The 51,139-nt window shown below is 46.0% G+C and carries 50 protein-coding genes and 1 rRNA gene; 29 read left to right on the top strand and 22 right to left on the bottom strand.

The features are described from left to right. Positions 1-547: ACT domain-containing protein (locus B9T34_RS18365; RefSeq protein ID WP_322853525.1), on the bottom strand; the 547-nt coding region annotated here is incomplete at its 3' end. Between the two features lie 77 nt (positions 548-624). Between B9T34_RS18365 and B9T34_RS18370 the strand changes: the two genes are divergently transcribed. Further along, on the top strand, positions 625-1,881 hold the full coding sequence (locus tag B9T34_RS18370; RefSeq protein WP_086214573.1) for a hypothetical protein: 1,257 nt from the start codon (positions 625-627) through the stop codon (positions 1,879-1,881). Between the two features lie 64 nt (positions 1,882-1,945). Here B9T34_RS18370 and B9T34_RS18375 read toward each other — a convergent pair whose 3' ends face one another. The 3 genes from B9T34_RS18375 to mhpT form a co-directional block, all read right to left on the bottom strand. Then, a complete protein-coding gene (locus tag B9T34_RS18375) occupies positions 1,946-2,914 on the bottom strand; it encodes a bile acid:sodium symporter family protein (RefSeq protein ID WP_086214618.1) in 969 nt (322 codons plus the stop codon). Between the two features lie 95 nt (positions 2,915-3,009). After that, positions 3,010-3,648: a bifunctional nicotinamidase/pyrazinamidase gene (gene pncA, locus B9T34_RS18380; protein WP_086214574.1), complete on the bottom strand. Its 639-nt coding sequence runs from the start codon at positions 3,646-3,648 to the stop codon at positions 3,010-3,012. Between the two features lie 219 nt (positions 3,649-3,867). Then, on the bottom strand, positions 3,868-5,085 hold the full coding sequence (mhpT, locus tag B9T34_RS18385) for a 3-(3-hydroxy-phenyl)propionate transporter MhpT (protein ID WP_086214575.1): 1,218 nt from the start codon (positions 5,083-5,085) through the stop codon (positions 3,868-3,870). 731 nt (positions 5,086-5,816) lie between these two features. On the opposite strand from mhpT, the gene dapA reads away from it, so the two are divergent. Genes dapA through purC form a run of 3 tightly spaced genes read left to right on the top strand, consistent with a single transcriptional unit; the run spans position 5,817 to position 8,095 of the window. Continuing rightward, on the top strand, positions 5,817-6,713 hold the full coding sequence (gene dapA, locus B9T34_RS18390; protein WP_086214576.1) for a 4-hydroxy-tetrahydrodipicolinate synthase: 897 nt from the start codon (positions 5,817-5,819) through the stop codon (positions 6,711-6,713). 17 nt (positions 6,714-6,730) lie between these two features. Next, complete coding sequence (locus tag B9T34_RS18395; protein ID WP_086214577.1) at positions 6,731-7,339, top strand: lipoprotein-34 precursor (NlpB); 609 nt, start codon at positions 6,731-6,733, stop codon at positions 7,337-7,339. A gap of 36 nt (positions 7,340-7,375) precedes the next feature. Then, complete coding sequence (purC, locus tag B9T34_RS18400; RefSeq protein WP_086214578.1) at positions 7,376-8,095, top strand: phosphoribosylaminoimidazolesuccinocarboxamide synthase; 720 nt, start codon at positions 7,376-7,378, stop codon at positions 8,093-8,095. 285 nt (positions 8,096-8,380) lie between these two features. Here the strand turns inward: purC and B9T34_RS18405 are convergent, their stop codons facing one another. Then, positions 8,381-9,655 (bottom strand): replication-associated recombination protein A, encoded by a 1,275-nt coding sequence (locus tag B9T34_RS18405; protein ID WP_086214579.1) that lies wholly within the window; start codon positions 9,653-9,655, stop codon positions 8,381-8,383. Positions 9,656-9,919: 264 nt separating this feature from the next. Between B9T34_RS18405 and B9T34_RS18410 the strand changes: the two genes are divergently transcribed. Both B9T34_RS18410 and B9T34_RS18415 read left to right on the top strand, forming a co-directional pair. Continuing rightward, complete coding sequence (locus B9T34_RS18410) at positions 9,920-12,055, top strand: EAL domain-containing protein (RefSeq protein ID WP_086214580.1); 2,136 nt, start codon at positions 9,920-9,922, stop codon at positions 12,053-12,055. Between the two features lie 26 nt (positions 12,056-12,081). Next, positions 12,082-12,546 (top strand): DUF523 domain-containing protein, encoded by a 465-nt coding sequence (locus B9T34_RS18415; protein ID WP_086214581.1) that lies wholly within the window; start codon positions 12,082-12,084, stop codon positions 12,544-12,546. A 69-nt stretch (positions 12,547-12,615) separates the two neighbouring features. Here the strand turns inward: B9T34_RS18415 and B9T34_RS18420 are convergent, their stop codons facing one another. Further along, entirely contained in the window at positions 12,616-13,068 is a 453-nt protein-coding gene (locus tag B9T34_RS18420) for a YcgN family cysteine cluster protein (protein ID WP_086214582.1), read from the bottom strand. Between the two features lie 191 nt (positions 13,069-13,259). Between B9T34_RS18420 and B9T34_RS18425 the strand changes: the two genes are divergently transcribed. Next, entirely contained in the window at positions 13,260-13,418 is a 159-nt protein-coding gene (locus B9T34_RS18425) for a DUF1328 domain-containing protein (protein WP_086214619.1), read from the top strand. A gap of 97 nt (positions 13,419-13,515) precedes the next feature. Here the strand turns inward: B9T34_RS18425 and murJ are convergent, their stop codons facing one another. Beyond that, positions 13,516-15,066: a murein biosynthesis integral membrane protein MurJ gene (gene murJ, locus B9T34_RS18430; RefSeq protein WP_171265247.1), complete on the bottom strand. Its 1,551-nt coding sequence runs from the start codon at positions 15,064-15,066 to the stop codon at positions 13,516-13,518. 77 nt (positions 15,067-15,143) lie between these two features. Further along, positions 15,144-15,716 (bottom strand): 1,6-anhydro-N-acetylmuramyl-L-alanine amidase AmpD, encoded by a 573-nt coding sequence (gene ampD / locus B9T34_RS18435; RefSeq protein WP_086214584.1) that lies wholly within the window; start codon positions 15,714-15,716, stop codon positions 15,144-15,146. Positions 15,717-15,894: 178 nt separating this feature from the next. Here ampD and nadC point away from each other — a divergent pair, with 178 nt between their 5' ends. Beyond that, positions 15,895-16,740, top strand: coding sequence for a carboxylating nicotinate-nucleotide diphosphorylase (gene nadC / locus B9T34_RS18440; protein ID WP_086214585.1), 846 nt, complete (start codon positions 15,895-15,897; stop codon positions 16,738-16,740). Between the two features lie 66 nt (positions 16,741-16,806). Here the strand turns inward: nadC and B9T34_RS18445 are convergent, their stop codons facing one another. The 3 genes from B9T34_RS18445 to rph all read right to left on the bottom strand — a co-directional run bounded on the left by B9T34_RS18445 (position 16,807) and on the right by rph (position 20,030). Beyond that, positions 16,807-19,017, bottom strand: a complete 2,211-nt coding sequence (locus B9T34_RS18445) for a phosphocholine-specific phospholipase C (protein ID WP_086214586.1) — start codon at positions 19,015-19,017, stop codon at positions 16,807-16,809. A 21-nt stretch (positions 19,018-19,038) separates the two neighbouring features. Further along, positions 19,039-19,173, bottom strand: a complete 135-nt coding sequence (locus B9T34_RS19155) for a hypothetical protein (RefSeq protein WP_265733485.1) — start codon at positions 19,171-19,173, stop codon at positions 19,039-19,041. 140 nt (positions 19,174-19,313) lie between these two features. Continuing rightward, positions 19,314-20,030, bottom strand: coding sequence for a ribonuclease PH (gene rph, locus B9T34_RS18450; RefSeq protein WP_086214587.1), 717 nt, complete (start codon positions 20,028-20,030; stop codon positions 19,314-19,316). Between the two features lie 184 nt (positions 20,031-20,214). On the opposite strand from rph, the gene B9T34_RS18455 reads away from it, so the two are divergent. Beyond that, positions 20,215-20,895, top strand: coding sequence for a TetR family transcriptional regulator (locus B9T34_RS18455; protein WP_086214588.1), 681 nt, complete (start codon positions 20,215-20,217; stop codon positions 20,893-20,895). 50 nt (positions 20,896-20,945) lie between these two features. Here the strand turns inward: B9T34_RS18455 and B9T34_RS18460 are convergent, their stop codons facing one another. Next, positions 20,946-21,563, bottom strand: coding sequence for a thiol:disulfide interchange protein DsbA/DsbL (locus B9T34_RS18460; RefSeq protein ID WP_086214589.1), 618 nt, complete (start codon positions 21,561-21,563; stop codon positions 20,946-20,948). A gap of 180 nt (positions 21,564-21,743) precedes the next feature. On the opposite strand from B9T34_RS18460, the gene ubiG reads away from it, so the two are divergent. The 14 genes from ubiG to B9T34_RS18525 all read left to right on the top strand — a co-directional run bounded on the left by ubiG (position 21,744) and on the right by B9T34_RS18525 (position 33,779). Further along, on the top strand, positions 21,744-22,460 hold the full coding sequence (gene ubiG, locus B9T34_RS18465) for a bifunctional 2-polyprenyl-6-hydroxyphenol methylase/3-demethylubiquinol 3-O-methyltransferase UbiG (RefSeq protein WP_086214590.1): 717 nt from the start codon (positions 21,744-21,746) through the stop codon (positions 22,458-22,460). Next, positions 22,457-23,155 carry an HAD family hydrolase gene (locus B9T34_RS18470; protein ID WP_086214591.1) on the top strand — a complete coding sequence of 233 codons (699 nt, stop codon included), beginning with the start codon at positions 22,457-22,459 and terminating at the stop codon, positions 23,153-23,155. Before ubiG ends, B9T34_RS18470 begins: the two co-directional genes overlap by 4 nt. A gap of 70 nt (positions 23,156-23,225) precedes the next feature. After that, a complete protein-coding gene (locus B9T34_RS18475; protein WP_086214592.1) occupies positions 23,226-23,972 on the top strand; it encodes a YciK family oxidoreductase in 747 nt (248 codons plus the stop codon). 142 nt (positions 23,973-24,114) lie between these two features. Next, positions 24,115-24,534: a hypothetical protein gene (locus tag B9T34_RS18480; RefSeq protein ID WP_086214593.1), complete on the top strand. Its 420-nt coding sequence runs from the start codon at positions 24,115-24,117 to the stop codon at positions 24,532-24,534. Positions 24,535-24,724: 190 nt separating this feature from the next. After that, complete coding sequence (locus tag B9T34_RS18920; RefSeq protein ID WP_171265248.1) at positions 24,725-24,880, top strand: hypothetical protein; 156 nt, start codon at positions 24,725-24,727, stop codon at positions 24,878-24,880. Between the two features lie 274 nt (positions 24,881-25,154). Next, complete coding sequence (locus B9T34_RS18485; protein ID WP_086214594.1) at positions 25,155-25,556, top strand: RcnB family protein; 402 nt, start codon at positions 25,155-25,157, stop codon at positions 25,554-25,556. Positions 25,557-25,782: 226 nt separating this feature from the next. Further along, the gene (locus tag B9T34_RS18490; protein WP_086214595.1) at positions 25,783-26,169 is read left to right on the top strand and encodes an RcnB family protein; all 387 of its coding nucleotides are present in this window, start codon (positions 25,783-25,785) and stop codon (positions 26,167-26,169) included. A gap of 144 nt (positions 26,170-26,313) precedes the next feature. Beyond that, a complete protein-coding gene (gene argA / locus B9T34_RS18495; protein WP_086214596.1) occupies positions 26,314-27,660 on the top strand; it encodes an amino-acid N-acetyltransferase in 1,347 nt (448 codons plus the stop codon). A 332-nt stretch (positions 27,661-27,992) separates the two neighbouring features. After that, positions 27,993-28,946 carry a sulfonate ABC transporter substrate-binding protein gene (locus B9T34_RS18500; RefSeq protein ID WP_086214597.1) on the top strand — a complete coding sequence of 318 codons (954 nt, stop codon included), beginning with the start codon at positions 27,993-27,995 and terminating at the stop codon, positions 28,944-28,946. A gap of 32 nt (positions 28,947-28,978) precedes the next feature. After that, positions 28,979-29,974, top strand: coding sequence for an aliphatic sulfonate ABC transporter substrate-binding protein (locus B9T34_RS18505; protein WP_086214598.1), 996 nt, complete (start codon positions 28,979-28,981; stop codon positions 29,972-29,974). Between the two features lie 37 nt (positions 29,975-30,011). Beyond that, a complete protein-coding gene (gene ssuD, locus B9T34_RS18510) occupies positions 30,012-31,181 on the top strand; it encodes an FMNH2-dependent alkanesulfonate monooxygenase (protein WP_086214599.1) in 1,170 nt (389 codons plus the stop codon). Beyond that, positions 31,181-31,996: an aliphatic sulfonate ABC transporter permease SsuC gene (gene ssuC, locus B9T34_RS18515; protein WP_086214600.1), complete on the top strand. Its 816-nt coding sequence runs from the start codon at positions 31,181-31,183 to the stop codon at positions 31,994-31,996. Before ssuD ends, ssuC begins: the two co-directional genes overlap by 1 nt. Positions 31,997-32,010: 14 nt before the next feature. Further along, positions 32,011-32,811 (top strand): ABC transporter ATP-binding protein, encoded by an 801-nt coding sequence (locus B9T34_RS18520; RefSeq protein WP_086214601.1) that lies wholly within the window; start codon positions 32,011-32,013, stop codon positions 32,809-32,811. Between the two features lie 347 nt (positions 32,812-33,158). After that, positions 33,159-33,779, top strand: coding sequence for a TetR/AcrR family transcriptional regulator (locus B9T34_RS18525; protein WP_086214602.1), 621 nt, complete (start codon positions 33,159-33,161; stop codon positions 33,777-33,779). Between the two features lie 75 nt (positions 33,780-33,854). On the opposite strand, the gene B9T34_RS18530 is transcribed toward B9T34_RS18525, so the two are convergent. From B9T34_RS18530 to B9T34_RS18540, 3 genes are all read right to left on the bottom strand, one after another. Next, on the bottom strand, positions 33,855-34,421 hold the full coding sequence (locus tag B9T34_RS18530; protein WP_086214603.1) for a 5'-nucleosidase: 567 nt from the start codon (positions 34,419-34,421) through the stop codon (positions 33,855-33,857). 78 nt (positions 34,422-34,499) lie between these two features. Continuing rightward, on the bottom strand, positions 34,500-35,576 hold the full coding sequence (locus B9T34_RS18535) for a Rieske 2Fe-2S domain-containing protein (RefSeq protein WP_086214604.1): 1,077 nt from the start codon (positions 35,574-35,576) through the stop codon (positions 34,500-34,502). A 246-nt stretch (positions 35,577-35,822) separates the two neighbouring features. Next, positions 35,823-36,959: a TDT family transporter gene (locus B9T34_RS18540; RefSeq protein ID WP_086214605.1), complete on the bottom strand. Its 1,137-nt coding sequence runs from the start codon at positions 36,957-36,959 to the stop codon at positions 35,823-35,825. A 197-nt stretch (positions 36,960-37,156) separates the two neighbouring features. On the opposite strand from B9T34_RS18540, the gene ribF reads away from it, so the two are divergent. The 5 genes from ribF to B9T34_RS18565 all read left to right on the top strand — a co-directional run bounded on the left by ribF (position 37,157) and on the right by B9T34_RS18565 (position 42,780). Beyond that, a complete protein-coding gene (gene ribF / locus B9T34_RS18545; RefSeq protein WP_086214606.1) occupies positions 37,157-38,158 on the top strand; it encodes a riboflavin biosynthesis protein RibF in 1,002 nt (333 codons plus the stop codon). A 64-nt stretch (positions 38,159-38,222) separates the two neighbouring features. Continuing rightward, entirely contained in the window at positions 38,223-41,069 is a 2,847-nt protein-coding gene (gene ileS / locus B9T34_RS18550) for an isoleucine--tRNA ligase (RefSeq protein ID WP_086214607.1), read from the top strand. Further along, a complete protein-coding gene (lspA, locus tag B9T34_RS18555) occupies positions 41,062-41,598 on the top strand; it encodes a signal peptidase II (protein ID WP_086214608.1) in 537 nt (178 codons plus the stop codon). Before ileS ends, lspA begins: the two co-directional genes overlap by 8 nt. After that, complete coding sequence (locus B9T34_RS18560; protein WP_086214609.1) at positions 41,595-42,077, top strand: FKBP-type peptidyl-prolyl cis-trans isomerase; 483 nt, start codon at positions 41,595-41,597, stop codon at positions 42,075-42,077. The genes lspA and B9T34_RS18560 overlap by 4 nt, the downstream gene beginning before the upstream one ends. 163 nt (positions 42,078-42,240) lie before the next feature. Continuing rightward, positions 42,241-42,780, top strand: coding sequence for an NADPH-dependent FMN reductase (locus B9T34_RS18565; protein ID WP_086214610.1), 540 nt, complete (start codon positions 42,241-42,243; stop codon positions 42,778-42,780). A 209-nt stretch (positions 42,781-42,989) separates the two neighbouring features. On the opposite strand, the gene B9T34_RS18570 is transcribed toward B9T34_RS18565, so the two are convergent. Both B9T34_RS18570 and B9T34_RS18575 read right to left on the bottom strand, forming a co-directional pair. Then, the gene (locus B9T34_RS18570; RefSeq protein ID WP_228147484.1) at positions 42,990-43,400 is read right to left on the bottom strand and encodes a hypothetical protein; all 411 of its coding nucleotides are present in this window, start codon (positions 43,398-43,400) and stop codon (positions 42,990-42,992) included. A gap of 144 nt (positions 43,401-43,544) precedes the next feature. Then, positions 43,545-44,834 (bottom strand): glutamate carboxypeptidase, encoded by a 1,290-nt coding sequence (locus B9T34_RS18575; protein WP_086214611.1) that lies wholly within the window; start codon positions 44,832-44,834, stop codon positions 43,545-43,547. 870 nt (positions 44,835-45,704) lie between these two features. Between B9T34_RS18575 and B9T34_RS18585 the strand changes: the two genes are divergently transcribed. Next, positions 45,705-46,745: a TauD/TfdA family dioxygenase gene (locus B9T34_RS18585; protein WP_086214613.1), complete on the top strand. Its 1,041-nt coding sequence runs from the start codon at positions 45,705-45,707 to the stop codon at positions 46,743-46,745. Positions 46,746-47,075: 330 nt separating this feature from the next. Here the strand turns inward: B9T34_RS18585 and B9T34_RS18590 are convergent, their stop codons facing one another. The 5 genes from B9T34_RS18590 to rrf all read right to left on the bottom strand — a co-directional run bounded on the left by B9T34_RS18590 (position 47,076) and on the right by rrf (position 51,048). Then, the gene (locus tag B9T34_RS18590) at positions 47,076-47,387 is read right to left on the bottom strand and encodes an ankyrin repeat domain-containing protein (protein WP_086214614.1); all 312 of its coding nucleotides are present in this window, start codon (positions 47,385-47,387) and stop codon (positions 47,076-47,078) included. A 60-nt stretch (positions 47,388-47,447) separates the two neighbouring features. Continuing rightward, positions 47,448-48,275, bottom strand: a complete 828-nt coding sequence (locus B9T34_RS18595) for a toll/interleukin-1 receptor domain-containing protein (protein ID WP_086214615.1) — start codon at positions 48,273-48,275, stop codon at positions 47,448-47,450. A 96-nt stretch (positions 48,276-48,371) separates the two neighbouring features. Next, positions 48,372-49,721 (bottom strand): aromatic acid/H+ symport family MFS transporter, encoded by a 1,350-nt coding sequence (locus tag B9T34_RS18600; protein ID WP_086214616.1) that lies wholly within the window; start codon positions 49,719-49,721, stop codon positions 48,372-48,374. Positions 49,722-50,099: 378 nt separating this feature from the next. Next, positions 50,100-50,810 carry a tetratricopeptide repeat protein gene (locus B9T34_RS18605; RefSeq protein WP_086214617.1) on the bottom strand — a complete coding sequence of 237 codons (711 nt, stop codon included), beginning with the start codon at positions 50,808-50,810 and terminating at the stop codon, positions 50,100-50,102. 123 nt (positions 50,811-50,933) lie between these two features. Then, positions 50,934-51,048: ribosomal RNA gene (gene rrf, locus B9T34_RS18610) — 5S ribosomal RNA — on the bottom strand. Positions 51,049-51,139 lie beyond the last annotated feature (91 nt).

The raw sequence follows: 51,139 nt of genomic DNA on the forward strand, positions 1-51,139 counted from the left end.
CCTGCACCGCCACATCTACGCTGAGTTCTGCAGACAGACGCAGGCAGGCTGCGCGCATGGCCGCAGCATCCAGCATCTGGCCTTTTAGGCCAAATTGCACACATGCGCGTTTTGGCCCATTTAACTGGCCATTCAGCTCTGGACGGTCCGATAAACGGGTCACTGTTTCAATATTGAAGCCTTGTCCAGACACAATTTTTGTAACGGCCTGTAAGTGCGAAGCGGTCAATTCTGGCGCTAATGCAGTCACGATATAGCGTGTACGCCCTCCCTCACTCACCCATTGGTCATATTCTGCTGCAGAGATCGGTTTAAAGCGCACAGTTAAGCCGATATCATGTGCTAGAATCAGAATTTCCTTCATGGCCAAAGCTGTTGCGGTTTGGTCATCAGACGACACAACAATACCTAAAGTCAGCTGGTTGTGGATGACGGCTTGTCCAACATCCAGAATTTGTAGGGAATGGGCGGAAAGAACCTGCATTAATCGAGTGAATTGATTCGGCTGGTCAGGTCCTAAAAATGAAATAAGAATGATTTCTCGCATGAATTGACTCTGGTCTGAGCTGCAACTATTGTGAGAATCATAATCGAAAATGAACAGAATTGCCTTGGAAGTTTACGTTGAATGCGCCTAGACAAGGGCTATTTGCTAGCCTACTGATAATAAGTTTTGCCTTTCATACCTTTTTACTGGTATTGGCAACGACTCACCAGCTGAATGAAAACCGCGCCAGCCAAGGCCAGCTCATGACCAGTCAGCTGGTTACAGACAGCATTTCTGAAATGCAGCCTGCAAATACGGTTTCATTGGCCCTATTGGCTGACCGCTATGCAACCAATCCCAGCGTAGCGTCCATCCGCATCTTAAATGCGGAGAATCAAGTGCTGGCAACAGGCGGTTTGACCAAAACCCGCGAAGGCGAAGTGTTTGTCCGTGAAGCCCTGCAAAATGAAAAGAAAGTCGGCGCAGTCGAAATTACCCTGATCAAGCCGAGCATTGGTGAAATCCTGCGCACACAGTGGCTGGCGATTTTGGCTTCATTATTTGTGCACGGCCTGCTTTGGCTGGCTTACCGCGCAATTGCCCGCCCGAGCCGTACTGAATATCTGGCGCGTATTAATAATGAATCTCGCTTAAAGCATGAAATTCAAACCCTGACCCAAACATTGGAACAGGAAAAGCACAACGCCGCTGTGGCGATTGCTCAAGCGCAGCAAAATACGCAAACCAAAGCCAAGGCAAAAGAAATCATCAAGCCGGTGATTGTCGACAGCAATGATTTAGCGCTGAATATTCAATTTTATGATCCAAAACAGCTGATCGACTCCGTCAACACCACCGTGTCAGTGCCGTATTTTAATTTGTGCCAAATTTTCTTGAACAAAACGGTTGAATTATGTGTGCAGCATTACAAACTGAACAGTTCCGACATTTGCACCGTACAGAAATTCAATGAAAAAGGCGCCAGCATCAGCATTTCAGCAGATACGCCGAATGCCCTGCAGTGCCTGACCATGATTGGCGCAGTATTCCAGCTTTTATCTGATGTGCTGTATAAACGCTACCGCGAAGAAAAGCGCTTTGTACTGCAGACCCGCAGTGCGGTGTCCAGCGCTGTTGAAGCCATGCAGCTCTCATCGGTGCAAGCCGCAGAGCGTTTGGTGCAGCAGCTATCTGCCAAAGAAAGCGCTGTGCATGTGCCAAATGAATTGCTGAAAGACATTTCCGCGCATTTTCAATTGGTCAGCTTGCCCAATCCAACCAATGTGCTGACCCGCCATGCCTTTATGGTCAATGGTATGGACAGCGATGCCGCAGAATTGGCGCAAAGCTTCCGTACCGAGATTTTAAAATCGAAACAGCCTAAAGCATCTTAAAAGCTGCACTGCATAAAAAAAGCCTGACAATATTCAGGCTTTTTTTTATGCATATTTATTGCGGTCAGCTGGGTTCATGGCTTGTCTTTGGAATAGCGTCAGGCGGTGTTTTTGCTGCCCAATAGCTTGCCAATGCCGGACCTGAAATATTGTGCCATAAACTGAAAATGGCGCTGGGCACAGCCGTTACCGGGGACGCAGCGAAATGCGCGGCGGCCAAGGCCACACCTAAGCCAGAATTCTGCATGCCCACTTCAATGGCCACCGCTTTACAGTCTGCATAAGGCAATTGAAAACATTTGCTGGCCCAAAAACCCAGCAAATAACCCAAGCCATTATGCAATATGACTACGCCTAAAATCAGCAGCCCAGACTCTAAAATCTGCGCCTTGCTGCCTGCAATAATCGCGGCCACAATCAGCACAATACTCAGTACAGAAATCAGCGGCATCACCTGAACATAAGATTCGACTTGGCGCTTAAACAGGCTGCGCGCAATAACGCCCAGCAAAATAGGAAACAGCACCACCTGCAAAATAGACACCAGCATCGATAGTGCATTAATCTCAATCCATTGGCTAGCCAGCAGGTAAAAAATGGCCGGTGTTAAAATGGGCGCCAAGATCGTCGATACCGAAGTGCAGGCCACAGACAACGCTGTATTGCCTTTGGCCATATAGGTGATGACATTGGACGCTGTGCCGCCAGGGCAGCAGCCAACCAGAATCACACCTATAGCAATTTCTGCCGGCAAAGCAAAAGCTTTGCACAATACATAGGCCAGCCCAGGCATGACAATAAACTGTGCCGCCACCCCGATCAGCACGGCTTTCGGGCTTTGCAGCACGCCTTTAAAATCTGCGGCGGTCATGGTCATGCCCATTCCAAACATAATGATGCCCAGCACCCACGGAATATACGCTTTCAGCCAGATAAACAGTTCCGGCATCCACAGCGCAATCCCAGAAAACAGCACCACCCATAAAGCAAAGGTTTTCTGTATCCACTGGTTAAAGCGAAAAAAAGCCGCCATACGCACTTCCTCTTGCATGCAAATAAAATAGGCATCCCAAAAGATGCCTATATTCATCTGACCCTTGCATCTGTCATATTCTATTGATGGCGAAACTATACAGTTTCATGCACTTTGACAATATCTTTCATGTAGATGCGCTTCACACCTTGCGCCAGCATCTCTTGCCACGCGTGCTGCAAAGAGCCCTGCAGATCAATGCCCTTACAGGCATCTGCGATGACAAAAGCACGGAACCCCAGCTTGCAGGCATCAATGGCTGTCCACGCGACGCAGAAGTCGGTTGCAATGCCCGCGATAAAAACCGTATCAATGCCGCGCTCTTTTAAATAGCCTGCCAGCCCTGTCGAAGTCTGATGATCCGCTTCCATAAAGGCGGAATAGCTGTCGATGTCTGCATGAAAACCTTTGCGGATGATCAGCTGCGCATGCGGCACATTCAAATCATGGTGCAGAGCCGCATCATGCGTACCTTGCACGCAATGCGAAGGCCAAAGCACCTGTGCGCCATAGGGCAGCTGAATGGTGTCAAAAGGCTGATGCCCTGCATGATTTTCTGCAAAAGAAATATGATTTTCCGGATGCCAGTCCTGCGTCAGCACCACATGGTCAAAATACTGCGCCAGCTGGTTAATATTTGGAATAATTTGATCAGCATTCGCCACAGCCAAATTGCCGCCGAGAGTAAATCCATGCTGCACATCGACAATAATCAGAGCGCTATTGTTTTGCATAAAGCCTAGTCCATTTTATTATTCATTCGCTAACTGCGTTTCAGCATAGCCTAAAAAGCCACAGTATTCAGAATTTGCCATAAAAAAGGAATGACCGCATTGGGCTTTAACGCTTCTTACAATGCAATTCCCTATGCAGGAAAGTCAGTTCTGACAAATATTTGAAAACCGCATGCAGAAAAAAAGCCCGCGAAGCGGGCTTTTTCATTTTCGTATTTCTTACGATGTTTTATTCAAACCGCGTACCAACACCAGCATGAAAATCGCTGAGATAATGATACATGGAATAGCGGCAGAGATTACACCTGCTGCGCCATAACCAGCAGTTAACAATGCACCAGCAATTGCAGGCCCAAGCATCGCGCCAATACGGCCAACTGCAGAACCTACACCAATACCTGTGCCACGCACTGCAGTTGGATACACGATACCGCCGAATGCATACAGTACACCTTGACAGCCAATTACGAATGCACCCACCAATGCTGCAGCCATGTACATTTGTGTTAATGAACCCGCAGCGTTTAGCGCCAATAGGCCAGCCAAGATACCGCCGTACATCAAGACAATCACATAGGCTTTTTTCCAGCGGTCAGTCAGCATACCTAAAATAATCGTACCGACAGTTGCACTCACCATGAAGTAGAACTGAGCTGTTGCGCCTTCTTTGCGAGTGAAGCCAAGTTCTGTGAACAACGATGGCAACCAGCTTAACATGATGTAAACCACCATCAATGTAAAGAAATAGCTAATCCAGATGCACACCGTGCGCAGCAAGTTTTCAGAATTGAATAGATCTTTGAAAGAGCCTTGCGGTACAGCTTCTGCAGAAGAAGCATTGGCTGCTTGATCTTTTGCTTTCAAATACTCTTTAGATTCAGGCAATAAGAACATCATTACTGGAATGACAATGATTGGCAGCAAACCGCCTAAATAGAAAATGTTTTTCCAGTTTGAACCGAAGTCTGTACTTGCAACTAAAGATAGAATTGCAGCGCCTACTGGCATACCGCAGTACATTAAACCTACCGCACGGCCGCGGTTTGCTGGAGATACGGCTTCAGAAGCCAGCGTGATCAGAATTGGCATTGCAGCGCCAAGGCCTGCACCTGCTAAGAAACGCACCGCAAGCAGTGAGTTGAAGCTATTTACCCATACTGTGCATAAAGTGAATACTGCGAAAATTGCAACAGACCAAATTAGGACTGTTTTACGGCCAATACGGTCAGCAATACGGCCACCTACCAGTGCGCCAGGCAATAAGCCCAAAATCCCTGCACTAAAAAACACCCCCAATTGTGAGCTGTCTAGGCCGAAATGTTCACGAATGCCTGCCGCAGCAATACCTGCGGCCTGAATATCTAAGCCTTCGATTACGGCAATTAGAAAACAGATGGCTACCGTTACGATAGCATGTTTATTATCTGATCTTTCCATTGGGGAATCCTTGTTTCAATCAGCGTTTAAATGACAAAGCCATCATCTATGAGCACGCACAGCATGATAAGTATCAATAAGTTGAACCTTTTAGTCGGGTATCTGCAGCAGATACAGGCTGCATGCATTTTTCAGGCACTGTAAATAAAGTCTTAAAAACAATAACTCGCAGCGCTTTTTATATTCAATACAAGGGAGGTCCGCTTTCAGATCAATGCAGAAATGCTTCAATACATACAAATAGGTCAACTTCTTTTATATTTTAAATAGATTATTAAGGTAGTTTTTATAGATGATTTTAATGCCTCAGCCATCAAAAAAAGATAGCTTTGAAGTCTATCTTCATCTATTTTTCCTCTTAAAATCTGACTAAAAAACACGGATTTCAGCTATTTTCATGCCTTTGGCGCATTTTAGCTGCCAAATTACAGCAAAATTTTCATCTTTATCCAGCCGGCATTCAATCTCATTTTTTCACCGCCGGCAGCATCCGCCTTTTGTGTAACATTCATCAAATAACTGCTTGATTGTTTTAAATAGGCTTTGTATAAAGTTTTTAGTGGCTTTGACTAAAGCATATTGTTCTTATGCTTATGATCAGTCATAATTTGCATAAGCATTATTCAACTGCGCTTCAAGCGCATTGATTTTGCTATAAATCAAAATACGAACCCATCCAAATCTATGTTTCCCTAACGCACTTCGGATGGACAAATAGGATTTTTTTCAAAATGACTCAGCAAGCACAGACCATTCAAGGCTCAATTGTCGCAATCGTCACCCCCATGTTAGAAAATGGAAGCGTAGATTGGAAGGGTCTAGAGAAGCTCGTTGAGTGGCACATTGCCCAAGGCACAAACAGCATCGTTGCAGTCGGCACCACGGGTGAAGCTTCAACTTTAAGCATGGCTGAACACACGCAAGTGATCAAAGAAATCATCCGTGTGGCGAACAAACGCATTCCAATTATTGCAGGCACAGGCGCAAACTCTACGCATGAAGCGATTGAGCTGACCAAAGAAGCCAAAGAGCTTGGCGCAGACGCAGCCCTATTAGTTACACCTTACTATAACAAACCGACTCAAGAAGGCCTATTCCAGCACTACAAAGCGATTGCTGAAGCAGCAGACATGCCGATGATCCTGTATAACGTACCTGGCCGTACAGGTGTGGATATGGACAACGACACTGTGATCCGCCTTGCTGATATTCCTCAAATTGTCGGCATTAAAGATGCAACTGGCGACGTACCCCGCGGCAAAGCGCTGATTGAAGGCCTGCAAGGCAAAGACATGATTGTCTATTCAGGCGATGATGCGACGGCTTACCAGTTGATGGGCTTTGGCGCAAAAGGCAACATTTCAGTGACTGCGAATGTCGCGCCTAAAGAGATGAGTGAAGTTTGCGCCGCTGCGCTTGCAGGAAATGCAGCGCTCGCTGAAGAGCTGAATGGCAAAGTTGCAAATTTACACAATATTCTGTTTTGTGAATCTAACCCAATTCCTGTGAAATGGGCACTCCATGACATGGGCTTAATCAGCGCAGGCATCCGTTTGCCGTTAACGCCACTAGCAGAACAATACCGCGCTCCGCTTCATGAAGCATTAACAGATGCGGGCGTTATTTAATAAAGAGCAAAAATATTATGCAATTACGTTTAGGATTAACCCTTGCGCTTTCAGTATTCAGTTTAGCCGGATGCAGTTCACTTGCTTTTAACAATGGCACCTTGGACTATAAAAAAACCACCGAGCTTGATCCGCTGCAATATCCTGAAGGTTCAATGGTTCGCCCTGCAACGCCGCTGTATCCTGCTCCAACGGTTGACCAGCTGGCCATTGAACATGCGCCGAAGCTGGAAAACCAAAAAGGCAACCGTTTTGCCTTGCCTCGCCCTGATGAAAACCAAGAGCAAAGCTCCGCAGATTCAAGCCAGGCTGATGGTACACCAATTGGCCGTCCACAGCTGCTTACTGACGGAAATCAAAATCCTTTGCTCAAAGTTGACGGAAATTCTGCTACAATTTGGCAATACACACTTGCTACCCTCAGCAGTCTTAACCATACCGTTACTGGTCAAAGTAAAAACGGTTACGAAGCAACCGTTAAAATCGATCAGACAACCTACATCTTAAGACTTTCATCTGTAGGGGCCAGCAATACCATCGCTGTGTTCAATGCCGATAACACTTTTGCAGACAAACAAAAAGCTGCAGACCTGTTAGCTCAGATTTACCAAAATTGGCCAGCCTAGTCGTACTAGGCATTTTTTTTTGAAAAAGGTTCCCTCATGTTAAAACAAACCTTGCTCTATACCGGTAAAGCGAAATCTGTTTATGAAACAGACAGTGCAGACCACCTCATCCTAGTCTTCCGTGATGATGCTTCTGCATTCAATGGCGAAAAAATCGAACAGCTGGATCGTAAAGGTAAGGTGAACAACCGTTTTAACGCCTTTATCATGGAAAAATTGGCTGCTGCTGGCATTGAAACTCACTTTGAAAAACTTCTTTCTCCAACTGAAGTTTTAGTGAAAAAATTAAAAATGATTCCTGTTGAATGCGTAGTGCGCAACTATGCTGCAGGTTCATTATGCCGCCGCTTGGGTGTTGAAGAAGGTAAAGAGCTGGTTCCGCCAACTTTTGAATTGTTCTTCAAAGACGATGCGCTTGGCGATCCAATGGTCAACGAATCTCAAGCGATTTCTTTAGGCTGGGCAAATGCTGAACAGCTGGCTCAAATGAAAGAATTGACTTACAAAGTAAATGAAGTGCTGAAGGAACTGTTTGCTGCAGGCAACATGCTTTTAGTAGACTTCAAACTTGAATTTGGTGTATTCCACGACCGTATCGTTCTTGGTGATGAATTCTCTCCAGACGGCTGCCGTCTTTGGGACAAAGATACCAAGAAAAAATTAGACAAAGACCGTTTCCGCCAAGGTTTAGGCGGTGTGGTTGAAGCTTATGAAGAAGTTGCTACGCGTATTGGCATCGACCTTTCAGACATCTAATGCATGTCTAAGCTTTAAAGCAATAAAAAAACCGGGCGATTTAGCCCGGTTTTTTATTGGCAGGAAATCACTCAGCTTTGCTGGACAGCAATTAGCCTAAATCTAAAAAATAGATCATCTGCATAAGTACAATCGTTTTTACATTGGTTTATTTTTCTACTAATATTGCTTTCATACCAGGCAACATGAGCTGCAGCGCAGCTGATGCATTGCCGACCAATTACCCTCTAGGATGCATCTCCCTTCGGACATCCTATTTTGCCCAGCCTCCAGCTGGGCTTTTTTTTATTGCTGCTGCTGTTCCTGCATCCAGCGGCGCTGCTGCAGGCGCTCACCTTCCACTTCACGCTTATTGCGGGCAGACTCATACAGTTTTGTGCCTTTCAGCTCTGGCGGCAGATAATCCTGCATCACAAAATGCTCTGGGTAATTATGCGGATACAGATAATCTACGCCATAGCCCTGCTCCTGCATCAGTTTTGTCGGCGCATTGCGTAAATGCAGCGGCACAGGTAAATTTGCGGTTTTTTCCGCAAGGCTCATGGCCTTATTGATGGCTAAATATGTGCTGTTGCTTTTTGCACTGGTGGCTAAATACACTGCGCATTGCCCCAGAATAATCCGCGCTTCAGGCATGCCGAGCGCCTGCACAGAACGGAAACACTCTCCCGCCAGCAGTAAAGCATTCGGATTGGAGTTTCCTATATCTTCTGAAGATAAGATCAGCATGCGGCGGGCAATAAAGACGGGATCTTCCCCGCCTTTCAGCATGCGCGCCAGCCAATACAGCGCAGCATCCGGATCACTGCCGCGGATCGATTTGATCATGGCGGAAACTAAATCATAGTGCTGTTCGCCAGATTTGTCATAACGGGCGATGTTCTGCTGTGCAACTTTCACCACCACCGCATTTGTGATGATATTTTCCTGATCCGGCTCAAAAGTGCTGGCAACTAAATCCAGGAGGTTCAGCGCCTTGCGGGCATCTCCCGCGGCAAACTGCACCAGCGCTTCACATTCTTCAATTTGAATATGGCGCTCTTTTAAAAAGCGGTCGCTGCGCAGCGCTTCTTTCAGCAGTGTTTCAATAGATTCAGCATCCAGCGCATTCAGCGTATAGACCTGACAGCGTGACAGCAGCGCGCTATTCACTTCAAAAGATGGATTCTCTGTGGTTGCGCCAATTAAGGTAATTTTGCCCTTTTCCACCGCATTCAGCAGCGCGTCCTGCTGTGATTTATTAAAGCGGTGAATCTCATCAATAAAAACTACAGGTGTCAGCAAATCACCGCTATCCGCAATAATTTCCCGCAGCTCTTTTACCCCAGTATTCAGCGCCGATAAGCTGACAAAAGGCCGATCAACCGCCTGCGCCAGCAGCAGCGCAATGGTGGTTTTGCCTACGCCTGGCGGCCCCCAAAAAATAATAGAGGGCAAATGCCCCTGATCGATCATTTGACGCAAGGGCGCCTGATCTCCAAGCAGGTGGTCCTGACCAATAATTTCGGAAAGGTCGCGGGGTCTAATACGTTCCGGTAGCGGAATATTGCTGTCTGACATCTTCTGATTTCACGGCTGCTAAAAACACGTCAAATCTATTCTAACACTAGCTTTTTAAATCAATGCGCATTATTCGCACTGCGGCATTTTAAGCATGGAAAATTCTCCGCAATTACTTATCGATAAACGCTATGCAAAGCGCTGGAAATATGTTTAATTTAGGTTTAGAGCATGAAAATAAAATCAGTAAAAAATCATTTTTTTACATTAAAAAATGTGATTGATGTCATAATTTGCCGTGTAATCACACTATGGTGGGCGTAAATGAAATCGTCATTGAAAAATAAAGCGCAGAGGCCTAAGCAAATTGAGTCTGACTTGTCAGCTCAGTTTCAGTCTTCTGCTATTTTTCCAATGCCGGCGCCAAGTATTCAATTTCATTCGCTGATCGATCATTTAACTGCTCCGCTATGGATCAAAACACCGCAGGGTTCCTCCTATTGCAACAGCGCCATGCGTCAATTCATCGGACTGGAATACAGTCCATCCAATGAAGAGCAATGGATGCAGTTTGTTCATCCAGAAGATTTAGAACACCTCACTGTCCTCTGGCGCATGGCGATGCTCAGCATGCAAAGCTTCCGTAAAAACTGCCGCATAAAACACCATAATTTGGGCTACCGCATGTGCACACTGCAGGTCAGCTTTCCTCCAGCAGACCAGTCCATCTGCCAATGGCTGATTAGCATTACGGATATTCATGATGAGCATGAAAAGCAGCAGCAGCTTAATCTGCATATTGCACAGCAAAATAAAATGCTGGATGCCAGTGTAGACTGCATCAAAATTTTAACGCCAGACGGCATGGTTGCACATATGAACCGTTCAGGCTGTCTGGCGCTCGGTGTGCCTATTGATGAAAAAAAATTCGGCATGCCGTGGCTGAGCCTATTGCCTGAAGAAGTGCGTATTGCGGGCAAAGAGGCGCTGCGTTTGGCGGCTGCAGGGCAAAATGCGCGTTTTTCTGGCAAAAGCCAGACGGCCAATCAGGAGCTGCAGCATTGGGACAATATTCTTACTCCGATTCTGGATGAGCACGGTATTACACAGCATATTCTGTGTGTTTCCAGAGACATCAGCCAGCAGATTATTGCAGAAGGCAAACTGCAGCAAGTCATAGAAGAAGATGAGCTGACAGGCCTGCTGAACCGCCGCGCTTTTAATAAGCTTTTCAAAATGACCCTGCAGGATGCTGAAGATACACAGCAAATGACAGGCCTGCTGCTGATTGATTTAGATTATTTTAAGCATGTGAATGATACTCTAGGCCATACTGCCGGCGATCATTTGCTGCTGACTTTAGGACAGCGCTTTCAGCACTGTTTTGATGAGCAGATTACTGTTGCGCGCTTGGGCGGCGATGAGTTTGCCATTTTAATACCGCAGCTGCAAAGTGAACAGCAGCTGCTGGACATTGCACAGCAGGCATGGACACAGATGGAACGGCCCATCAGCTATACAGGCCAGTTTATTAATGGCGGCATGAGTATAGGCTGTTCCATTTATCCGCGTGACGCGCAAAATGCCTCTAATTTATTAAAATGCGCCGATATTGCACTGAATGATTTAAAGTCCAGCGGCCGCGGCGGCATCCGCATGTTTAATCAAAGCATGTTTGAAGCGCTGGAAATTACCACCAAACAGCTGACTTTGGCCCGAAGCATTTTAAAATCCAACAGCATCGAGCCCTATTATCAGCCTAAAGTGCTGCTGCAGACTGGACAAGTCATTGGCTTTGAAGCTCTGCTGCGCTGGCGTGACCGCGAAGGCTGCCTGCAGCTGCCATCCAATATTTTTGCAGCCTTTCAAGACTATGAACTGGCATCCGGCATCAGTGAAACCATGCAATCTAAAATTTTTCAGCATGTGCAGCAATGGATGCAGGATGGCAAAGAGATTCTGCCTATCTCCATTAATGCCGCGCCAGTAGAATTCCTGCGCGATGATTATGCAGAAAAACTGCTGCAGCGCATGGCGCGCTATGCGATTCCGCATCATTTGATCGAAGTTGAAATTACTGAGCAAAGCCTGTCTGAACGCGGCGCTAATTATGTGATCCGTGCGCTCAGCATGCTCAAAGACGCAGGGATTCAAATTTCATTAGATGATTTTGGCACGGGGCATTCTTCTTTAACCCGTCTGAAGGATTATCCTGTCGACTGCATTAAAATTGATAAAAACTTCGTAGACCGCATGACGGATGATCATTCCGCCTTAGCCATTGTCAAAGCCATCAGCCAGCTCGGCTGCAGCATTGCCTTGGATATTTTAGTCGAAGGCATTGAAACCTCAGAACAGCTGGAAATTCTAAAAGCCTGCAACTGCAGCAAAGGCCAAGGCTTCTATTTTTATATCCCTATGAACAGCACAGATGCTGAACAGCTTTTATCACCGCGTTAAGACACCGCTTCGCAATGACTTCCAAAATGAAACAACCTGCATATTTAATCAGCGCCTGCCTCGCGGGACAGCCTGTACGCTATGATGGCAAAGCCTTTCAGCATCAAGCCCTTCAGCTGCTGATTCAGCAGAACAAAGCCATCACAGCTTGTCCGGAAATGCTTGGCGGCCTAAGCTGCCCGCGTGAACCTGCAGAGATACGAGGCGGCTCTGCACAAGACGTTTTAGCAGGTCGCGCTCAAGTTATAACGGCTCAAGGTTTAGATGTAACGCAAGAGTTCCTTGATGGCGCATATAAAACTCTAGCTTTAGTCCAGAAAAATCACATTCAAATCGCAGTATTAAAGGAAAATAGCCCCTCCTGCGGATCAAATATGATTTACAGCGGATGCTTAAATGGAAACAAAATTGCAGGCATGGGCATCACGGCGGCTTTGCTACGCCAGCACGGCATTCAAGTCATGTCTGAACAGGAATTTTTGAACGCTTAAACGCATAAATGCCATTCACATTTAGCGGGGCTAGATGAATATTATTGCCCGCATCTATTTTATTAGCGCTTAACGCACCCAGCGCACGATATATTCATCAATCTCGTCTGCATCGACTTCTTTTTCACTGATACAGCGGCCTGCCACAGACTTTCTCGCTTTTAAAATGCTGTCTCGGCTGCCCGTCACTAAATGATGCCATGCAGGCAAGCTCTTGCCTTCCTGCAGCCTGCGGTAAGCGCACGTTGCTGGCAGCCAATGAATGCGCTGCAATTTTTCAGGGGTCAGCTGAATGCAGTCAGGAACATACTGCATGCGATCTGCATAGTTTGAACAATACCCTGTCTGGCAGTCCAGCAATTGGCAAGCCACTTTGGTATAGGCCACTTCCAGCGTATCTTCATCTTCCAGCTTAATCAGGCAGCATTTTCCGCAGCCATCGCACAGCGCTTCCCACTCTGCATGATTCAGGTCCGATAAAGCGTACGTCTTCCAGAATTGCGGGCGTAAATCATCCGTCATGGCATGAGATTCAGTCTAGGTATATATTGAATTATAACAGCTCTCTCACACTTTAATGCACTACTGCGCAGTACATAATTATGCTGTAATTGCTCACAATTCGAGTAAAACTCCCCAACAAAAGCATAACAATGTACAAAATTCAAGCAACCTATACTGAAGATCAGAATAAAAACACATGGAGAAGTACTATGTTCCGCTGGGCAATTATATTTGCAGTGATTGCGTTGATTGCGAGCTTGCTCGGATTTGGCGGCGTTGCTGGACTGTCTAAAGATTTTGCAGTGATCTTGCTGGTCATTGCCGTCATTCTTGCAATTGTCGGTTTCCTATCCCGCGGCAGGGTTTAATTTCAATCCCTAAACTTTTCCATTACACGGGAAAATTAAAAAAATAAGCGCCTAAAGAGGCGCTTATTTTTGGAATATCATTTTATTGATTCGATCTTTATGGGCGTAAATGGCGCGGTCTAAAGCCTGCAGCAATTAAAACAATTGCATAAGCTGCGACCCCAAGTATACATAAGCCAATCACTTCAGCTACGCGGATCCACTGCGATACTTCACCATTATACCAAGTTAACCCGTACCAAAGTGCAGCGATCATGGCAATATTGGCCAAAGTAAACTGCAGCGCCAGTTTTTTCCAATGCGCGCCAAAACGGAAAATATTGCGTTTATGCAGATAGAAATACAGCATACCCGCATTCACCAGCGCAGAACCTGAAGATGCTAAAGCCAGCGCCATATGTTCAGCTTCCCAGTTGATCAGTTTGAAAATACCGATAAACACTACGTTCAGAATGGCATTGGCAGCCACGGCCATCAAGCCGACACGTACCGGTGTTTTGGTGTCTTGCTGCGCATAAAAGCCCGGTGCAAACACTTTAATCAGCATAAAGGAAATCACGCCTGCGCTCATGCACTGCAGCGCCAAAGCCGTCATTTGTGTATCTTCCAGCGTAAATTCACCGCGCTGGAACAGCGCCTGAATAATGGGCGTTGACAGCATAAATAAGGCAATGCTGGCTGGAATGCCGACCAGCATAATTACACGGGCCGCCCAGTCAATCATGCCGCGGAATTTAGCCTGATCCTGCTCGGCATGGCGCGCCGACAGAGACGGCAAAATTACCGTGCCGATTGCGACCCCAATCAGGCCCAGCGGAAGTTCCGTCATGCGCTCTGCACTGTACAGCCAAGACACTGAACCATCCTGCATAAACGATGCCCAAATGGTGTTCAGCAGCAGGTTGATCTGCGTCACCGAAACACCAAACAGCGCTGGCAACATCAGTTTCATGATGCGGTCGACGCCTTCGTGCTTGAAATCAACCTTTGGCGGAATCAGCAGCTTTTTATTCCACAGTTCAGGAATTTGAATCGCCAGCTGCAAAACGCCCGCAATTAATACTGCCCAGCCCAGCGCCATAATCGGCTCAGCCATATACGGCGTCAGCCACACTGCGCCCGCAATCATGGCAAGATTGAGCAGCACTGGAGAAAACGCTGGCGAAGTAAATGAGCCGTAGCTGTTCAAAATACTGCTGGCAAAGGCCGTCAGTGACATAAACAGCAAATAAGGAATGGTCAGGCGGAACATATCCGCGGCCAGTGCAAATTTTTCCGGATCATCATGGAAACCCGGCGCATAGATATAAATAATCGCTGGGGCGGCGACCATGGCCACAAAAGTCAGCGCACTCATGAAGGTCGCTAGACAGCCGAAGACTCGGCTAATCAGAATCTGGACTTCAGCATGCGTCCGCGTGGTTTTATACTCCGTCAGAACGGGAATAAAAGCCTGCGAAAATGCGCCTTCGGCAAACAGCCGCCGAAAAAAGTTCGGAATACGGAAAGCCACAACAAAGGTATCGAAATCTTTGCCTGCGCCAAATACGTTCAGCAGCACAATATCCCGCACTAAGCCCAATACTCGGGACAGCATGGTCATTGCACTGACAATGACGGTCGATCGCCATAACGCCATCGTATTCACCTATTTTTTAAATTGCCGCTATTGTAATGAAACTCGGGCTTAACTTTCATTGGTTAATATGGAGCTAATGTTGTTATTTATTTATTTTTAAAATGATGCAATTGCGCTCTGAACTTGGACCAGTCAAAAAATGGACCTGGATCGGTCTTGCGTCCCGGCGCAATGTCAGAATGTCCCGCCAAATGCTGCTGAAGTTTGGGATAGGCCCGCTGCAAACACGCCGTCACTGCGGTCAAGGCATCGTACTGCGCCTGTTCAAAAGGCAAATCATCGCTGCCTTCCAGCTCAATGCCGATAGAATAGTCATTGCATTCTTTTTGGCCTAAATAACTGGAACGGCCTGCATGCCATGCGCGGTCTTTAAAATTGACAAACTGCAGCACTTCTCCGCTGCGTAAAATCAGCAAATGCGCAGAAACCTGCATGCCTTCAATGCTTTGAAAATAGGGATGCACAGACCAGTCTAATTGGTTTTGAAAAAACTGCTCGATATAGCCGCCGCCAAACTGTGAGGGCGGCAGACTGATGTTATGCACCACCAGCAGCTGAATTTCGGTGTGTTCAGGGCGCTGATTATAATTTGGCGACGGCACTTGGCGCGCGCCGTCCAGTATGCCGTCACGCACCTGAAAGCTGGTTGTTTCGGACATAAATCCATCCTAATACGCTTCAAATAATGCTGGAAGCCAGCAAAGAGATGGTTCCCATGCTAAAACTTTCCTAGTCAAATCTCAATTCAACATTTCTGCTGTATGAAAAATCGCTCATTTTTCAGGAACAATGCTAATATAACGCGCAAATTTCTTGGGTTAATAGAGACGGAACTTTATGAGCATCTCTCAATCTTTGCTGGAACAATCCATTCAAATCAATATTCAGCAGGCGCTGCAGGAAGATATTGGCGATGGCGACATCACTGCCTTATTAACCCCAGAAGATGAACAGGCCACTGCAACCATCATCAGCCGTGAAGCCATGGTGCTGGCGGGCCAGCCTTGGGTCAATGCCTTAATTCAAGCCTTTGATCCAGACGTGCAAGTGACTTGGCTGAAAAATGACGGTGACCGCGTCGCTGCCAATGAAGCCTTCTTAAAATTGGCAGGTTCTGCGCGCAGCCTGCTGACGGTGGAACGCCCTGCGCTGAACTTTGTGCAAACCTTATCAGCAGTTGCAACCAAAACAGCGGATTATGTCAAACAGCTAGATGGCTTGAATACCAAACTGCTGGACACCCGAAAAACCCTGCCCAGCCTGCGGATTGCGCAAAAATATGCTGTTGCGGTCGGCGGCGGGCAAAACCACCGTTTGGGCCTATTTGATGCCTTTTTAATTAAAGAAAACCACATTATGGCAGCTGGCGGCATCGCTCAGGCCATTGCCAAAGCGCACAGCATTGCACCGGGCAAGCTTGTGGAAGTGGAAGTTGAAAATTGGGATGAGCTGAATCAAGCCCTTGAAGCCAAAGCGGATATTGTGATGCTGGACAATTTCAGCCAGCAGCAAATGATGGATGCAGTAAAGCATGTGGCGGGACGCTGCAAGCTAGAAGCGTCAGGCAATATCACCATTGAAAACCTGCGCGAAGTGGCCACGACAGGCGTGGACTATATTTCGATGGGCGTATTGACCAAGGATGTCAAAGCTGTGGATTTATCCATGCGTTTTAATGCCTAAACTCAAACTGCAAATATAAAAAAGCGCCTGCAACAGGCGCTTTTCTATTTCAGTCATTCATGCTGGCTATTCAGCGCCCATAAACGGATCTGAATAGCCATCCTTGCCTGTTTCAATGCGTCCCGCAAAACGGCGCTCAAAACTGCTGCCATTATTCAATGTCACGCTAAAATCATACCAGCCATGCACACTTTGCATATCCAGCACCACTTCGCTTTCATTGGCAGCGCTTTTTACCTGCCACGTTTTACCGTCTAAATAGGCATTGGCTTTCACGGTGAGATCAGCGCTCTGCTGCCCATCATGACGGATTTTCAAAAAGATGCGCGGCGCGCATTCTTCCATGCACACTCGAATTTCCGTCAGCGCCTGCAGCTGCTCTTTTTCTGTGACATCGCCTTTGAATGCGCGATGAAAACCGTTCGGCCCCAAAACCCACAAATCATACTGGCCGTTTTTCAGCGTCCAGTCATCTTCCAGCTGCTTGCCCGCTTGCACCATATAACGGCGCGGCACAGCGCCTAAATCCAGCTGGTCATAGACATGAAATACGCCCGCCTGCCCGCCAGTATTCAAGAACAGCAGCTTCACCGCGCCTGCGCCTGCATTCACTTTCGCGCTGGCATGCAGCATATACGGCAGCGCACGTGATGGGCGCAAGCCCGTTTCCTGTTTCGGTTTGGCCTGCAGCGCCGGCACCTGCACCTGACTGAGCTTTTCCTGATTACTGCGGATGATATCCGCCTGTTCCTTGCTTTTACTGCCGTCCAAGCTCGGCAGCATGCTGGTATTGGGTGTTTTAAAATCAAAAGCAGACAGCAAATCACCGCAAACAGCACGGCGGTACGGGCTGATATTCGGCTCATTCACTCCAAAACGCTGCTCTAAAAACTGGATAATTGAGGTATGGTCAAACACTTGCGAATTGACCCAGCCGCCGCGGCTCCACGGCGAGATTACATACATCGGCACCCTTACGCCCGGCCCATATACCCCGTGCCAGAAATTCACATTTTCACCGTTTACAAATTCACGGTGCGGCTGCGATGTCGAGCCTGCCACAGGCGGATGGTTAAAATATTCAAAAGACAGCTGTTCATCGCTCAGCGTGGTTTTGCCATGCACTTTCAGTACTTCACCGCTGGCGTTAATTTCCCGCGATGGCGCAGAGGGTGACGGCATGTGGTCAAAAAAGCCGTCATTTTCATCAAAGTTCACCAGCAGCACGGTTTGACTCCACAGTTCCGGCTGATCCGTCAATGCGTTCAGCAGTTCCTGAATATACCAAGCGCCCTGCACTGGGCTGGATGGCCCAGGATGCTCACTGTAGGCTGCCGGCGCCACAATCCAGCTGACCTGCGGCAATTTGCCCGCAGCTAAATCCTGCTTGAACTGCCCCAGCAACCCGCCGTCGTTCGGCATGGTATTGGCAATGCCTTTATACAGCGGCTCTTTGGCGTCGACCGCTTCATCATACGCAGGGCAAATCGGCGCATCATGGCTGACAGGCTGGCCTGAACGCTCATTGGCGGCGCGGTACTGCTGAAAGCCCGCCAAGGGATTATCGGTAAAGTTGTCAGGCATATTTTGATAAACCTTCCAGCTGACACCCGCCTGCTGCAAACGTTCTGGATACGTCGTCCAGTCATAGCCCACGGCAGAGCTGCCGATGCCGTCAAATTCATTCACTACGCTGGCTGTACCTGAACCGGTCGGGCCGTTGGTTCCCGTCCAAATAAATTTGCGGTTCGGATTGGTGCCGGCGTGCATGGCGCAGTGATAGGCATCGCATAGGGTAAAGGCATCGGCCAAAGCATACTGAAATTCAACTTCGGCTTTTTTGTAATAGCCGATTGACTGCGGATTTTTATGTTCAACCCAGTTGCCCATGCGCCCGCAGTTCCATGCCGCCTGCCCATCTTTCCAAGAATGCGGCGTGCCGCTGACGCGCTGCGCATTGCCCAAACGGCTGTCTAAATGATAGGGATAATACAGCTGATTATTTTTGCCATACTGCTGCCAGACTTTGCGCCCACCCGCCAGCGGAATACCGAAGCGGTCGCCAAAGCCGCGCACGCCTTTCAGCATGCCGAAATAATTGTCAAAAGAGCGGTTTTCCTGCGTCAAAATCACCACATGCTTCACATCCTGCAAAGTCCCCGTTTCAACTTTGGCATCAATCGCCAAGGCTTTTTGAATGCTAAGCGGAAAACTGGCAAATGCGGCAGAGCCGAATAATGTTTTGGTCGAATTTATTAAAAAGTCACGGCGGTTCATTGTTCTATCCTGCTGTTTTTATTATGGGGCGCAATGCATTTTACAATTGGGCTTCGGCTGCGTTGGCTGCCCGCCAGATACATCGTCATCATCGCCATTGCAGGCGCTCAGCAAAACAGCAGAACTCATGACGAGCAGCATCAAAAAAACGCGCATTTGTTAAATTCCTTAGAGTTGTATGCGCACATAGAAATAAAGCAGCAAAATGACAGGGCGGTGATGGTTTTATTTCAGCCCGGTGAAAAACAAAAAACGCACCCGAAGGTGCGTCTTTTTCTTGAACAAAATCAGCAATTTTACCAGCCTAATGCTTCTTGCTGCTTTTTGATGAGTTCTTGTATGCCTTTTTCAGCCAGCTCCAGCATTTCATTGCATTGCGCGCGGGTAAACGGCTTTTCTTCTGCTGTGCCTTGCACTTCAATAAATTCACCGGCTTGGGTCATCACCACATTTAAGTCAGTTTGACAGCTTGAATCTTCTTCATAGCAAAGATCCAGCAGCGCTTCATCTTTATAAATACCCACAGAAACAGCAGCCACTAAACCTTTCAGCGGATCTTGCTTAATTTTTTTCTGCGCCAGCAATACATTCATCGCATCAATCAGCGCCACGGCTGCGCCAGTAATCGATGCAGTACGTGTGCCGCCATCCGCTTGAATCACATCGCAGTCAATCGTAATCGTATTTTCACCGAGTTTTTTCAAATCGACCATTGCACGAAGGCTGCGGCCGATTAAACGTTGGATTTCTTGTGTACGGCCGCTTTGCTTACCGCGCGCAGCTTCACGGTCAGAACGGGTGTGCGTAGAACGCGGCAGCATGCCGTATTCCGCTGTGACCCAGCCTTGGCCCTTACCTTTCAAGAAACGCGGCACTGAATTATCAATGCTGGCAGTGCACAGCACTTTTGTATGACCAAATTCAACCAATACAGAACCTTCCGCATAACGGGTGTAATTGCGGGTAATTTTAACGTCACGTAATTGATCTAAAGCTCGCTGGTCGATACGCATAGTGCATCCTTATTCAGATAGAAATGAATTGCGCCTAAGTATAGCAGATGCTGCCTGCAAGATTGATGCGACATTTACGGATTTATACATGACGGTCTGCGCGCTTGCATTCATGGCTGCGCTGCGCATCGTTTCAGCGCTTATTTTTTGATAGACTGAAGCCCTTCAAGGATTGAGTATCTGCATGTCCAAACGTGATGATCGCAAGCAGCAAAGCCGTCAGGCCTTATTGGATGCTGCATTGATTTTAAATACTTCTGGACGGGCCTTCAGCAGCATTAGCCTGCGCGAGATTACCCGCCATGCAGACTTAGTCCCTGCGGCTTTTTACCGCCATTTTGCGGATATGGAACAATTGGGGCTGGAGCTGATTGACCAAAGCGCCCTGCATTTAAAAGGCGTGCTGCATCAGCTCGGACAAGCCTACCTGTACCAGCCCAATGCCAAAACCAAAGTCAGTCTGGACATTTTTTTTCAAGCCATTGAGCATTATCCAGAACCGTGGATTTTTCTCATCTCAGAACGCTGGGGCGGCTCTGCGGCGCTGCGTCAGGCCATTGACCGTGAAATTCAGTATCTGATTGATGATTTGGCCAATGGCCTTGGGCGCTCAGAAAATTTACGCCAAATGCAGCATTCTCAAGACCTGCGCATGCTCTCTCAAATGTTTGTATGTTTAGCGCTGGAATGGGCGATGGGCTGGATTGAAATCCGCCGCCGTTTTCAGCCGGACCAATATGCTGAACAGCGTGAGCGCTTTAAAAGCCAAGCCTTTATTCAAACACAGCTGCTGTTCCGCGGCATTCTGAATTGGGAACGTGCGCCAGCGGCTGTACCAGAACAGCCCGCCCAAACACCACAATAAAAAAACCGCAGAAAACTGCGGTTTTTTTACATCAATTCAAACAAAAACGCTTATTTTGCTTTGCGTTCCTGCTCAATCAGGTAATTCAAAACTTGAGTCACTTTTTGGTCTTCACCCTGAATCACATATTTGCCGTTTACAGTTACTGCTGGCACGCCGCTTAACTGATAGCGCTTCGCTAGATCTTGCGCTTGCGCAATTTTAGAGGTGATTGGGAAAGACTTATAAGTGCTGTTAAATTTTGCTTCTGGAATGCCAAACTGGGTAAAGAATTTAGCAAAAGCAGCTTGTTCTAAAATGTTCTGGCCATTGGCATGAATTTCATGGAACAGCGTTAAATGTGTTTTCGGACGGACGCCCAAAGCTTCAGACACAAAGTAAGCGCGGGCGCCTTGCTCCCACAGCGGATTCATCGCCGCTGGCGTGCGCACAAAGCGTACATCTTTCGGCATTTGCTTCAGCCAAGCCTGCATATGCGGTTCCAGCTTAAAGCAATGCGGACAGCCATACCAAAAGAATTCACGCACTTCAATTTTACCCGGTTTTTCAACAGCGACTGGGGTAGGAAGAACCGTATAGTCTTTACCTGCGACAAACTGCGCAGCCATCGCGCTGCCCGAAAAAGCAAAAAGAGCAGCGGCAGCACTGCTGAAAAGAAATTTTTTCATGAAGCGTATAGTCCTCTGAATCATTATGATTGGCTTATGCCGACACTATAAATCAAAATGGCCAAATTTCGTTTTCATTCTGTGAACTTTTTATAGCTTTTATCGCTTTTTCCTGAATAAACGCTACACTAGCTTCCCATAGACTTTTTAAAATATAACGACTTGCTTGAGGTGACTCTGATGTCTCAATTGAATGTTGACCCGCAAGAAATTGCCAAATTTGAAGCATTTGCGGCCATCTGGTGGGACCAGCATTCTGAGTTCCGCCCGCTGCATATGATTAACCCGCTGCGCCTGAACTGGATTGATGAGCATTCTGGCGGCATCAGCGGCAAAAAAGTGCTGGACGTCGGCTGCGGCGGCGGCATTCTGGCAGAAAGCATGGCGCGCCGCGGCGCAAATGTGCTGGGCATTGATATGGGCTTAGCGCCGCTCAATGTTGCCCGCCTGCATGCAGAGCAGGAAAATGTACAGAATATTGAATACCGCCAAGTCCCGGTAGAACAGCTGGCAGAAGAACAGGCTGGGCAATATGATGTGGTCACCTGCATGGAAATGCTGGAACATGTGCCTGATCCTGCATCGATTATCCAAGCCTGCCAAAAACTGGTGAAACCGGGCGGACATGTGTTTTTCTCGACCATCAACCGCAATCCTAAATCTTATTTATTCGCCATCATTGGCGCTGAATATGTGCTGCGCATGCTGGCCAAAGGCACGCATGACTATCATAAATTCATTAAGCCTTCAGAACTGGCGCATGACATCCGCAGCGCCAATCTAAAACTCAAAGACATGACGGGCCTGCACTATAATCCGCTGACCAAGCGCTACTGGCTGGCACCGAATGTCGATGTGAACTACATGGTTCACACCGTCAATGAAGGTGCCGAATGAAAGCAGTTCTGTTTGATTTGGACGGCACACTGATTGACACTGCAGCGGATTTTATCCGCATTTTGCAGGACATGTGCCGTGAAAAAGGTTGTGCTGTAGTCGATGCAGATTTGATCCGCACCCAAGTTTCAGAAGGCGCGCGCGCCATGGTCAAGCTGGTCTATCCTGAGCTTGATGTAGAAGATCCGGTCTTTCTGGCGCATCGCCAGCGCTTTTTAGATCTGTACGGCGCGGATATTGCGGTAGATACTGACCTGTTTGCAGGCATGTATCCCCTGCTGGAAGAGCTGGAAAGCCATCAGATTCCATGGGGCATTGTCACCAATAAGCCGCGCTGGCTCAGTGAATCCCTGCTGCAGGCGCTGAATTTAAGCGAACGCTGCGCAGTGCTGGTTTGCCCTGAAGATGTCAGCAAAACCAAGCCCGACCCGGAACCGATGTATCTGGCGGCCAAAGCCATTCATTTGGATGCCAAAGACTGCCTTTATGTCGGTGATCACCCGCGCGACATAGATGCTGGACGCAATGCAGGCATGTATACTGTTCTGGCGGCTTACGGCTATTTACCGCTGCAGTACAAAGATGACTTAACAGCTTGGCAAGCAGATTGTATAGTGAATACAGTAGCAGGATTGCATGACGCGCTTCGCCAGCTGGTGATTGCTCCGCTTCAGGCAAAAACGCTAATCTCATAAAAGATAAAAGAACCAACCAAGAGCGCGTTTAAGACGACACAATAAGCACAATAAAACGAGGAGGCTTAGCATGAAATATTCAGAATATCAGCCTCGCCCCGATCTGCTGAAAGATCGCATCATCCTGATTACAGGTGCGGGCGACGGTATTGGCCGCGCTGCGGCGCTCAGCTATGCGCTGCATGGCGCTACAGTGGTGCTGCATGGGCGTACCCTGAATAAGCTGGAAGTGATTTATGATGAAATTGAAGGCTTAGGCGCGCCTCAGCCGGCAATTTTGCCATTGCAGCTGTCCAGCGCCTCATCTCGCGATTATGAATTGCTGGTCGATACATTAGAACGCCAATTTGGCCGTTTGGACGGCATTTTGCATAATGCCGGCATCTTAGGAGAACGCACAGAACTGGCCCACTACCCTGTTGATGTTTGGGATGATGTGATGGCCGTCAACTTGCGCGCACCCTTTATTTTGACGCAGGAACTGATGCCGCTGCTGCAAAAATCGGAGAACGCGTCTGTGGTTTTTGCCAGTTCAGGCGTAGGGCGTGAAGCGCGCGAGCGCTGGGGCGCTTACTCAGTATCTAAAATTGCCATTGAAGCTGTGAGCACGCTGTTTGCCAAAGAAAATGTGCATCCGAATATCCGCTTCAACTGCATCAACCCTGGCGCGACCCGCACTGCAATGCGCGCCAAGGCCTATCCAGAAGAAGATCCAAAAACACTGCTTACACCAGAGCAGATTATGCCGGCCTATTTATACCTCATGGGTGATGACAGCCTGCAGATGAATGGTCAAAGCATCGATGCACAAGACTAAAAAACAGATGTAAAACGATTAAAAAAGGAGGCGCTGGCTTCCTTTTTTATTGCGTGTATTTTCCCTCATGCCAAAGCAGCCTTGAAATTCTATGCAATATGCGGATACTTAGTGCCAAATATTTTGAAGCACTGAGAGCGTCATGTCTGACTTGAGCAATATTACCGTAACCCCGACTGAAGACGGCATGATCAGCCTGCTGATTGATGGCCAGCCGCTGTCTGAAAAATACGGCATGCAGTTTGATCCCAGTATTGCGGAAGAATTAAAAGCGCTCAGTACCGGCCAAAGCGTCAAACTGTTTGAGCAATTTATCTTTTCCCATACCGATCTCAACTTTGAACATGCCTACAGCTACACCTTAGGCATCATCAAAGAAGCTAACCGCTTCAAAGCAGCTAAAAACTTTGTCTATAAAATTACGGCTTCTGGCCAGCAGCCGATGGAACACATCATTAGCAAACAAGGCGAACCAATGAGCGTGGATGATGTGCGTGAATTTATTCAAGCGCATCTGGCTAAATCACTCAGCGACTATACCGACCTGAATTACGCTTATTAATCTATTACATGCACTACGCGGCATTCCAAAAAGGCTTATTTCGATAAGCCTTTGCTTTTGTGTAAAAGCCTTGGATATATTAAAATCGTAATTTTAGATTATTTTTATAAAATTATTCGGTTTTATAGATTCATATTTCTCTTCTATGCTCCTCTGCATTACACAGCAAAGCTGCACAGGGAGACTAAAAATGGCTGATCTGCACCGAAAACACGAAACAATCCGTTCAATTGAATCATTACAGCTGACGCATAATTTAATTGATGCATTAGACAATGTAGCAGAGGCAGAATCTGTCGCAGCAGCGGTCCATTCTTTATTGCGATTAACCGAACAATGGAATTAAGCCAAAGGCGGCTGCGAGCTGACTTATAAAAAAGCGCACAGCAATGCGCTTTTCATCTGGGCAAATCCAAAGAAAAATTCATACGCGGCACTTGCATCTCGCCAAACTTTGCCGAAAAATAAGCAACTGAACGATAAAACTGCCGCGTTGAAAATATAATATTCGTATTTTCTGCATTTTATTTAAAAAATTCGCCAACTATCTTCACAGTTTCTCTGCATTTTTTGCGTACAGTAGCTGTAATGAAAATAAATTGTTCCTATGAGGATTCAACATGAAAAAGATTTGGGCTGTTCTAGCTATTTCTTTCAGTGCTTTGATGACCAGCAGTCTAAGCATTGCTGCGCCTCACTTTGACAAAGACAGCGGCTACGACCATCCGCGCAATTATAATCAAGGCAAAAAAGGCCGTGATTCCCGCGAATTTGACGGCGAAGACCGCAATCAGGACAAGCGCCGCATGCGTGAAGAACGCGGTGTGCAGCGCCTGCAGCAGCATAAGTGGCAGACCGGCTATGTCATGCCGCAGCATTACCGCGGTGATGGCTATAAAGTGGATTACAAAGATTATGACCTGCCAAAACCAAGCCGTAATCAGCAATGGTATAGAATCAACAATGACTATATTTTGATTAATTCCGAAAACAACAGCATTCAGCGGATTCTCGGTTTATAAATACCTATTAAATGTCTGTTCATCAGCCCAGATTCATCTGGGCTTTTTTATGCCTTTCATTTCTTCAAACCCGCAGTATAAAAAGCATTCAGCCCAGTTACACAGCTTCGCTTTTCCTCCATAAAGTACACAATTCAACTAAATTGCGCTCACGCTTTCTCTGCTCTTTCCCGCTAATTTAAATCTATCGAAATAAACCTGCTTCAGCAGTATTAAGGTGACCGCAATGAAAAAAGTTTTATCTGCAACTGTATTGGCTTTGACTGGACTAATTGCAACTTCCGCTATGGCCGCGCCTGACCACCGCAATGATGACCGCCGCTATAACGCAGCGTATAGCCAAAATCATCAAGACCAGCGCTGGAATGACCGCGGTCATGATAATAACCGCTATGACAGCAAAAAATGGAATGACAGCCGTGTAAATCCAAGCCGCCAATGGCGTGTCGGCCAATCGCTGCCGCGCGCTTATGATTCATCACGCTACAAAGTCAGCGACCGTGAAGCGCGCCGCTTGCCCAATACAGGACGCTACCAGCAGTGGTACAAAGTGAATGGTGATTATGTTCTGGTGAATGAACGCTCTAACCGTATTCTGCGCATCATGGGATAATCGCGCTATCAATAAATCCCTTCCTGCAAATACCTGAAGCCCCCGTTCAGGTGTTTTTTTTCATCTAAAGCATAATTCTTCTGTCAGCTTGCCATTTTTTGATTAGAATCTAAAAAACAGTTTAATCTAGAGATCAGCATGCAGATGAATCCGGCAGAACCATCAGACAGCACAACGTTGCAATACGTGCATTGGTTTCGGCATTCTGCACCCTACATCAATGCGCACCGCGGCAAAAGTTTTGTCCTGATGTTTGACGGCGAAGCCGTGCAGCATGAAAATTTTCAGCATATTATTCATGATATTGCCCTGCTGCATTCCTTAGGCATCCGGCTGATTCTGGTGCATGGCGCGCGCCCGCAAATCAATCAAAATTTAAAAGCCAGCCAGCTGCAAACCCCTTTTCATAATCACCGCCGCATCACCACGCGCGAATCCTTAAGTGCCGTAATGAATGCTGCTGGCTCCATCCGTCTGCAAATCGAAGCGCTGCTGTCAATGGGACTGGCCAACTCGCCCATGTACGGCGCGCGCATAGACGTAGTCTCCGGCAATCTGATTACCGCCAAACCCTATGGCATCCGAGACGGCGTTGATTTCCAGCTTTCTGGTGAAGTCCGCTCAGTAGATACCGACGCCATACAGCGCCATTTGGACAGTCAGAATATTGTGCTGCTCGGACCGACTGGCTATTCCACGACGGGCGAAGTCTTTAATTTGCTGGCGGAAGAAGTCGCCACCAAAACCGCTATCAGCCTAAAAGCCGATAAACTGATTTTTCTAGGAAAACAGCATGGCCTCTTAAATGAACACGGCCAGCTGCAGCGTGAGGTCGCGCCGCATCAGCTGGACCGCCACATCTTGCAGTATCAGGACTCAAACCCTGATATCGCGCTGCATTTGCAAGGCGCCAAAACCGCATCGCTGCAAGGCGTGCACCGTGTGCACTTAATTTCATACGCCTATGACGGCGCGCTGGTTGAAGAGCTGTTTACCCGTGACGGTTCGGGAACCATGATTACCGATGCGCATTATGAAGATGTGCGCACCGCCAATATTCAGGATGTCGGCGGCCTGATCAGCCTGCTGCGCCCGCTGGAGGAAGAGGGCATTTTGGTTTACCGTTCTCGTGAGCGGCTGGAAAATGAAATTGAACATTTTGCCGTGATTGAACGTGACGGCACGATTTTAGCCTGCGCGGCGCTGTACCCGATTCCTGCGGCCGAAGGCGAACTGCGCTCTGCTGAAATTGCCTGTGTCGCGGTGCATCCAAGTTACCGCAAATCCAACCGCGGCAGCCAAATTCTGCATTATTTGGAAGATAAAGCCCGCGCCCTTGGCCTGCAGCAGCTGTTTATTCTGACCACCCGCACAGCGCACTGGTTCTTAGAGCAAGGTTTTGAACAAGCCAGTGTCGATGACCTCCCCAATGCCAGACAGGCACTATACAACTACCAGCGCAATTCTCTGGTCTGTAAAAAACCGCTTTAATGCGGTTTTTTTATTTTTGCATATCTCAATTTTTACTATGCTTATGCACAAATGGCTCTTAAAACAGCGCACTTGATTATCCATTCATTCGATATGCTTATCCCAATTTATGCTTTATCAAATTAATCCATAATTTTCATATAGTTAATAAAACAACAATACAACTCTAATATTTTTTGCATTTCGTCTAAAGCACTAAGCTTTGCACTTTTTTATTTATCTTTTTTCTTCATGAGAAACTCATTTTTTCTTATTTTTTTTGAATAAGAAAAATCATTACCGTATTTTCATTCCATTTTTATCCTGCACTTTTTGATTAGGGGCTTGCATTCATGAACATTCGCAACCGCACAAAATACCTTACTCTGGCTTCAGCGGCTGCAGCTGTCATGATGCTCAGCGGCTGTTCAAAACAGCAAGCTGAAGAAACCGTAACGCTCAATATTGGCTATCAAAAATACGGCATGCTGCCGATTGTTAAAGAACGCGGCGTACTGGAAACAGCCCTGAAAAAGCAAAATGTAACGGTGAAATGGGTCGAGTTCCCTGCTGGCCCGCAGCTGCTGGAAGGTTTAAATGTGGGCAGCGTGGTGTTTGGTGAAGCGGGTGAAGCGCCGCCAATTTTTGCGCAAGCTGCCAACTCAAATTTAGTGTATGTGGCGAATCAGCCTGCCGCGCCTAAAGCGGAAGCGCTGATTGTGCAAAAAAATTCCAAGATTCAGTCTGTAGCCGATTTAAAAGGCAAGCGTGTGGTGCTGAATAAAGGCTCAAATGTGCACTACCTGCTGCTGAAAGTACTGGAAGCCAATGGCTTAAAACTCAGTGATATTGACGTGGTTTATCTGCCGCCTTCAGATGCCCGCGCAGCATTTGAAAAAGGCGCAGTCGATGCTTGGGTCATTTGGGATCCGTTCCTGTCTGCTGCAGAACATCAAATTGGCGCCCGCGTCATTGCCGATGGCGAGAAACTGGTGAACAACTACCAATTCTACCTAGCCGACCGCAAATTTGCAGAAACGCACCCGCAGGTCATTCAAGCTGTGGTCAACGAGCTGAATCTATCCACGCAATGGGTGAAATCGCATCAAGATGATGCGGCCAAGTTGCTGGAAAAGCCAACAGGCTTGGATTTCACCATACTCAAAAACTCCATTGCACGCATGAGCTTCGGTGTAACGCCGCTGTCGCCAAAAATTATTCAGCATCAGCAGCAAGTCGCGGATGCCTTTTATGAACAAAAACTGATTCCGCAGAAACTCAATATTGATGCGGCCATTATTAAATAGCGCTCTTTTTATAAAAATAAGCAGGTATCACGATGAAGCACATCAAAACCATCACATCTCTTGGACTGGTCACGCTAAGCCTTGCGCTGAGCGCCTGCCAAAAAGAAAATGCTGTGCAAAATTCGAATACCGAAACCGCAGCCAAAGATGATCTCAAAAAAGTCAGGATTGGCTTTCAAAAGTCATCTTTAACATTGCTGGTGGCGCGGGATGAAAAATTAATAGAACAGCAGTTTCCGCATGCCCAAATCGAGTGGAAAGAGTTTCCTGCTGGCCCGCAGCTGCTGGAAGCTTTGGCTGTAGGCGCTGTAGATTATGGCGCGGTCGGCAATACACCGCCCATTTTTGCGCAGGCAGCAGGCAAAGATCTGAATTACGTGGGCTATGAAGTTTATGGCGATCAGAGCTTGGCCTTGGTCGTGCCCCCGCAAAGCCCAATTCAAAATATCAGCCAATTAAAAGGTAAGCGTATTGCCCTGCAAAAAGGCTCCAATGCGCATGAATTTCTATCCAAAATTTTAGCCAAAGCAGGCCTGACTTGGGCCGATATTCAGCCTATTTGGCTGCCGCCAGCTGATGCCCGTGCAGCCTTTGACAAACAGTCCGTCGATGCTTGGGCCATTTGGGATCCATTTTTGGCTGCTGCTGAGGTTCAGGGTCAAGCCCGCGTGATTACGCAAACGGGTGACTTTGACAAAACCTATGCGTTCTATATGGCCAATCCTAAATTCATAGCGGCGCATCCTCAGGCAACGGCTAGCATTTTAAAAGCGCTGAATGAGTCCGACCAATGGATTGTCAGCCACCAGCAAGTGGCCTTAGACATCTATCAAAAAAATACAGGTTTGGCGCCAGAAGTGGCGAAAAAAGCCTTTGAACGCCGCGTAAAACCAGCGCCGATTCAACCGCTCAGTGCTGAGGTCATTCAAGCCCAGCAGAACATTGCGGACGAGTTTTTCAAACTCAAACTGATTCCAAACACACTTCATGTCCAGCCAATTGTCTGGACTCCGCCTGCATCTCATTGATCACCGAGCAAGATCATTTAAATTTAAGGAATATCACATGAAAATTTTCTGGTTTATCCCGACACATGGCGACAGCCGCTACTTAGGCACCAGCAAAGGCGCACGCGTTGTAGACCATGCCTATATGAAACAGATTGCCGTTGCCGTAGATAACCTAGGCTATGAAGGCGTTCTGATTCCGACCGGACGTTCATGTGAAGATCCTTGGCTGACCGCAGCCAGCCTAATCGATGCCACTAAACGCTTAAAATTCTTAGTCGCGCTGCGCCCAGGTGTAACCACCCCTGCCTTAGCTGCGCGCATGGCGGCAACCTTTGACCGTCTGTCCAATGGCCGCGTATTGCTCAACTTGGTGACTGGCGGTGACGAGCAAGAGCTCAAAGGTGATGGCTTGTATGAAGATCATCAGACCCGCTATAAAACTGCCACAGAATACACCACCATCTGGCGTGAAATTTTACAACGCTCGCATACAGGTGAAAGCTACACCTTCCACGGCGAACGCTTAAGTGTAGATGATGCTAAATTACTATATCCGCCTGTACAGCAGCCCTACCCGCCGCTATGGTTTGGCGGTTCTTCAGAAGATGCGATCGAACTGGCTGCCTCTCAAGTCGATACCTATTTAACTTGGGGTGAACCGCCTGCAGCCGTTAAAGAAAAAATTGCCGTGGTAAAGGCGCGAGCAGAAGCCAAAGGCCGTACCTTAAATTACGGTATCCGCTTGCATGTGATTGTTCGTGAAACCAATGAAGAAGCATGGCAAGCAGCGGAAGAGCTGATCCAATATGTGGATGATGCAACCATTGCGGCTGCGCAAGCCAAATTTAAAACCATGGACTCTGTGGGCCAGCGCCGCATGGCGGAACTGCATAATGGCGACCGTAGCAAACTCGAAGTTTCACCTAACTTATGGGCTGGTGTGGGCCTCGTGCGCGGCGGTGCAGGCACAGCGCTGGTTGGCGACCCAGAGACTGTTGCGGCCCGTATTCAAGAATATGCTGACCTAGGAATTGGCACCTTTATTTTCTCAGGCTATCCACACCTAGAAGAATCGATCCGCTTTGCAGAATTGGTCTTCCCGCTGTTGCCGCTGGAAACGCAGAAAAAATTGACCCAGCCTAACCTGACTGGCCCATTCGGTGAAATTGTTGCCAACAACTACACACCGGATGAAAACAAAGTCAAACGTCAGGAGCCGGCTTAATGTCCAAAACAGTTTCGGCTGAAGCCCTCAATGAAAAGAGGGTTTCACGTGGAACACAGTTCGGGCAGCGTTTGCTGCCTTGGCTGGTTCCAGTTGCACTCATTTTAATCTGGCAAATTGCTTCTGTAACAGGCCTCTTGCAAAGCCGCATCTTGCCTGCGCCCAGTGCCGTAGTGAGCGCCTTTTGGAATTTGCTGGTCAGCGGCGAACTTTGGCGCCATGTCAAAGTCAGTGCGGGCCGCGCTTTAATTGGCTTATTCATTGGCGGCGGTTTAGGGCTGCTTCTGGGCTTACTCAACGGCTCGTCTAAAATTGCCTCTAATTTGCTGGATACCACCCTGCAAATGATCCGCAACATCCCAGCGCTGGCGCTGATTCCACTGGTCATTTTATGGTTTGGTATTGATGAAAGCGCAAAACTCTTCTTGGTGGCCATTGGGGTATTTTTTCCCATTTACATCAACACCTATCATGGCATCCGCTCGGTAGACCCGCAGCTGATTGAGATGGGCAAAAGTTATGGCCTGACCCGCTGGCAGCTGTATAGAGAAATTATTTTGCCTGGGGCTATGCCGTCTATTTTAGTCGGCCTGCGTTTTTCTTTAGGCCTTGTTTGGGTACTGCTGATTGTCGCGGAAACCATTTCCGCTCAAGCTGGCATTGGCTATATGACCATGAATGCGCGTGAATTTTTACAGACCGATATCGTACTGGTCGGCATATTACTGTATGCCCTGCTGGGCAAGCTGGCCGATGTCTTAGCCGTCTCTTTAGAAAAATACCTGCTGCGCTGGCATTCAGGCTACCAAAAATAATTCAGGAGCATCAGATGACTGATTTAAGCATAAGCCGTCTTGCCGATGGCCATTCCGCAGCAGGCGCTGTAGCAGACATTAACCCGCATGCTGTGCTGGGTGCGGAAATTCATATTGAGCAGCTGCACAAGTTTTATGGCAGCGTTAAAGTGCTGGAAGATTTAGACCTGAACATTCAGCCGGGTGAGTTTCTAGCCATCGTCGGGCGCAGCGGCTGCGGCAAGAGTACCCTGCTGCGCTTGATCGCCGATTTGGAACAGCCCAGCTATGGCGAAATCAAATTCAAATCTGCACGCCATATCCGCGAAGGCATCACCTCCGACGATATTCGCGTGATGTTCCAAGATCCGCGCCTGCTGCCATGGCGCAACATTGAACAAAATGTGCAATTGGGCTTAGGCAAAGAAGAACATGCCAATGCCTCAGAAATGCTGGAAAAAGTCGGCCTGAAAGAAAAAGCTGGGCTATGGCCTACGCAGCTGTCTGGCGGTCAGCGTCAGCGCACTGCACTGGCCCGCGCCCTATCTCATAAGCCGCGGATATTACTGCTGGATGAACCGCTGGGCGCACTGGATGCCCTGACCCGTTTAGACATGCAGAGCCTGATTGAAAAACTGTGGACTGAACAAGGCTTTACCGCCATTTTGGTTACGCATGATGTCAGCGAAGCAGTGCAATTGGCGGACCGTATTATTCTGCTGGATAAGGGGCATATCGCTTCACAATTCAAAGTAGATTTACCGCGCCCGCGCCAAAAGAGCCCTGCCTTTGCAGAGCTGGAACAAAAAGTGCTGAATGCCGTATTAGCCACCTAATGCAAATTTTTAAGCCTTAAAATATCTTCTACATTGGATATTTTAGGGCGCACCCTCCTCTGCTGCAGCCTTGCACAGACGCCCCTCATCACATCATCTTTTAAATACTTAAAATACGCAGCTTCATACTAGATCAAAGCGATGAGCCAAAATAATTTATAAAATATGCTTTGCATCGTTTTATTACATTTTTAATTTGATTTTCAAAGCGCAATTCTTTTTAATTTAAGTGTTCATTTAAAAATAAATCGTCATAAGTCATAAAATTACAAGTTTTGGTTGTGCACAAATCTGATGATTTGCCGTACAATTGTCCATTCCCCTTTTTTTCATGTTTTAGAGTGCTAATGGAACAAAAAAAGAGTACACAAAAACGGCACCAGCTGTTGAATGCTGCGCTAGACGTTTTTTCCCTTTACGGTTTTAACGGTGCCAGCCTAGACGAAATCGCGCAAATTGCAGAAATGCATAAATCGAATATTTTCTATTATTACGAAAATAAAGAAGCGCTGTATGTTGAAGTGCTGACCACAGTGCTGCAAAAATGGCTCGCGCCGCTGCAAACGCTGGAAAGTGATTTAGAACCGGAAGAAGCGATCACCAATTACTTAATGCAAAAAATTGAAGTCTCGCGCACCCAGCCGAAAGCTTCGCGTTTATTTGCATTGGAAGTCATTCAAGGTGCGCCGCATATTTTGGAAATTCTGAAAGGTCCGCTGAAAAAGCTGGTGAAGCGTAAAGCTAAAGTGATTGCCATGTGGCAAGAGCAAGGCAAAATTTCAAAAGAAATTGACCCTGAGCTGTTCATTTTGAATATTTGGGCTGTAACGCAAAACTATGCAGACTTTGCAACGCAAATGGAAATGGTGACCGGCAAAACCCTGCGTAACCGCAGCATGCTGCAGCGTGTCGTTCAGCACTCTGTGCATTTGATGCTATACGGCGCCATCCCCCGCGACGCAAAATAATTTCTGCGGCAATGCAGAAATTTGGCATACGGCCATAGACCCGCTATGGCCGCCGAACCCTCTTTCCCAATCCTATCATTTTACCGTTTGGTATAGCTCAAGCAATTTCCGGGCGCCCAGCAGCAAATTCTCTTCCCAATCTAAATGCGCAGTATCATTGGCGCCATCTGTAATATATTTCACCGACACCAAACGCACGCCAAGCTTTTTGCAAACTTTGGCAATCGCATAGCCTTCCATATCCACCAAATTGCATGGCACTTTCGGCAGGCCTGTTTCAAAGCTGTCCCCTGTCCCACAAATCCCTTTGGGCAAATGCTGAAAATAGCCGTCCAAAGCAATTTCTGCAGGATGATCATGGTCCATGGGCGTCACGCCCACGGCAAAGCCCAAGGGTGAAACATCCATATCACGCTGCACAAATTGCGTGACTTCAACCAAGGCGTGCGCGTCAAAATGCGAACTGCCTGCTGTGCCTAAGTTTAGCAAAGTTGTGCAGCCCGTTTTTTGAATCACATCAAAAGCTTTAAAGGCGGCATTCACTTTGCCAATGCCGCTGTAATGCACCTCGATGCCCGCCTGTTCAAATAGGCCCTTGGACTCGTTCGGCAGCGCCATCATCAAAGCAAGTTCTTGGCTCATGTGCCTCTCCATATCTGTTTGACATGCATATAGCACAAACCTGCCGCGCCTGCCTCAAATGATTGCAGCTTTTATGGGCTAAATTTGGAATTGCATCGGCCGCTTGCCTAAAATCGATGCCGCCAGCGGCTGTTCATGGCGCAGCGATTCAATCATTTTTTCTAAGGCAATGTGCGCCATATCGCCGCGTACACTGTGCTGATGGGTCATCGGCATATGTTCCAAACCTTTACGGCGCGTCGACAAAATTTTAATGTCCTGGTTGTTCACCACCCAGGTATACACATTTACAGCTGGGCGCAGCGCTTTTAACAGCAGATTTGGAATCGGAAATTTGTAGCTGACACAGGTATAGACCCGTGACTCAAACGGCCCGACTGGGGTAATTAAACTGTTAAACACCATGCCTGAAGGCTCACCCCAGTGATATTCCACCAAGGTAATATTCGGCGCAATATAGCTGTCGCGGTGAACTTGCTCGGCGCCATGCGGATTAGTCAGCCAAGGCATCATGCCGACATCCGCCTCATGATCATGGTATTCCACCACCACTTTGCGCGCTTCAACGTCTATGGTGGCATCCACCTGTTTACCAGACTCAGAACGGAACCAGCCTGCATGCACAAATATGGTATGGGTGACATCCATAATATTTTGCGCCACTGCGCCCATTTCTCCGTCGTAAGTACCTGCCATGTAATAGCTGACCCAGCCTGCGCGGTCATAAAATGGCAGTTTAAATACTTCAGGGCGTTCTGAAGGTGGCTTTTCACCCAAATAGAGCCAAATCACACCATCCTGTTCACAGACATCAAAACTGCGCTGTTTAAACGGATGCGGCTTGTCAGGGAAAAATTTTCCATTCACACTGGGAATATGCGCGACATGGCCATCGCCCTGATAGGACCAGCCATGATAAGGGCATCGCACACAGCCATCTTTCATGCTGCCGGCAGACAGCGGCACACCGCGGTGTACGCATTGATCCAGCAATGCCGCAGCTTGACCATTCTTTTGCCTGAACAGCACAATATTTTTACCGTAAATAGTGGCGGCATAAGGCCGATCTGCTTGAAGCTCTTTTGATGTGCAGGCCACATACCATTCTTCCAGCAATCCTTGGGCCTCATCCCAAAATCGAGTTTTTTCACACATCCTTTTTCCGCCTTAATTTTTTTAATTAATTTTTTATTGATTATTTTCCTTGATCGGCAGCACACCGCACTGCCGAAATAATGCGCGTATTTTATCAGCTTCAAAAAAATGCTGAATAGCGTACAAATTTTAAATTGTGCAAATTCGGTCAATACCTTGCTGTAATGACATAGCAAAAAGCCTGCTTTCAACTCAATATTCTAAAGAATATAAAAAATGCAGGCCCTAGATGCAGCGATATTTCAATTAATCGGCGCGCTGTTCCAAATATGCTTTTAAGCACGGTGAGAAGATCAGCTGCCCTTGATAAAAGCCTTTTAAGGTTTTGCTGAGCACTATGCCCCATAGCAGGGCCAGTACTGCTGCCAAAGTATAGGCACAGCCATAGACCGCAGGTAATTGCGTTTGCGCCGCCAAATTCAGCACGGCAAGCGTAAATACCCCCAAGGGAAAGGTTAAGCCCCACCATCCTAAGTTAAAGGGCAAATCTGCAGCTGCATGTTTTAAAGAAGTCAGTACAGCAATACCCAGCCACCAAAGCCCAAAACCAATCAGCATGAGTGCCGCTAGAAAACCAGCCTGCTGCAGAAATATACCCGTAGCGCCCCACGCGCTGTGCGCCAAAATCCGCGGCGCTTCCGCCCCTAAAAGCAGCAAGGCCAATGCCCCTGTACCAATAGGCCCTAGCGCCAGCCAGCTGCTGATGGCCATATCCTTAGACGGCAGCTGATGCAGCGCCAAACGCAGCATGAGAATGGTGAGTACAGCAAAAGCAGGTAACACAGAAATACCCCAAAGCACATAACAGCTCAGCAGAATATATACGCTCTGCATACCTGCGGTCAGGTGCTGCAGCAGTAAAGCCCCTGATGCTGCAGCCACTTCACACGCCACAATAGGCAGCAGCCACACCGCTGTCATGCTGTGCAGTACATGCTGCTGGCGGCTATACATCAAAAATGGCACCGCCCATGCAATCACCAGCGCCATCAGCGCATCTGCATACCATAAATACTGCGCCAGCTTGAGCACAACCTCACCATACAGCGGCAAGCCGAATTTCAATAGGCCGTTAATGACTGCCGCCAGCGCCATAGGAATTGCACCTAAAAACATGCACATGACGGGATGATTAAAAATCTGTTTTGCTTCCTGCGGGTACAGCAGCCAACGCGCCGCATACAATGCAGAAAACACCAAGAAGAGCAGAGTATTGAGATGCCAGAGCGATGCGCCCAGCTGCCACAGCAAATGTTTGGCAAATGGAAATTCAGGCAAAATCACCGCCAAAATGCCCGTGCCCATCACCACAGTGAACCAGTTTGGGGTAAAATGACGAATCAGATCCTGCTTTTGCGCCAGCTGATAAAATGGCTTTTTCATCATATTCTGCTCTTCAAAAGTAATTCAGCTTATTTTAAAGCAGCATATTAATAAGTAAAACTGATTTATATTTGTTAAATATATCAATATTAATTATTTAAAAATAAAAATATTGAGTAAAAACACAACAGCAAGACGAAACTGTGAGATTATGGCAATATATAGCCCTTACAAATTTTCAACGTATTAATTCGCCCATGAAGCTGCTCCGCCTGAATGCTTTAGCGCCTGATTTTCAATTACCCAAAACTGCTGTGACCATTGGCAATTTTGATGGGGTGCATTTGGGTCATCAAGCCATGATCAGCCAGCTTCAGGCCCTTGCGCAGCAGCAGAATTTAAAAACGGCGGTAATGATTTTTGAACCGCAGCCGCTGGAATATTTCAAAGGCTACGAAGCGCCGCCGCGCATCAGCTCATTGCGTGAAAAAGTCGAATACCTCAGTGAACTGGGTGTGGACTACATTGTCGTCGCCAAATTTGATAATGCTTTTCGCAGCCTCAGTGCCGAAGAATTTGCTGAAATTTTAAAAACAAAACTCAATACGCAAAGCCTCGTACTCGGCGAAGATCATCATTTTGGCAAAAACCGCCAAGGCAACAGCGCGTTTTTACGCAGCTACGGTTTTCATGTTGAAGATCTGCAAAACATTGAAGTCAATGGCGAACGCGTCAGTTCAACCCTCCTCCGTAAAACCTTACAGGAAGGTGATTTGGCGCATGCCGCTAAACTCTTAGGCCGTCCTTACAGCATTACTGGCCGCGTGCAATACGGCGACCAGATTGGCCGCACCATTAATTTCCCAACCATCAATGTGCGCCTGAACCGCCACAAGCCTTGCCTGCACGGCATTTACGGCGTTGAAGTCATCTGCGAAACCCTGTCTTTAAAAGACAAAGTGCAAAACGAATGTTCAGATAAAAACGGCATTGCCGGCTATGCGCCAAGCGCGCTTTTTGGCGCAGGCCATGTCGGTACCCGCCCTGCCATTGCGCAGGAACATCCCGAATGGCGATTAGAAGTACATTTTCCTGATGTTTCTGCTAATCTGTATGGCCTGTTAATGCGGGTCACGTTCTTAAACTATTTACACGGCGAAAAGAACTACCCTTCGCTTGAAGCCTTAAAAGCTGGAATTGATGATGATGTGGAGAAACTGCTTGAGTTTCGTCAGAATCATCCCCAATTTCCCTTTTAATATCCCAAATTTTTTATGTAAAACGCGTCAGTCAAACAGCTGATTAAATTGGAAGACAACTTGCATGAGCGATAAGCAAACTCCTGAAAATGCAGTGGATTATAAAGCCACGCTAAACCTCCCAGGTACTGAATTTGCAATGAAAGCAAATCTCGCAGTACGTGAAGCGAAATGGTTGGAAGAGTGGTATGCCGACAACATTTATCAGCAGATTCGTGCGTCGCGTATTGGCAAGAAAAAATATGTGCTTCATGACGGCCCTCCATACGCAAATGGTCAAATTCACTTGGGCCATGCCGTTAACAAAGTTCTCAAAGACATCATCATTAAAAGCCGTGTGATGGATGGTTTTGATGCCCCGTATGTACCGGGCTGGGACTGTCACGGCTTACCGATTGAACTGAAAGTCGAAGAAAAAGTCGGTAAAGTGGGCGTGAAAGTGGATGCTTCTACTTTCCGTAAAGCATGCCGTGAATATGCCTACACTCAAGTTGAACTGCAAAAGAAAGACTTCGTGCGTATGGGCGTGTTTGGTGATTGGGACAACCCATACCTGACCATGAACTTCAAGCAGGAAGCGGACATTGTGCGCTCACTAGGCGCGATTGCTAAAGCGGGCCATATTGAGCCGGGCTTAAAACCTGTGAACTGGTGTCTGGACTGCGGTTCAGCATTGGCTGAAGCGGAAGTTGAATACGAAGATAAAAAATCTGACGCGATTGATGTTGGCTTTACCGTTGTAGATCTTGCCGATTTATCTGCACGTTTAGGTGTAGAGGTTAAAAACTCAACTGACATCGTGATCTGGACAACCACGCCGTGGACATTGCCTGCCAACCAAGCGGTTGCCCTGCATGCAGACATTGAATACCAATTGGTTCAAGCAACTGGTGAAAATAAAGCTGCGCAAAATCTGATTTTAGCCAAAGATCTGGTTCAGTCTGCAACTGAACGCTACGGCTTTGCAGCGTTTACCGTTCTGGCTGATTTTGCTGGCGCAAAACTTGAAAACTTAGTGCTGCAGCATCCGCTGATTACTGATCGCCAAGTGCCAGTAATTTTGGGTGAGCACGTGATTGCTACCAGCGGTACTGGTGCGGTACATACTGCGCCCGGCCATGGTGTGGACGACTATAAAGTTGGCCTGCAGTACAACCTGAAAGTGGATAATCCAGTGGGCGGCAACGGCGTATATTTGCCAACTGCGCCAATCTTTGCCGGCGAACACATTTACAAAGCCAATCCTCAAATTATTGCTGCCTTGTCTGAAAGCAATAAGCTTTGGGCGCATGTGCCAATCAAGCATAGCTACCCGCATTGCTGGCGCCATAAAACGCCAATTATCTTCCGTGCGACGCCGCAATGGTTCATCAGCATGGATGCGCAAGGCTTGCGTAATCAAGCGCTGAATGCGATTGAAAATGACATCAGCTTTGTGCCGGATTGGGGTAAAAACCGTATTCAATCAATGATTGAAGGCCGTCCAGACTGGTGTATCTCACGCCAGCGTACTTGGGGCGTGCCAATTCCATTCTTCGTGCATAAAGACACGAACGAACTGCACCCGCGCACACCTGAACTCATCGAAGAAGTTGCAAAACTGATCGAACAGGAAGGTATTGATGGCTGGTATAACCGCGATGCAGCAGCGTTTATTGGCGATGATGCAGAGTGCTATAACGCAGTGCGTGACACCCTAGATGTATGGTTTGACTCAGGTACAACACACTTTGCAGTGCTTCGCGAACGCGAAGAATTGACTGATCCAGCCGATTTGTACCTTGAAGGTTCAGATCAGCACCGCGGCTGGTTCCAGTCTTCATTGCTGACGTCTATTGCCATCAATGAACGCGCGCCATACAAAGGCTTATTGACTCACGGTTTTGTGGTGGATGAAAAAGGCCGTAAAATGTCGAAATCCATCGGCAACGTGATCACTCCGCAAGACATCATTAAAGATATGGGTGCAGACGGCTTACGTTTCTGGATCGCATCTGCGGATTACCGCTATGAAATGACCGCAGGTAAAGAAATCTTTAGCCGTGCATCTGACGGTTACCGCCGTATCCGTAACACGCTGCGTTTCTTGCTGGCAAACTTGAATGGTTTCAAACCTTCGACTGATGCGCTTCCTGTGGATCAATTGATTGCGCTTGATCAATACATCTTGCAGCGTGCTGCAGACGTGCAAAAAACTATTCAGCAAGCTTATGAAGATATGAACTTCCATATCGTGACCAATGCTTTGACCAACTTCTGTATTAACGACTTGGGCGGTTTCTACTTAGACATCATCAAAGACCGTCAATACACCACCAAAGCGGACTCTGCAGCGCGCCATTCTGCGCAGACTGCACTGTATCACTTGGTACAAGCATTCGTGCGCTGGATGTCGCCAATCTTAAGCTTCACGGCTCAAGAAGCGTGGCCGCTGATTCCTGAACAATCAGAGAAATACGTATTTACAGCAGAATGGTATGACATTCCTGTGGCTTCAACTGCCAATGCAGTGTCTGAAGCAGAATGGCAAACCCTGATTTCTGTAAAATCTGCAGTGAACAAATTCATTGAAGCTGCGCGTACAGCGAAAACTGTAGGTTCAAACCTGTCTGCAAAAGTTGAGCTTTGGGCATCAAGCGAGCTGAAAACAGTTCTAGATAAATTGGGCGATGAACTTCGTTTTGTCCTGATTACATCTCAAGTGATTGTGAATGACTTTGATGCAGCGCAAGGTGAAGCGTCTGATCTGGAAGGCTTGAACGTTAAAGTTTCTGCTGCAGACGGCGAAAAATGCGCGCGCTGCTGGCATGTGCTTCCTGATGTGAATACACATCACGAACATCCAGGTCTTTGTTCTCGTTGTATTATTAACCTTCCTACAGGTCAAGGCGAAGAGAGAAAATATGCCTAATCCGCAAGAAAAAAAGGGCTTATTCCAATTTTACCCGCACAATTTAGTGTGGGTCGGTTTATCCATTGTGGCCATCATCTTAGATCAATGGACCAAATGGATTGCGAGCACGCATCTGAATTATGCAGATCCTGTGCCTGTAATGCCTTTTTTAAATTGGACACTGCTGCATAACTATGGCGCAGCGTTCAGTTTCTTGTCCGACGCCGGCGGATGGCAGCGTTATTTCTTTACCTCACTGGCAGGTTTAGTGTCTGTAATTTTTGTATTTTGGCTGATGCGCATGCCAAAAACCGTGAAAGTGCTGCCGATCGCGATTGCCTTAATTTTAGGCGGCGCAATTGGCAACTTAATTGACCGCGTCGCTTTAGGCTATGTGGTCGATTTTATTCATGTGTACTACAACAACAGCCACTTCCCTGCTTTTAATATTGCAGACAGCGCCATTACTCTTGGCACTATTTTATTGTTGATCGATACCTTCTTCTTAGAGAAGCAGCGTATTCAGCGTGCGGAAGCGCAAAAATGACTGAAATAATTAATCCCAGCGAAGAAACCCGCATCGAAGGCGGTTCTAAAGTGGATCTACACTTTTCTGTGGCCATTGAAAATGGCGTAGAAATTGACAATACCCGCAGCCGTGCTGAACCTGTCAGCTTGGTGATGGGCGATGGCAGCTTATTGCCAGGCTTTGAAAAGGCGCTATTTGGCTTGCGCGCTGGCGACCGCCGCACAGTCAGCCTACCGCCTGAAGATGCTTTTGGTCCTTGGAATCCAGAAAACGTACAGAAGTTTGATACCGTTAAATTTGATCCTGCACCGGTGGTCGGCCACATGATCGAATTTGAAGACAAAGCCAAACAAAGCTTGTTTGGTGTGATTCAAACTGTCGGTGAAGACATTACTGAAGTGGATTTCAACCATCCGCTTGCCGGCAAAAACATTACTTTTGAAGTCGAAATCTTCAAAGTGACGCCTGCTGGCCAGCAAGGCGTGAAAATCATGTAATTCCTGCTTCACACTAAAAAGCCCTTAAAGGGCTTTTTTTATGCCTAAATGCCAGCCGCATGCCTCGGATACAATTTGCTTATAGGCACAGCAGCATAAACATCTTAATTTAAACACAGCAGCGTAAAGAACAACTTATATAACCAATAAACACGGAATCATTATGAAAATATATATTATTGTCGGCAGTGTGCGTGAAGGCCGCACAGCGATTAAAGTCGCCAATTGGGTGCAGCAATCCATTGAAAGTTATGGCTTCAATACAGTTCAAAGTGAAATTGTCGATCTAAAAGCATGGAATTTGCCATTTTTTTCAGGTGCGCATCCCCCGCTGACTGGCATTTATGATCAGCCAAAACAGCAGGAATGGGCAGATAAAATCTCCCATGCCGATGCTATTATTTTTATCAGCCCCGAATATAACCACGGCTACAGCCCTGCACTGAAAAATGCATTGGACTATATTGGCAAAGAATGGTCAGGAAAACCGGCAGCCTATATCAGTTATGGTGGCACCAATGGTTCACGCTCTATAGACCAGATCCGCCAAGTTGCAACTCAGCTGGGCCTAATTGACAGCAATGCTGTGATTGAAATCCGTGATATTTTTGCCCGAAATTCTGCGGAACAGTTCGAGGCCAACAGCTTTGATGAGCAAGCTTTGAAAGCAGCCGTCGATAAGCTGATCCAATATGTGCAATAGGCTGTAATCCTAAGCTTACAATGAATGGGGAAAATCGCCACTTTTCACTTATTCATAGTTTACTTATTATGAGAATCATCAGGAGACAGGAAGTCTCTGAAGCTTAAAACAACAATAATAAGCAATCAAACGCAGGAAGCGTACGGTACGACAGGAGTTATACCGCGGAACTGAATTTAAAGAAGCCCCGACAGGATGTCGGGGCTTTTTTAATGATGCTTACATAATCCACGAAAAACTTTTGAGTTATCCATATATGTAAACGGCTTATTATTACCTTCTTCAAATTCTGCAATGTTAAGTGCATAAAGATTACTGCCAACACCAGCACCTTCATGAATTTTCAGATAGCCAACTGCCTTAAAACTATTATTTAACGAACCTAAGTCGATCACAATCGGAGCATTAACATAGTCATTTTGGAGTATTCCACTCACCCTACCACTTATTCGATCTACATAAAATCTTTCATTGATATAGTGTTTTTTTATGGAATCATGAATACTAGAATCATCCGACATTTCATGAATAATGCATTCATAATTAGATAAAGTATAAGCACTACTCTGAACAGAACAAATTGTCATAAATATAGCTATTAAAAAACTTTTAAATTTCATTCTTATTTATGCACTTACCTTATGTCATTACTTCAACTATATCAGCATTCTTCTCGTAATTAATTAAAGGTACATTTCAGATAATTTGAGCCCTTAACGCAAAACGTTAAAGGCTCAATGTTTCACAGCAGGTGTTCTACTGTCCTACGGTTTAGAACTTTCGACAATTAAACGGGTCACCAAATATAATCGCGGCACAATAGAATCCGTCAAAATATATTCTGCTTTATCCGAATGCAGGCCATCTCCAGACATGCCCATACCTTCAATAATGGCCGCTTTAGAGGTCACACCTGCAAATGCCGCATCTGTACCGCCGCCCCAAGCTGTGGTTTCAACTTTCATTGGCAAGTTCAGCTCGTTTTTATAAATTTGCTGCGCCTGAGCTGCTAATTTCTTTGCCTGTGCACTGGCTTCCAGCGGTGGACGGCGTACTTCAAATTTCACATCAACCTGACTTTCTGCCAGCTTTTTGGTTTGGACTTTTTGCTGTAAGGTCTTTTCCAAAGTTGCAAAGTCCTGCGGTTTTAAAGAACGTGCATCTGCCTGAGCACTGGCCTGATCTGGAATAACATTGCGGGTTTTTCCTGCCGTCGCCACCGTCCAATTTAGTTTTAGACCTGTTTTAGGATTAGATAAATTTTCTAATTGTTGAATTTGAAAAGCCAATTCAGTCAGCGCATTCACCCCTGCTTCAGGTTTCACACCCGCATGTGCGCCGCGGCCTTTAATATCTAAATAAGCCGCGCCTATACCGCTGGTGGCCAGCATCAAACTTCCATCTAAGCCGCCCGTTTCAAAAGACAGCACTACATCCTGATTTTTTGCAGTATCCATAATCAACTGACGCGAACCTGGCGAACTGATTTCTTCATCTGAGTTAATCAGCACGGTTATGGTTCCATAATCCTGATATTTCAGCTGTTTCAGCATGTCGAGCACATGTATCACTCCAGCCACACCCTGCTTATCATCCAAAATACCCAAACCATAAGCTTTGTTTCCCTCTATGCGGAATGGCTGCCCCTGCAGCTGGCCTTTTTGATATACCGTATCATTGTGTGCCAGCAGCATAATATTGCTTTTGCCTTTACCGTTTAAAACAGCTTTCACAATCGGTCCTGTCTGGTCTGGCGCACCATCCAGCTTCATGATTTCTTTGGGCTGAATCACACTGACTTCAGCACCTGCCGCTTCCAGCTGCGCTGCCACCACCTTAGAAATCTGATTTAATCCCTCAATATCCTTACTGCCAGATTCAATATTCACCAGTGTTTTGAGGGTTTCTAAATAACTCTGCTTCTGACTTTCGGCAATTTTTTTGATCTCTTGCGGTGATGCTGCCCAGCTTGCAGATGCTGCCAATGTCAACGCACAGCCGAGCGCCCAAGGCAGTACTGATGTATTCCGATTACTTTTTAAGGTGCTTAACATGAACGCCATTCCCTGTATATTTTTCATTATGATTTTTTAATGTCTGATAAATTAGTACACTATTCAATCAATTAATCGAAAAATATGTAACACATACAGTTCTTTGAGGCTCAGTCAGCTTGGAGGCTTTTGACACGATGCATCAGTGCAGTATATCTGCTTAGTCCAATTTGATTTCAGATTTAAAGCACATCTAAAATCTAATTAGACCGTTAAAGATGAATTCTGAGTTTTTGTACGCTTTGGCTTACATCACAAGCAGAAAATAGACACTATTCACTTTATCTCTTTACTTTTATAGTAATGACATACAAGACAGGATGTCTTAAATAACAATAAATAACGCAGCAGGACGCTGACAGGTACGACAGGAGTTATACCTAGAATGAATACGGAAAAGCCTCAACAGGATGTTGGGGCTTTTCTTTTTTCCCCGCCTAAAAACGCTATATTATTGTCAGCCCTGCAGTTTGGCGCCTGTCAGTATTTGCTTACAGTGTATGATGCAAATATGACTATTTTTTATATATAAAAATTTCTATTGTTAAAGCATAAGACACGATGTCTTTCAATAAAAAGAAAAAATGCGAACAGCAGGATGCTGCAGGTATTGAAAAATGCCTTCTGAAGGAATTCGAAAAAGCCTTGGCTGTATGCCAAGGCTTTTTTCTACGTGACGTTTGGACGTCTAAGCTGCTGTTTATCGTAAAGGCGCGGTCCTGTTATGAAAATTTACACTGCACCCGCCAAACTCTCCTTATAATCTTTAAGGCTTAAACTAAAATAAACGCTTGGCTCAGGCATACCGCTATTGGGCCAGCAAGTGCCAAGGAATTTGACGCACACAATAAAAACAATGAGAGTAGAACTATGCAATTGCACCAGCAATTTCTAACTGAATACGCCAAAATTTTTCAGGCGCATGACAGCAGCGCGTCCAGCACGGCTTTAGCGCAATATATAGGCTCACATCGTGAAGAGCTGATGCAGCAGCTGCATCAATATGGCATTTTAATTTTCCGCGGCTTTGAAGTAGATGAATCTGAGCAATTTCACCAATTGATCGAACAGTATTTTCAGCTGCAGCCTTGGAATTCTTTCAACCCTAATATGCCGGGCTGGGCAGCCTCATGGATGCGTAAATACAGTGAAGGCATTTTAGGCGCAGGCGATTACCGCCGCTATATTGACCGCAATACCGTGCAGCTGGGACCTGTCGAGAACTCTGTGCAAGGCCCGCATGTAGAAGGCGGTGTACGTTCTGAGCGCTCACGCTATATTGCCCTTTTTTGCCAAGAACCTTCGACCTATCTGGCGGAAACTGGCTTTAATAACTTAGAGCAGATTTGGGAGCATTTGCCCAAATCATTGCAAGAAAAATATTTGGGCGCATGGAATCATTTTTCCTATGTGTCTGCGCGAAAAATTAATGCGGTTGATCGTCTGCTTTTAAAAAATAGCCCTTTCAGCATTGAGATGCGTAAAGACCGCAAAGCCAAATTAACCCTTAAGCGCTCACCGCTGGTCATCCATCATCCTGAAACGAAAAAGCTGGTGCTGCAGCCTTGGGCCTTTGCCAACAATACCAATCCATTTGCCCATCAAGCTGCGCAAAATTGTTTTGAAAACCGTGGCCAAATTGAAATTGACTCTACCGCTGACGGCATGCAGCTGACATGGGAAATTTATGATCAGCAAGGTAAAGCCATTGAATGGACAGACCTAGAAAAACAGCAGTTCTTTCATGCGCTCTATCAGGATGCCCTGCTGCTGCAGTGGCAAAAGGGCGATGTCGCTTTGGTGGATAATGTAAAAATAGCCCATTGGCGCATGAATGGTGAGCAAGGCAACCGCAAGCTGATTCAAATCCAAGCCAATGTCTTTAATGCAGATGATCACTATGCCGCATAGCTGGTTTATTAAAATTGCAGTACATTTCCTCTAATGTACGCTTTGGCTTACAGCAGATGCGGAAATCTGCATCTAGGCAGCGAAATGGATTGCGCTTAATCTACAGTTATCAGGGAACAGGAAGTTTCCAGAACATGAAAACAACAATAATAAGTTTAAGCACCAGGACGTGAGGTACGACAGGAGTTATACCTAATACACGAAATACGAAGAAAACCCCAACAGGATGTTGGGGTTTTCTTTTTTTATCGACTTTTATTTTTAACTATAAAAAACATCCACCATATTTTGATGGAGGATGTTTTAAACCGTAATTTTTGGTTGGAAGACTTAGAGACTTTTGAGATACGCCACGACTTCATCATTGCCTGCCATTTCTGCAAGCTCTAGTGCCGTGTATTGCGTTTTGTGCTGTACATCTGCACCTTTCTCTACCAGCAGCTTCACTACGTCTAAATAGCCGTTTTCTGCTGCTGCATGCAGCGCGCTGTAGCCTTCGTCATCGGCAGAGTTTACGTCAGTGCCATTAACCAAAGATTTTTCGACTTCAGCCAGTTCACCTAAAGATGCCCAATAGACCAGTTCAGGCAGATGCAGTTCTTCATCATCTTCAGGGATTGGGGAGATAGAATTAAATTGCATGTGATTGGCTTCCAAAATTTTCTAAAGTATTAAAGCTTTCATAATTAGAGTCAACATCGTTTATGAAACACTAAAATGGGTTTCTACATCTCTAATAAATCTTTCTCTTTTTCTTTCCCATGTTGAAAAACTCAATTTATTTTTAAAATTAAATAATTCTTCTATTCTTTCTTTAAAACTATTTAATTTAGTAATATCATTAATTATTAATCCTTGAGTCAAAGGAATAACACCTTGAATATCGCTATAACTTAATGGTGGAACTACTATAGGTATATGTTGCTTGGACAACGCCCAAGCAGCACCCATTTCACATAAGCAGACCTTACTTTCATAAAAATTTTCTGTAAGCACAAAAAGAACTAGCACGTCAGATGATAGCTCCTTTCTAATTTCTTCTAAAAAGTTTTCGCCCAATGGAATGCCATATCCTTCAAATGAAGAACAGAAGATTTGTTCCGATTCAACACCTATAGATTCTAAAAGTTCAATAATCTCTTCAATAATTACCTTATCTTTTGTTGCATGACTTATGAATATCTTTTTTAGCTCTTTAATGTTTGAATTAGCACTTTGATTGGACTCTGAATAATCTAAGGTTTCATTATTTTCATCAAAGTCTTCTAGAACAGCTTTTAATATACCTAATCCAATATTAATCTGACTCATATGAGGCGTTGATACTTTTGAAAAAAATTCAGTGTAATAAGGACTAGATAAACCACAATTATTTTTCAAAAAAGAAAGTGCTTGAATTTTCCAAGTTGTGAATAACTCTAAATTACAAGTAGCAAAACCTATTACATTAGGTGCATTAGGTTTATGTGTTTTTAGAACACTATTACCGTTATCAATTAATTTTTGAATTTTATCTAATTGTGTATTCATTTATATCTCTATTTAAAATAATCAATACTTTATTTTTTAATATATTACATAAAAAAGCCCCCCTTACGGAGGCTTTTCTGTTTAAAGAATCATAGCTTATGCTTTCGCAATAGACGCTTCTTTAACATCAATCTTATCACTGTCATTGTCATGCATAATCAACGCAACCGCGATTGCAGTAATCAGTACAGGTAAACCCACCGCCATAAAGTTGAAATGCGCAGGTAAGTTCATACCTAACAAACCGCCAATCAGGATCGGCCCTACAATCGCGCCCATACGGCCAATTGCAGATGACCAGCCAATCCCTGTTGATCGTACAGCCAGCGGGTAAAACTGCGCTACATAGCTGTACAGCAGCATTTGCGAACCAATAGACGCGGCGCCTGCCAAGAACACCAAGATGTAAAGCAAGAACTGATTCGATTGAAAGCCCATTAAGCTCATGACAATCGCGCCCATCATGCCCAAAACCATCAACACAGGTTTTAAATGAAAACGGTCAGCCAAAATACCGCCGCCCACAATACCCACAACAGCGCCAACGTTCATCACCATCATGAACATCAAGCTATTGTCCATAGAGTAGCCTGCGGCCATCATCAGTTTAGGCAGCCAGCTGCTTAGCGCATACATGGTCAATAAACAAGTAAAGAACGCCAGCCAAAACAGCAAAGTATTCACTGCGCGGCCGCGGCGGAAAAGACTGACCACGTTAGCAGCTTCAGGTACGCTTTCTTGCGGTAAAGTGAATACAGTATTTTCGGTCACTTTCACTTCAGGCGCTAAGCGCTTCACAATACTGCGGGCTTTTTCCTGTTTGTTTTCTTTTACAATAAATGCCAAAGATTCAGGTAAAAATTTCCAAATTACAGGCAATAAAAACAATGGAATTCCCGCAATAAAGAACATGATTTGCCAGCCAAAATCAGGCGTAAACCATGAACCCAATAATGCAGCCATCACACCGCCTACCGCATAACCGCTGAACATGGTCGTAACCAGTGTACTGCGCATCTTCTGCGGCGCGTATTCAGACGTTAATGCCACAAGGTTTGGCATTACACCGCCAATGCCTAAACCAGCCAAAAATCGCAAAATAGCGAATTCTGTCGGATTCGATGCGAAGCCGCCAGCAAATGTTAATCCGCTGAATAATACAATACAGATCATAATGACTTTTTTACGGCCAATCTTATCTGCTAAAGAACCAAAGAACATCGCGCCAAACATCATACCTGCCAGCGCTGTACTCGCAAGCATTCCCGCCTGCATCGCACTTAAGCCCCACTCTTGCATCAATAACGGCAATACCACGCCATTAATTGCTAAATCGTAGCCATCAAATAAGATAATCAATAAACACCAAGCCACTACATTGAAGTGGAACGGTGTAAATTTCGCTTTATCAACTACAGAATTTATATCTAAGTTATCCGTCGTCATCGTTCTCATCTCCCATGAGTACTTGTCCAAATTTTCACATGAATTCTTAAGAAAAATTCAAGGTTGCAAAATATAATCAGATCAAGTTTTATGAACAATTAGACAAAGGAATAATAAAAAATAATAGTGATATAAATTAGATAAATATTTAATTTTTAATCACTTATTTTTATGATAATTTTCTCAAATTATGATTTTAAATACTTTTTTTACTATTAAAAGTTTTGATCCAGCTCTTTAAATATCTTTAATTTATGTAAATAAATTTAACGAAGTTTTTAACCAAATACGATTTAAAATAATGATAGATGCTTTAGTGCTCAGCTTTGGAGTAAATTAAAAAACTTCATATATTTAACACTTTAAAAAAATAGAATTTTATTTGATGGCTTTTATGTTTTTTTCATATTGTGAAAGAATAGATCTTGCAACTTTTTGCCCTGCTTCTTTCTGAGATTTATTTAAAATTTGATCAAAATTCTTCAAGTTTAACTTAGCCTGTCTATCTCCTTTTTCCGCAGCTAAAAATATCCATGCATATCCAATAATATAATCCATTTCTACCCCTTGCCCCTGAGCATATAAAAGACCAATTTCATTATATGCAGGAACATAAAATTGCTCTGCAGATTTTAAATACCATAAAAGCGCCTTTTCATAATGCTGTTGAACATATTCTCCTTGTCTATACATTTGGCCCAAGATAAATTGCGATTGCGCATCGCCTGCGTCAGCTGCTCTCGTTTGATATTCCAAAGCGCGAACAATATTTTGATTCACTCCATCTCCTTTAGCATACATAACTGCAAGATTTGCTAAAGATGGTGCATATCCTTGATTTGCTGACTTTTCAAATAAAATGGCAGCTTTATTTAAGTCTTTTAATGTTCCAAGTCCTTGATAATACATACTTGCTAGATAATGGGTCGCCAAAATATCCCCTTGGCTTGATGACTCCTCAAATGCATTAAAAGCTTCTGTGTAGTCTTTTTTAGAATAAGCCTTTAAAGCATGATCCACATCAGCGAATACATATGGAATTCCCCAAAATAAATTTAATATAAATACAATATAAAGATTTTTTCTCATTATTTTTTTATCACTTAAGTATGATAAATAAGCATAAAAGATTAATACTCGCCTATCTTAAAAATTTTCCACCCGCGCATAAAAAAACACCCCCTGAGTAGTCAGGGGGTGTTTAGAATAATGAGCTGGCGATGACTTACTCTCACATGGGTAACCCCACACTACCATCAGCGCTAAGAGGTTTCACTTCTGAGTTCGGGAAGGGATCAGGTGGTTCACTCTTGCTATTGTCGCCAGCACAACTGTTATGGACTTGTTCGGGTCTTATTTACATCATTTGATGTATGCCTTACTTCGTACCAAATAGAATACATTAACAGGTATATTTG

The organism is Acinetobacter sp. ANC 3813, from assembly GCF_002135435.1.
Lineage (GTDB): Bacteria > Pseudomonadota > Gammaproteobacteria > Pseudomonadales > Moraxellaceae > Acinetobacter.

Bases quoted from the DNA above. Each gene is read 5' to 3' on its own strand.
- B9T34_RS18375 (WP_086214618.1), bottom strand. From the start codon at position 2,914: ATGGCGGCTTTTTTTCGCTTTAACCAGTGGATACAGAAAACCTTTGCT.
- pncA (WP_086214574.1), bottom strand. From the start codon at position 3,648: ATGCAAAACAATAGCGCTCTGATTATTGTCGATGTGCAGCATGGATTT.
- mhpT (WP_086214575.1), bottom strand. From the start codon at position 5,085: ATGGAAAGATCAGATAATAAACATGCTATCGTAACGGTAGCCATCTGT.
- dapA (WP_086214576.1), top strand. From the start codon at position 5,817: ATGACTCAGCAAGCACAGACCATTCAAGGCTCAATTGTCGCAATCGTC.
- B9T34_RS18395 (WP_086214577.1), top strand. From the start codon at position 6,731: ATGCAATTACGTTTAGGATTAACCCTTGCGCTTTCAGTATTCAGTTTA.
- purC (WP_086214578.1), top strand. From the start codon at position 7,376: ATGTTAAAACAAACCTTGCTCTATACCGGTAAAGCGAAATCTGTTTAT.
- B9T34_RS18405 (WP_086214579.1), bottom strand. From the start codon at position 9,655: ATGTCAGACAGCAATATTCCGCTACCGGAACGTATTAGACCCCGCGAC.
- B9T34_RS18410 (WP_086214580.1), top strand. From the start codon at position 9,920: ATGAAATCGTCATTGAAAAATAAAGCGCAGAGGCCTAAGCAAATTGAG.
- B9T34_RS18415 (WP_086214581.1), top strand. From the start codon at position 12,082: ATGAAACAACCTGCATATTTAATCAGCGCCTGCCTCGCGGGACAGCCT.
- B9T34_RS18420 (WP_086214582.1), bottom strand. From the start codon at position 13,068: ATGACGGATGATTTACGCCCGCAATTCTGGAAGACGTACGCTTTATCG.
- B9T34_RS18425 (WP_086214619.1), top strand. From the start codon at position 13,260: ATGTTCCGCTGGGCAATTATATTTGCAGTGATTGCGTTGATTGCGAGC.
- ampD (WP_086214584.1), bottom strand. From the start codon at position 15,716: ATGTCCGAAACAACCAGCTTTCAGGTGCGTGACGGCATACTGGACGGC.
- nadC (WP_086214585.1), top strand. From the start codon at position 15,895: ATGAGCATCTCTCAATCTTTGCTGGAACAATCCATTCAAATCAATATT.
- B9T34_RS18445 (WP_086214586.1), bottom strand. From the start codon at position 19,017: ATGAACCGCCGTGACTTTTTAATAAATTCGACCAAAACATTATTCGGC.
- B9T34_RS19155 (WP_265733485.1), bottom strand. From the start codon at position 19,173: ATGCGCGTTTTTTTGATGCTGCTCGTCATGAGTTCTGCTGTTTTGCTG.
- rph (WP_086214587.1), bottom strand. From the start codon at position 20,030: ATGCGTATCGACCAGCGAGCTTTAGATCAATTACGTGACGTTAAAATT.
- B9T34_RS18455 (WP_086214588.1), top strand. From the start codon at position 20,215: ATGTCCAAACGTGATGATCGCAAGCAGCAAAGCCGTCAGGCCTTATTG.
- B9T34_RS18460 (WP_086214589.1), bottom strand. From the start codon at position 21,563: ATGAAAAAATTTCTTTTCAGCAGTGCTGCCGCTGCTCTTTTTGCTTTT.
- ubiG (WP_086214590.1), top strand. From the start codon at position 21,744: ATGTCTCAATTGAATGTTGACCCGCAAGAAATTGCCAAATTTGAAGCA.
- B9T34_RS18470 (WP_086214591.1), top strand. From the start codon at position 22,457: ATGAAAGCAGTTCTGTTTGATTTGGACGGCACACTGATTGACACTGCA.
- B9T34_RS18475 (WP_086214592.1), top strand. From the start codon at position 23,226: ATGAAATATTCAGAATATCAGCCTCGCCCCGATCTGCTGAAAGATCGC.
- B9T34_RS18480 (WP_086214593.1), top strand. From the start codon at position 24,115: ATGTCTGACTTGAGCAATATTACCGTAACCCCGACTGAAGACGGCATG.
- B9T34_RS18920 (WP_171265248.1), top strand. From the start codon at position 24,725: ATGGCTGATCTGCACCGAAAACACGAAACAATCCGTTCAATTGAATCA.
- B9T34_RS18485 (WP_086214594.1), top strand. From the start codon at position 25,155: ATGAAAAAGATTTGGGCTGTTCTAGCTATTTCTTTCAGTGCTTTGATG.
- B9T34_RS18490 (WP_086214595.1), top strand. From the start codon at position 25,783: ATGAAAAAAGTTTTATCTGCAACTGTATTGGCTTTGACTGGACTAATT.
- argA (WP_086214596.1), top strand. From the start codon at position 26,314: ATGAATCCGGCAGAACCATCAGACAGCACAACGTTGCAATACGTGCAT.
- B9T34_RS18500 (WP_086214597.1), top strand. From the start codon at position 27,993: ATGAACATTCGCAACCGCACAAAATACCTTACTCTGGCTTCAGCGGCT.
- B9T34_RS18505 (WP_086214598.1), top strand. From the start codon at position 28,979: ATGAAGCACATCAAAACCATCACATCTCTTGGACTGGTCACGCTAAGC.
- ssuD (WP_086214599.1), top strand. From the start codon at position 30,012: ATGAAAATTTTCTGGTTTATCCCGACACATGGCGACAGCCGCTACTTA.
- ssuC (WP_086214600.1), top strand. From the start codon at position 31,181: ATGTCCAAAACAGTTTCGGCTGAAGCCCTCAATGAAAAGAGGGTTTCA.
- B9T34_RS18520 (WP_086214601.1), top strand. From the start codon at position 32,011: ATGACTGATTTAAGCATAAGCCGTCTTGCCGATGGCCATTCCGCAGCA.
- B9T34_RS18525 (WP_086214602.1), top strand. From the start codon at position 33,159: ATGGAACAAAAAAAGAGTACACAAAAACGGCACCAGCTGTTGAATGCT.
- B9T34_RS18530 (WP_086214603.1), bottom strand. From the start codon at position 34,421: ATGAGCCAAGAACTTGCTTTGATGATGGCGCTGCCGAACGAGTCCAAG.
- B9T34_RS18535 (WP_086214604.1), bottom strand. From the start codon at position 35,576: ATGTGTGAAAAAACTCGATTTTGGGATGAGGCCCAAGGATTGCTGGAA.
- B9T34_RS18540 (WP_086214605.1), bottom strand. From the start codon at position 36,959: ATGAAAAAGCCATTTTATCAGCTGGCGCAAAAGCAGGATCTGATTCGT.
- ribF (WP_086214606.1), top strand. From the start codon at position 37,157: ATGAAGCTGCTCCGCCTGAATGCTTTAGCGCCTGATTTTCAATTACCC.
- ileS (WP_086214607.1), top strand. From the start codon at position 38,223: ATGAGCGATAAGCAAACTCCTGAAAATGCAGTGGATTATAAAGCCACG.
- lspA (WP_086214608.1), top strand. From the start codon at position 41,062: ATGCCTAATCCGCAAGAAAAAAAGGGCTTATTCCAATTTTACCCGCAC.
- B9T34_RS18560 (WP_086214609.1), top strand. From the start codon at position 41,595: ATGACTGAAATAATTAATCCCAGCGAAGAAACCCGCATCGAAGGCGGT.
- B9T34_RS18565 (WP_086214610.1), top strand. From the start codon at position 42,241: ATGAAAATATATATTATTGTCGGCAGTGTGCGTGAAGGCCGCACAGCG.
- B9T34_RS18570 (WP_228147484.1), bottom strand. From the start codon at position 43,400: ATGAAATTTAAAAGTTTTTTAATAGCTATATTTATGACAATTTGTTCT.
- B9T34_RS18575 (WP_086214611.1), bottom strand. From the start codon at position 44,834: ATGTTAAGCACCTTAAAAAGTAATCGGAATACATCAGTACTGCCTTGG.
- B9T34_RS18585 (WP_086214613.1), top strand. From the start codon at position 45,705: ATGCAATTGCACCAGCAATTTCTAACTGAATACGCCAAAATTTTTCAG.
- B9T34_RS18590 (WP_086214614.1), bottom strand. From the start codon at position 47,387: ATGCAATTTAATTCTATCTCCCCAATCCCTGAAGATGATGAAGAACTG.
- B9T34_RS18595 (WP_086214615.1), bottom strand. From the start codon at position 48,275: ATGAATACACAATTAGATAAAATTCAAAAATTAATTGATAACGGTAAT.
- B9T34_RS18600 (WP_086214616.1), bottom strand. From the start codon at position 49,721: ATGACGACGGATAACTTAGATATAAATTCTGTAGTTGATAAAGCGAAA.
- B9T34_RS18605 (WP_086214617.1), bottom strand. From the start codon at position 50,810: ATGAGAAAAAATCTTTATATTGTATTTATATTAAATTTATTTTGGGGA.